The 56,283-nt window shown below is 60.6% G+C and carries 56 protein-coding genes and 1 other RNA gene (1 of these 57 only partly in view); 28 read left to right on the top strand and 29 right to left on the bottom strand.

What is annotated here, in order from left to right:
• Positions 1–550, bottom strand: partial view of an acetylornithine deacetylase gene (argE, locus tag MA884_RS07810; RefSeq protein WP_256229889.1) — the beginning only. Its footprint begins 608 nt before the window's first position; only the first 550 of its 1,158 coding nucleotides appear in the window; it begins with the start codon at positions 548–550; its stop codon lies off the left edge, out of view.
• A gap of 204 nt (positions 551–754) precedes the next feature.
• Here argE and MA884_RS07805 point away from each other — a divergent pair, with 204 nt between their 5' ends.
• Positions 755–2,122 carry an inorganic triphosphatase gene (locus MA884_RS07805; RefSeq protein ID WP_256229885.1) on the top strand — a complete coding sequence of 456 codons (1,368 nt, stop codon included), beginning with the start codon at positions 755–757 and terminating at the stop codon, positions 2,120–2,122.
• Positions 2,123–2,235: 113 nt separating this feature from the next.
• Here MA884_RS07805 and MA884_RS07800 read toward each other — a convergent pair whose 3' ends face one another.
• Positions 2,236–2,706, bottom strand: a complete 471-nt coding sequence (locus tag MA884_RS07800) for an Lrp/AsnC family transcriptional regulator (protein ID WP_256229884.1) — start codon at positions 2,704–2,706, stop codon at positions 2,236–2,238.
• Positions 2,707–2,831: 125 nt separating this feature from the next.
• On the opposite strand from MA884_RS07800, the gene MA884_RS07795 reads away from it, so the two are divergent.
• The 5 genes from MA884_RS07795 (at position 2,832) to MA884_RS07775 (ending at position 7,033) form a co-directional block, all read left to right on the top strand.
• On the top strand, positions 2,832–3,164 hold the full coding sequence (locus MA884_RS07795; protein WP_256229883.1) for a hypothetical protein: 333 nt from the start codon (positions 2,832–2,834) through the stop codon (positions 3,162–3,164).
• 144 nt (positions 3,165–3,308) lie between these two features.
• Entirely contained in the window at positions 3,309–5,093 is a 1,785-nt protein-coding gene (locus MA884_RS07790) for a GspE/PulE family protein (protein ID WP_256229882.1), read from the top strand.
• A 174-nt stretch (positions 5,094–5,267) separates the two neighbouring features.
• Entirely contained in the window at positions 5,268–6,188 is a 921-nt protein-coding gene (locus MA884_RS07785; protein ID WP_256229881.1) for an SPFH domain-containing protein, read from the top strand.
• Positions 6,189–6,197: 9 nt separating this feature from the next.
• Positions 6,198–6,647, top strand: a complete 450-nt coding sequence (locus MA884_RS07780; RefSeq protein WP_256229880.1) for an NfeD family protein — start codon at positions 6,198–6,200, stop codon at positions 6,645–6,647.
• Between the two features lie 65 nt (positions 6,648–6,712).
• Complete coding sequence (locus MA884_RS07775) at positions 6,713–7,033, top strand: DUF2388 domain-containing protein (RefSeq protein ID WP_256230016.1); 321 nt, start codon at positions 6,713–6,715, stop codon at positions 7,031–7,033.
• 176 nt (positions 7,034–7,209) lie between these two features.
• On the opposite strand, the gene gcvH is transcribed toward MA884_RS07775, so the two are convergent.
• From gcvH to MA884_RS07735, 8 genes are all read right to left on the bottom strand, one after another.
• Positions 7,210–7,593 (bottom strand): glycine cleavage system protein GcvH, encoded by a 384-nt coding sequence (gcvH, locus tag MA884_RS07770; protein ID WP_256229879.1) that lies wholly within the window; start codon positions 7,591–7,593, stop codon positions 7,210–7,212.
• A 51-nt stretch (positions 7,594–7,644) separates the two neighbouring features.
• Complete coding sequence (gene gcvT / locus MA884_RS07765) at positions 7,645–8,727, bottom strand: glycine cleavage system aminomethyltransferase GcvT (protein WP_256229878.1); 1,083 nt, start codon at positions 8,725–8,727, stop codon at positions 7,645–7,647.
• Between the two features lie 151 nt (positions 8,728–8,878).
• Positions 8,879–10,495, bottom strand: coding sequence for an iron ABC transporter permease (locus MA884_RS07760; RefSeq protein WP_256229877.1), 1,617 nt, complete (start codon positions 10,493–10,495; stop codon positions 8,879–8,881).
• Positions 10,496–10,624: 129 nt separating this feature from the next.
• Positions 10,625–11,629 (bottom strand): extracellular solute-binding protein, encoded by a 1,005-nt coding sequence (locus MA884_RS07755; RefSeq protein ID WP_256229875.1) that lies wholly within the window; start codon positions 11,627–11,629, stop codon positions 10,625–10,627.
• Positions 11,630–11,856: 227 nt separating this feature from the next.
• Complete coding sequence (locus tag MA884_RS07750; RefSeq protein ID WP_256230015.1) at positions 11,857–13,074, bottom strand: 2-octaprenyl-3-methyl-6-methoxy-1,4-benzoquinol hydroxylase; 1,218 nt, start codon at positions 13,072–13,074, stop codon at positions 11,857–11,859.
• A 67-nt stretch (positions 13,075–13,141) separates the two neighbouring features.
• Positions 13,142–14,329, bottom strand: a complete 1,188-nt coding sequence (gene ubiH, locus MA884_RS07745) for a 2-octaprenyl-6-methoxyphenyl hydroxylase (RefSeq protein ID WP_256229874.1) — start codon at positions 14,327–14,329, stop codon at positions 13,142–13,144.
• Positions 14,326–15,660: a Xaa-Pro aminopeptidase gene (pepP, locus tag MA884_RS07740; RefSeq protein WP_256229873.1), complete on the bottom strand. Its 1,335-nt coding sequence runs from the start codon at positions 15,658–15,660 to the stop codon at positions 14,326–14,328. The genes ubiH and pepP overlap by 4 nt, the downstream gene beginning before the upstream one ends.
• Positions 15,661–15,685: 25 nt before the next feature.
• On the bottom strand, positions 15,686–16,240 hold the full coding sequence (locus MA884_RS07735; protein ID WP_256229871.1) for a YecA family protein: 555 nt from the start codon (positions 16,238–16,240) through the stop codon (positions 15,686–15,688).
• A gap of 128 nt (positions 16,241–16,368) precedes the next feature.
• Here MA884_RS07735 and MA884_RS07730 point away from each other — a divergent pair, with 128 nt between their 5' ends.
• From MA884_RS07730 to MA884_RS07715, 4 genes are all read left to right on the top strand, one after another.
• On the top strand, positions 16,369–16,578 hold the full coding sequence (locus MA884_RS07730) for a TIGR02449 family protein (protein ID WP_003177365.1): 210 nt from the start codon (positions 16,369–16,371) through the stop codon (positions 16,576–16,578).
• Positions 16,575–16,892 carry a cell division protein ZapA gene (locus MA884_RS07725; RefSeq protein WP_256229870.1) on the top strand — a complete coding sequence of 106 codons (318 nt, stop codon included), beginning with the start codon at positions 16,575–16,577 and terminating at the stop codon, positions 16,890–16,892. Before MA884_RS07730 ends, MA884_RS07725 begins: the two co-directional genes overlap by 4 nt.
• 30 nt (positions 16,893–16,922) lie before the next feature.
• Positions 16,923–17,102, top strand: a non-coding RNA gene (ssrS, locus tag MA884_RS07720) — 6S RNA.
• Positions 17,103–17,218: 116 nt separating this feature from the next.
• Positions 17,219–17,824, top strand: a complete 606-nt coding sequence (locus MA884_RS07715; RefSeq protein ID WP_256229869.1) for a 5-formyltetrahydrofolate cyclo-ligase — start codon at positions 17,219–17,221, stop codon at positions 17,822–17,824.
• A gap of 36 nt (positions 17,825–17,860) precedes the next feature.
• Here the strand turns inward: MA884_RS07715 and MA884_RS07710 are convergent, their stop codons facing one another.
• A complete protein-coding gene (locus MA884_RS07710; RefSeq protein WP_092395219.1) occupies positions 17,861–18,007 on the bottom strand; it encodes a hypothetical protein in 147 nt (48 codons plus the stop codon).
• A 195-nt stretch (positions 18,008–18,202) separates the two neighbouring features.
• On the opposite strand from MA884_RS07710, the gene MA884_RS07705 reads away from it, so the two are divergent.
• From MA884_RS07705 to MA884_RS07690, 4 genes are all read left to right on the top strand, one after another.
• Complete coding sequence (locus tag MA884_RS07705; protein ID WP_256229867.1) at positions 18,203–18,652, top strand: EVE domain-containing protein; 450 nt, start codon at positions 18,203–18,205, stop codon at positions 18,650–18,652.
• Between the two features lie 81 nt (positions 18,653–18,733).
• A complete protein-coding gene (locus MA884_RS07700) occupies positions 18,734–19,699 on the top strand; it encodes an HlyD family secretion protein (protein WP_256229866.1) in 966 nt (321 codons plus the stop codon).
• On the top strand, positions 19,696–22,419 hold the full coding sequence (gene rbbA / locus MA884_RS07695) for a ribosome-associated ATPase/putative transporter RbbA (RefSeq protein WP_256229865.1): 2,724 nt from the start codon (positions 19,696–19,698) through the stop codon (positions 22,417–22,419). The genes MA884_RS07700 and rbbA overlap by 4 nt, the downstream gene beginning before the upstream one ends.
• Positions 22,419–23,537: an ABC transporter permease gene (locus tag MA884_RS07690; protein ID WP_256229863.1), complete on the top strand. Its 1,119-nt coding sequence runs from the start codon at positions 22,419–22,421 to the stop codon at positions 23,535–23,537. Before rbbA ends, MA884_RS07690 begins: the two co-directional genes overlap by 1 nt.
• A 65-nt stretch (positions 23,538–23,602) precedes the next feature.
• Here the strand turns inward: MA884_RS07690 and MA884_RS07685 are convergent, their stop codons facing one another.
• Positions 23,603–24,010 carry a flagellar basal body-associated protein FliL gene (locus MA884_RS07685; RefSeq protein WP_256229862.1) on the bottom strand — a complete coding sequence of 136 codons (408 nt, stop codon included), beginning with the start codon at positions 24,008–24,010 and terminating at the stop codon, positions 23,603–23,605.
• 150 nt (positions 24,011–24,160) lie between these two features.
• On the opposite strand from MA884_RS07685, the gene MA884_RS07680 reads away from it, so the two are divergent.
• Positions 24,161–25,138 (top strand): NADPH:quinone oxidoreductase family protein, encoded by a 978-nt coding sequence (locus MA884_RS07680; protein WP_256229861.1) that lies wholly within the window; start codon positions 24,161–24,163, stop codon positions 25,136–25,138.
• Between the two features lie 268 nt (positions 25,139–25,406).
• A complete protein-coding gene (gene glpT / locus MA884_RS07675) occupies positions 25,407–26,756 on the top strand; it encodes a glycerol-3-phosphate transporter (RefSeq protein WP_256229860.1) in 1,350 nt (449 codons plus the stop codon).
• Here the strand turns inward: glpT and MA884_RS07670 are convergent.
• The 6 genes from MA884_RS07670 to MA884_RS07645 form a co-directional block, all read right to left on the bottom strand.
• On the bottom strand, positions 26,732–27,403 hold the full coding sequence (locus MA884_RS07670; protein WP_256229859.1) for a gamma-glutamylcyclotransferase: 672 nt from the start codon (positions 27,401–27,403) through the stop codon (positions 26,732–26,734). The two genes, glpT and MA884_RS07670, sit on opposite strands and share 25 nt — an antisense overlap.
• Positions 27,404–27,744: 341 nt before the next feature.
• On the bottom strand, positions 27,745–28,713 hold the full coding sequence (locus tag MA884_RS07665; RefSeq protein WP_256229858.1) for a CDP-6-deoxy-delta-3,4-glucoseen reductase: 969 nt from the start codon (positions 28,711–28,713) through the stop codon (positions 27,745–27,747).
• Positions 28,713–30,179 carry a 4-hydroxy-3-polyprenylbenzoate decarboxylase gene (gene ubiD / locus MA884_RS07660; protein WP_256229855.1) on the bottom strand — a complete coding sequence of 489 codons (1,467 nt, stop codon included), beginning with the start codon at positions 30,177–30,179 and terminating at the stop codon, positions 28,713–28,715. The genes MA884_RS07665 and ubiD overlap by 1 nt, the downstream gene beginning before the upstream one ends.
• A 120-nt stretch (positions 30,180–30,299) precedes the next feature.
• Positions 30,300–31,559 (bottom strand): transcription termination factor Rho, encoded by a 1,260-nt coding sequence (gene rho, locus MA884_RS07655; protein WP_025216061.1) that lies wholly within the window; start codon positions 31,557–31,559, stop codon positions 30,300–30,302.
• Between the two features lie 242 nt (positions 31,560–31,801).
• The gene (gene trxA, locus MA884_RS07650; RefSeq protein WP_256229852.1) at positions 31,802–32,131 is read right to left on the bottom strand and encodes a thioredoxin TrxA; all 330 of its coding nucleotides are present in this window, start codon (positions 32,129–32,131) and stop codon (positions 31,802–31,804) included.
• Positions 32,132–32,252: 121 nt separating this feature from the next.
• Entirely contained in the window at positions 32,253–32,960 is a 708-nt protein-coding gene (locus MA884_RS07645; protein ID WP_256229851.1) for a FadR/GntR family transcriptional regulator, read from the bottom strand.
• Positions 32,961–33,213: 253 nt separating this feature from the next.
• Between MA884_RS07645 and MA884_RS07640 the strand changes: the two genes are divergently transcribed.
• From MA884_RS07640 to ppx, 5 genes are all read left to right on the top strand, one after another.
• Positions 33,214–33,999 carry a transporter substrate-binding domain-containing protein gene (locus MA884_RS07640; RefSeq protein WP_256229849.1) on the top strand — a complete coding sequence of 262 codons (786 nt, stop codon included), beginning with the start codon at positions 33,214–33,216 and terminating at the stop codon, positions 33,997–33,999.
• A 21-nt stretch (positions 34,000–34,020) separates the two neighbouring features.
• Positions 34,021–34,689, top strand: coding sequence for an amino acid ABC transporter permease (locus tag MA884_RS07635; RefSeq protein ID WP_256229847.1), 669 nt, complete (start codon positions 34,021–34,023; stop codon positions 34,687–34,689).
• The gene (locus MA884_RS07630; RefSeq protein WP_256229846.1) at positions 34,686–35,336 is read left to right on the top strand and encodes an amino acid ABC transporter permease; all 651 of its coding nucleotides are present in this window, start codon (positions 34,686–34,688) and stop codon (positions 35,334–35,336) included. Before MA884_RS07635 ends, MA884_RS07630 begins: the two co-directional genes overlap by 4 nt.
• Positions 35,323–36,057, top strand: a complete 735-nt coding sequence (locus MA884_RS07625) for an amino acid ABC transporter ATP-binding protein (protein WP_256229845.1) — start codon at positions 35,323–35,325, stop codon at positions 36,055–36,057. The genes MA884_RS07630 and MA884_RS07625 overlap by 14 nt, the downstream gene beginning before the upstream one ends.
• Before the next feature lie 263 nt (positions 36,058–36,320).
• Positions 36,321–37,823, top strand: coding sequence for an exopolyphosphatase (gene ppx / locus MA884_RS07620; protein ID WP_256229843.1), 1,503 nt, complete (start codon positions 36,321–36,323; stop codon positions 37,821–37,823).
• A gap of 201 nt (positions 37,824–38,024) precedes the next feature.
• On the opposite strand, the gene ppk1 is transcribed toward ppx, so the two are convergent.
• Positions 38,025–40,247 carry a polyphosphate kinase 1 gene (gene ppk1 / locus MA884_RS07615; protein ID WP_256229842.1) on the bottom strand — a complete coding sequence of 741 codons (2,223 nt, stop codon included), beginning with the start codon at positions 40,245–40,247 and terminating at the stop codon, positions 38,025–38,027.
• 17 nt (positions 40,248–40,264) lie between these two features.
• On the bottom strand, positions 40,265–41,278 hold the full coding sequence (hemB, locus tag MA884_RS07610; RefSeq protein ID WP_256229841.1) for a porphobilinogen synthase: 1,014 nt from the start codon (positions 41,276–41,278) through the stop codon (positions 40,265–40,267).
• A gap of 205 nt (positions 41,279–41,483) precedes the next feature.
• Here hemB and MA884_RS07605 point away from each other — a divergent pair, with 205 nt between their 5' ends.
• Positions 41,484–42,107 carry a DedA family protein gene (locus MA884_RS07605; protein WP_256229839.1) on the top strand — a complete coding sequence of 208 codons (624 nt, stop codon included), beginning with the start codon at positions 41,484–41,486 and terminating at the stop codon, positions 42,105–42,107.
• On the opposite strand, the gene MA884_RS07600 is transcribed toward MA884_RS07605, so the two are convergent.
• On the bottom strand, positions 42,088–43,323 hold the full coding sequence (locus MA884_RS07600) for a sterol desaturase family protein (RefSeq protein WP_256229838.1): 1,236 nt from the start codon (positions 43,321–43,323) through the stop codon (positions 42,088–42,090). The genes MA884_RS07605 and MA884_RS07600 overlap by 20 nt on opposite strands.
• A 123-nt stretch (positions 43,324–43,446) precedes the next feature.
• On the opposite strand from MA884_RS07600, the gene elbB reads away from it, so the two are divergent.
• The gene (gene elbB, locus MA884_RS07595) at positions 43,447–44,115 is read left to right on the top strand and encodes an isoprenoid biosynthesis glyoxalase ElbB (RefSeq protein ID WP_256229836.1); all 669 of its coding nucleotides are present in this window, start codon (positions 43,447–43,449) and stop codon (positions 44,113–44,115) included.
• 120 nt (positions 44,116–44,235) lie between these two features.
• On the opposite strand, the gene MA884_RS07590 is transcribed toward elbB, so the two are convergent.
• On the bottom strand, positions 44,236–44,691 hold the full coding sequence (locus MA884_RS07590) for a YaiI/YqxD family protein (RefSeq protein ID WP_256229834.1): 456 nt from the start codon (positions 44,689–44,691) through the stop codon (positions 44,236–44,238).
• 127 nt (positions 44,692–44,818) lie between these two features.
• Complete coding sequence (locus tag MA884_RS07585; RefSeq protein WP_256229833.1) at positions 44,819–46,717, bottom strand: FTR1 family protein; 1,899 nt, start codon at positions 46,715–46,717, stop codon at positions 44,819–44,821.
• 312 nt (positions 46,718–47,029) lie between these two features.
• Between MA884_RS07585 and MA884_RS07580 the strand changes: the two genes are divergently transcribed.
• The 4 genes from MA884_RS07580 (at position 47,030) to MA884_RS07565 (ending at position 50,347) form a co-directional block, all read left to right on the top strand.
• Positions 47,030–48,427, top strand: a complete 1,398-nt coding sequence (locus MA884_RS07580; RefSeq protein ID WP_256229832.1) for a COG3014 family protein — start codon at positions 47,030–47,032, stop codon at positions 48,425–48,427.
• Positions 48,428–48,445: 18 nt separating this feature from the next.
• On the top strand, positions 48,446–48,817 hold the full coding sequence (locus MA884_RS07575; RefSeq protein WP_256229828.1) for a YcfL family protein: 372 nt from the start codon (positions 48,446–48,448) through the stop codon (positions 48,815–48,817).
• Positions 48,818–49,012: 195 nt separating this feature from the next.
• Complete coding sequence (lpoB, locus tag MA884_RS07570; RefSeq protein ID WP_092452846.1) at positions 49,013–49,600, top strand: penicillin-binding protein activator LpoB; 588 nt, start codon at positions 49,013–49,015, stop codon at positions 49,598–49,600.
• 3 nt (positions 49,601–49,603) lie between these two features.
• On the top strand, positions 49,604–50,347 hold the full coding sequence (locus MA884_RS07565; protein ID WP_256229822.1) for a penicillin-binding protein activator LpoB: 744 nt from the start codon (positions 49,604–49,606) through the stop codon (positions 50,345–50,347).
• A 57-nt stretch (positions 50,348–50,404) separates the two neighbouring features.
• Here the strand turns inward: MA884_RS07565 and rhtB are convergent, their stop codons facing one another.
• The 5 genes from rhtB to MA884_RS07540 form a co-directional block, all read right to left on the bottom strand.
• Entirely contained in the window at positions 50,405–51,037 is a 633-nt protein-coding gene (gene rhtB / locus MA884_RS07560; RefSeq protein ID WP_256229820.1) for a homoserine/homoserine lactone efflux protein, read from the bottom strand.
• 69 nt (positions 51,038–51,106) lie between these two features.
• Positions 51,107–51,766 (bottom strand): DUF4276 family protein, encoded by a 660-nt coding sequence (locus MA884_RS07555; protein WP_256229819.1) that lies wholly within the window; start codon positions 51,764–51,766, stop codon positions 51,107–51,109.
• Positions 51,763–52,863, bottom strand: coding sequence for an AAA family ATPase (locus tag MA884_RS07550; RefSeq protein ID WP_256229817.1), 1,101 nt, complete (start codon positions 52,861–52,863; stop codon positions 51,763–51,765). The genes MA884_RS07555 and MA884_RS07550 overlap by 4 nt, the downstream gene beginning before the upstream one ends.
• A gap of 133 nt (positions 52,864–52,996) precedes the next feature.
• The gene (locus MA884_RS07545; RefSeq protein ID WP_047226114.1) at positions 52,997–53,578 is read right to left on the bottom strand and encodes a mechanosensitive ion channel family protein; all 582 of its coding nucleotides are present in this window, start codon (positions 53,576–53,578) and stop codon (positions 52,997–52,999) included.
• Positions 53,578–55,488: an ATP-binding cassette domain-containing protein gene (locus MA884_RS07540; RefSeq protein WP_256229816.1), complete on the bottom strand. Its 1,911-nt coding sequence runs from the start codon at positions 55,486–55,488 to the stop codon at positions 53,578–53,580. Before MA884_RS07540 ends, MA884_RS07545 begins: the two co-directional genes overlap by 1 nt.
• Before the next feature lie 50 nt (positions 55,489–55,538).
• Between MA884_RS07540 and MA884_RS07535 the strand changes: the two genes are divergently transcribed.
• Positions 55,539–56,003, top strand: coding sequence for a TIGR02444 family protein (locus MA884_RS07535; RefSeq protein ID WP_256229815.1), 465 nt, complete (start codon positions 55,539–55,541; stop codon positions 56,001–56,003).
• Here MA884_RS07535 and MA884_RS07530 read toward each other — a convergent pair.
• A partial coding sequence (locus MA884_RS07530) for a hypothetical protein (RefSeq protein WP_256229814.1) occupies positions 56,000–56,283 on the bottom strand: 284 nt, incomplete at its 5' end. The two genes, MA884_RS07535 and MA884_RS07530, sit on opposite strands and share 4 nt — an antisense overlap.

The raw sequence follows: 56,283 nt of genomic DNA, 5'->3' as shown, positions 1-56,283 counted from the left end.
CGATGCGCTCCATCATGATGCCTTTGTGCATCCGGATCGGCTTGAGGCCGGTCGGCTCGCCGATCACCGCCGCACGCCCCAATGGCCGCCCGGCATCGGCCAACGCCCGGGCGCCGGCCATGGAGCTTTCTTCGTCGCACGTGGCGAGGATCAGCAACGGCTGCTTGAACGGCTGCTCCAGCAAGGGCTTGACCGCTTCGATGGCCAGGGCGAAAAAACCCTTCATGTCGCAACTGCCCAGGCCAACCCAACGACCATCGACCTCGGTGAGCTTCAGCGGGTCGGTCTGCCACAACCCGCCGTCGAACGGCACCGTGTCGCTGTGCCCGGCCAACACCAGGCCTCCGGGACCGCTGCCGAAACTGGCCAGCAGGTTGAATTTTCCCGGGCTGACCTGCTGGATATCGCAGGAGAACCCTAAGTCACCGAGCCAGCCCGCCAGCAGTTCGATCACAGCACTGTTGGACTGGTCCAGCCCGGGCTGGGTACAACTGACCGAAGGCGCGGCGATCAGGGCAGCGAACTGATCTTTCAGGGTGGGCAAAGGCATCGCTGGCTCCGGACTTACAAATTGATGTCCATCATAGAACCATCTTGCGCGAGTGTCCTGTCTCACCAAAAAGGAACAGTATTGGTGAGACAGGACACTCCCATAAACCGCCGCGGCGCGTAGGACGGATGAGTCCTGTACACTGCACGACCTTGGCAGCCACACCTTCCCCCGGCTGCGCACCGATTCCTGGATTTTCCGGCCATGCAGAAAGAAACCGAAATCAAACTCCGCGTCAGCCGCGAGACCCTGGCAGCCCTGCGCGAGCACCCATTGCTCAAGAAGCGCAACAAAAGCGGCTGGGAACGCCACGAACTGATGAACCAGTACTTCGACACGCCAGAGCGTGACCTGGCCCGGGCCAAGGTCGCCCTGCGCCTGCGTCGCGATGGCGAAGAGGTGATCCAGACCCTCAAGACTCGCGGCCAGAGCATCGCCGGCCTGTCCGAGCGCAACGAGTACGACTGGCACCTGCCCAAAGCCAAGCTCGACCTGAAGAAACTCGACGGCGAATGCTGGCCAGAGGCGCTGGCCGAGCTGGACAAGAAAACCCTAAAGGCCATCTTCACCACTGATTTCGTTCGTGAACGCGCGGAAATCGCCTGGGGCCGCGGCAAAAGCAAAGTGGTCATCGAAGCCGCGCTGGACCTGGGCCACGTCGTGGTCGGCAAGCAGAAGGAAGAAATCTGCGAGCTGGAGCTGGAATTGCGCGAAGGCGAACCCGCCGCCCTGCTGGAACTGGCCGCCGAGCTGGCCGCGACCCTGCCCTTGATGCCGTGTGATATCAGCAAGGCCGAGCGTGGCTATCGCCTGCATGATGCGAGCAGCTATGCCCTGAGCCTGCCGGCACCACAATTGACCGCCGAAACGCCACTCGATGATGCCTTTGCCGCACTGAGCTGGCATTTGCTGGGCAGCAGCCAGCGTCTGGCCGAACAGTATCGTTTTAACGGCCACTGGCGCCTGTTGCAGGACTGGGTGGAAAACCTCGCCGAACTGCGCGCCCTGCTCAGCAGCCTCGGCCAGGCCGCACCACGCCAATCGACGCATGACTTGCGCGTTGCCCTGGACGCATTGCTGGAAGACTGGCGCCCGCTGCTCCAGGCCGGCCTGGATGACGAAGACGTGCGCAAGGCCGCGCCAGAGCAGTTTCTTGAAGAGTTGCAAGACCCGCGTTGGGGCCTGTTCTCCCTCAACACCTCACGCTGGCTGCTGGCCCGCAGTTGGGCCGCCGAGCGCAACACCCGCGGCAATCGCCAGGGCGCGGCCCAACTGGGTAGCTGGCTGCCGCGCCTGCTGGGTGAGGAGTCGTCGTCGCTGCAACTGCAACGCTATCAGCAACAGCCGGAAGACCTGGCCGAACAGTTGCCGCGCATCGAACGCATCCAGGCCTGGCTGCACCACGCTCGCCATGTACTGGAAATCCCGGAAATGGACCGCCTCTACGGTGAGCTGAACAAACTGGCGCAACTGGCCAACGAACCGATTACCGACGAGGCCCTGGAGGCGCGCAAGCAACAGGCGATCGCGGTTTATCAGAATCGGGCCTGGAAGACTTTGCTGCGCCTGTAACATCGCCATCGCGAGCAGGCTCGCTCCCACAATGGATCTTTGGCGAACAGAGATCCCATGTGGGAGCGAGCCTGCTCGCGATGGGGGCCAGCACAAACACCGCAAAAATAAGCTCAGCGCACCACCGGCAAACTCGTCGTCGATTTGATCTCCGACAGCGCCACAATCGAGTTCACTTCCTGGATCCCCGGCACCATCGACAGCTTTTCGAAAAAGAATCGCTCATATGCCTCGATGTCCGCCGTGACGATGCGCAGCAGGAAATCCACCGACCCCATCAACACGTAGCATTCCAGCACCTCGGGGAAGCCGCGAATGGCTTCGGTGAACTCGGTGAAGTTCGAACGTCCGTGGGCGTTGAGTTTGATTTCGGCGAATATCTGCGTGTTGAGGCCGATTTTCTTGCGATCGAGCAAGGTCACCTGACCGCGAATAATCCCCTCCTCCTTCATCCGTTGAATCCGCCGCCAGCAGGGTGATTGGGACAGGCCCACCTGTTCGGCGATCTGTGCGCTGGACAGCGAAGCATCCTCTTGCAGCAGCGCCAGGATCCTGCGGTCGTAGCCATCCAGCTCCCCTTGCATAAATAAACCTCTTATGGACTGAATCAAGAATCATATGATTCATCAGATCGGGACAATCATCCATATTAGATAAGAAATACCCCTTCGCGCATGTAAACATTTCTCCATATCCCCGGAGACTGTCCATGCCCCCTCTCGAAGCTGTCACCCCCACCCGCGCCGATGTCTGGCACGCCCATAACGGCCATTGTCGCGCGCACTACCACCTGCTGGCCGAAGCTGAACCGGATCTGCTGTGCCGGGCGCTGAATCTGTTTGCCTTGCAGGGCCTGACACCCCGGCAGGTCCACGTCGAACGCCACGACGAATTGCTGTCGATGGAGATCCTCATGGAGGGGTTGAGCTGGCACCGTGCCCAAGTGCTCGCTGAAAAATTACGTAACCTGATCAGCGTGTGTTCCGTCGACCTGCAAGACGCTGACAGTGCGCGCCTTGAGTCGGCCCAGGTGGCAGGCTGAAGGTTTGACGGCAAGAATTCGAAACGCATTGGTCGGGTAGTGGCCCAACGGTCCATAGGGTCAGGACTATTCTTTTGCAGACCGAGCGAGGACGCCGAAGCGTCTGTATCGCGGCTTTGCTGCAATTGTCCAATAGGAACCCGCATGTCCACCAAACACGCCACTCAGGACCGCTGGCTGGACCTCAATGATCTGCTGCGCCAATTGGTCGCCCAAGGTTTCATCAGCCAGGACTGCGCCGAAAGCGCACTCAATGCGCGCCGGCGCCATAGCGCCAGCGCCCAGCTGCACCCACTGGAGTTCATCGCCAACCAGCACCTGGACGATCTCAGCCGCCCCGGCAAGCGCCTGGACCTGGAAAGCCTGACCCTCTGGCTGTCGCAGCAGGCCGGCCAGCCCTACCTGCGCATCGACCCACTGAAAATCAACGTGGCGGCGATCACGCCGCTGATGTCCTACGCCTTTGCCCAGCGCCACAAGATTCTCGCGGTGGCTGTGGACCGCGAGGCGGTCACCGTGGCCAGCGCCCAGCCTTACGTCAGCAGCTGGGAAGCAGACCTGACCCATGTGCTCAAGCTGCCGATCCAGCGGGTCGTTGCCAACCCGGTGGATATCCAGCGCCTGAGCGTGGAGTTCTATCGCCTGGCCAAATCGGTCAGCGGCGCCACTACGGTGGACCAGCAACCGAGCAACCTGAGCAATTTCGAACAACTGCTCAACCTGGGCGCCAGTGATCAGGAGCCAGACGCCAACGACGCTCATATCGTCAATATTGTCGACTGGCTGTTCCAGTACGCCTTTCAGCAACGTGCCAGCGATATCCACATCGAACCGCGCCGCGAGCAGGGTACGGTGCGCTTTCGCATCGACGGGGTGCTGCACACCGTCTATCAGTTCCCGCCGCAGGTGACGATGGCGATCATCAGTCGCCTCAAAAGCCTGGGGCGGATGAACGTCGCGGAAAAGCGCAAGCCACAGGACGGTCGGGTCAAGACCAAGACCCCGGACGGTGGCGAAGTGGAATTGCGCCTGTCGACGCTGCCCACGGCGTTTGGCGAGAAGATGGTCATGCGGATCTTCGATCCGGAAGTACTGCTCAAGGACTTCGACCAGCTCGGTTTCTCCCCCGATGACCTGCGCCGCTGGCAAGACATGACCCGTCAGCCCAACGGCATCATCCTGGTGACCGGGCCCACCGGTTCGGGCAAGACCACCACCCTCTACACCACCCTCAAGAAGCTGGCGACGCCGGAGGTAAACCTTTGCACCATTGAGGACCCGATTGAAATGGTCGAGGCGTCCTTCAACCAGATGCAGGTGCAACACAACATCGACCTGACCTTCGCCGCAGGCGTGCGTGCGCTGATGCGACAAGACCCGGACATCATCATGATCGGTGAGATCCGCGATCTGGAAACCGCCGAAATGGCAATCCAGGCGGCACTCACCGGGCACCTCGTCCTCTCGACCCTGCACACCAACGATGCGCCGAGCGCCATCAGCCGTCTGCTGGAGCTAGGCGTGCCCCATTACCTGATCAAAGCCACGGTGCTCGGCGTCATGGCCCAGCGTCTGGTACGCACGCTGTGCCCGCACTGCAAGGCCCCCTTGACCCTGGATGAAGACGATTGGCAAACCCTGACACGCCCCTGGCAGGCCCCGTTGCCAGGCAATGCCCAACAGGCCGTCGGCTGCCTGGAATGCCGTGACACCGGCTATCGCGGCCGCGCCGGGGTCTACGAAATCATGCAATTGACCGACAGCGTCAAAGGCTTGATTCACCCCGACACCGACCTGCTGGCCGTGCGTCGTCAGGCGTTCAAGGAAGGCATGCGCAGCTTGCGGTTATCGGGGGCACAAAAGGTAGCGGCGGGCTTGACCACTGTCGAGGAAGTGCTGCGGGTGACGCCACAGAGCGAGCAGAAGTAGCTGTGGCGAGAGGCTGTGGGAGCAAGGCTGGCCCGCGATGAAAATGACCCGGTCTCCCGGGGAAGCGAGGCGCCTGCATCGCGAGCAAGCTTTGCTCCCACAGAGTGAGGATAATGGCCGCTTGCCTTACACTCAGGGCTCGCAAGTCATTTTCAATCAGAACAGGGAACAGTCATGCAGATCGGTAGCGTACTTTTACTTTTTATCGGCCTTGTGGTCGCCATTCTATTCATGGGGTTCAAGGTCGTGCCCCAGGGCTACCAATGGACTGTCGAGCGGTTCGGCCGCTACACCAACACGCTCAAGCCCGGCTTGAACATCATCATCCCAGTGATGGATCGCATCGGGCGCAAGATCAATGTCATGGAAAGCGTACTGGACATCCCGCCTCAGGAAGTCATTACCGCCGACAACGCCACGGTACAGATCGACGCAGTGTGCTTCTTCCAGGTAGTCAATACCGCCCAGGCTGCCTACGAGGTCAACAACCTCGAGCACGCGATCCGCAATCTGCTGCAAACCAATATCCGTACCGTGCTGGGGTCCATGGAGCTGGACGCAATGCTGAGCCAGCGCGACGGTATCAATGAAAAATTGCTGCGCACTGTCGATGAAGCCACAGCACCGTGGGGTATCAAGATTACCCGGATCGAGATCAAGGACATCAGCCCACCGGCCGACCTGATGGCCGCCATGTCGGGGCAGATGAAAGCCGAACGCATCAAGCGCGCCCAAATCCTGGAAGCCGAGGGCTTGCGAGCGTCGGCGATTCTCACCGCCGAAGGCAAGAAGCAGGCGCAAATCCTTGAGGCCGAGGGCAGCCGCCAGGCCGCGTTCCTGGAGTCCGAGGCCCGCGAGCGCCAAGCGCAAGCCGAAGCGCTGGCCACCCAGGTGGTATCCCAGGCAATCGCAGACGGCAACGTCCAGGCCGTGAACTACTTCGTCGCGCAAAAATACATTGATGCGCTGGGCCGCCTGGCATCGGCCAATAACAGCAAAGTGATCCTGATGCCGCTGGAAGCCAGTCAGGTTATCGGAGCGGTTGGTGGCATCGGTGAGATCGTCAGGGCCACCTTCGACAACAAGAAAGCCTGAGGCGCAAATATGTGGGCGTTCCTGCAACAACTGTCGTACTGGGACTGGCTGGCGCTGGGCGTCATCCTGCTGATCCTCGAAGTATTTGGCGCCGGCGGCTACCTGCTATGGATCGGCATGGCCGCCGCCGCGGTCGGCGTGCTCACGTTCATCCTGCCGCAGATGCCGTGGGAAATGCAGTTCCTGTTGTTCGGCCTTTTCGCCATCGCCACAGCACTGTACTGGTGGCGACGCCAGCGCAGCGCAGTGCGCCAAAGCGATCAGCCGCTCCTGAACCTGCGCGGGCAAGAACTGATCGGCAAGGTCTTTCAGATTCATGAGGCGATTATCGATGGACGCGGCAAGATCAAGGTGGCGGACGGTGTCTGGCTGGCCAAGGGGCCCGAGTCGCCCGTTGGCACGCGGGTCAGGGTGGTGGCACAGGAAGGCGCGGTGCTGCTGGTAGAACGGGCAGACTGAGACGTCATGGAACTGAATCGACGGGCTGGCTATCCAAAGTCATAGTTAACCCAGTGGAGTCACCTATCATGCGTCTCAAACTTGCTGTCGCGACCTTGGCCTTGCTTGCTCTCCCTGTCGGCTCGGCAATGGCCGACACGTTTTGGCGTAACGTCATCTCGTCCGGTGCAACCACCGGTTCCACCTACCTGACTTTCAAGGATAACAAGCTGATCGTCGCCGCCCAGGATGACGCCGGCAGTTTCGTTGCCAGCGACGGCGGTATCCGTGGTCCATACCTGGAAGCGGCAATGCAGAAAGTCCGTGCCGACAACCCAGACCTGCAAGCCACCGACATGGAACTGGCCAATGCGATCCTGGCGAAAAACGCCGTCGTCCAGGACTGATTCCAGACCGATGAAAAATGCCGCTCGATTGAGCGGCATTTTTTTGCCTGGCAATTATCTCCAAGGCACCTGAAACCTGTGGGAGCGAGCCTGCTCGCGATAGCGGTGGATCAGTGGCAACCATATTGACTGACCCACAGCTATCGCGAGCAGGCTCGCTCCCACAGGTTTGTTGCTTATTCGCCGATAGCGGACTTGTAACCTGCCGCATCAAGCAGCTTGTCCAGCTCGGCCTTGTCGCTTGGCTTGAGCTTGAAAATCCATGCGCCGTAGGGATCGGAGTTCAGCAATTCCGGTGAACCGTCCAAGTCCTCGTTGATTGCGATCACTTCGCCACTGATCGGCGAGTAGATGTCGGAAGCGGCTTTTACCGACTCCACCACACCGGCCTGGTCACCTGCGGAAAAAACCTTACCGACCTCGGTCCGTTCGACAAACACCACATCACCCAGAGCTTCCTGCGCATGATCGCTGATGCCTACGGTGACCGTACCGTCAGCTTCCAGGCGCGCCCACTCGTGGCTATCGGCAAAACGCAGTTCGGCAGGGATATTGCTCATAGTCAGTGTCCTCAAGAGAAGTGTCAGCGGCCAGCGGCCCGCCGCAAAAGGTTAGATCAGGGTTTTGCCATGGCGGACGAAGGTCGGCTGGACCACTCGTACCGGGTACCACTTACCACGAATTTCCACCTCGGCACGATCGGCGGTGGCCGTCGGAACGCGTGCCAAGGCAATTGACTTGCTAAGCGTAGGAGAAAAACTACCACTGGTGATCTCTCCTTCGCCAACATCGGCGATGCGGACCACCTGATGAGCCCGCAGAACGCCGCGCTCTTCCAGCACCAGGCCCACCAGTTTTTGCTGCACACCGCCAGCCAGCTCGGCTTCCAGTGCACTGCGCCCGATGAACTGACGGCTCGCCGGTTCCCAGGCGATGCTCCAGGCCATGTTCGAGGCCAGCGGAGAAACGTCCTGATGGATGTCCTGGCCATAGAGGTTCATACCGGCCTCAAGGCGCAAGGTATCGCGAGCACCAAGGCCGATGGGAGAAATGCCGGCGCCCACCAGATCGTTGAAAAAACTTGGGGCTTCGTAGGCAGGCAGGACGATCTCCAAGCCATCTTCGCCAGTGTAGCCGGTACGGGCGATGAACCAGTCACCGTCGGCACGGCCTTCGAAAGGCTTGAGTTGCTGGATCAGTTGCCCGCGCGATTGCGAGACCAGTTCGGCAATCTTGTGCCGCGCCTGGGGCCCCTGGATCGCGAGCATTGCCAGTTCGGCACGCTCAACCAGTTGCACGTCGTACTCACCGAGCTGTGCCTGCATCCAGGCCAGGTCCTGATCGCGGGTCGAGGCGTTGAAGACCAGCCGATAGCCGTCCTCGACACGGTAAATGATCATGTCGTCGACGATGCCGCCGCGCTCGTTCAGCATGGTGCTGTACAAGGCACGCCCTGTGTCCTGCAAGCGATCGACATCATTGGCCAGCAAGCGCTGCAACCAGGCCTTGGCTTGGGGACCGGCGACATCGATAACGGTCATATGGGATACATCGAACACCCCGCAGTCGCGACGCACCTGATGGTGCTCCTCAACCTGCGAGCCGTAATGCAAAGGCATATCCCAACCGCCAAAATCGACCATCTTCGCGCCAAGGGCGAGATGAAGGTCATACAGAGGCGTACGCTGTCCCATGGGTGTCTCCTTCCGGGCTTGGCGAAGGTGCGGACGAGCACTGTGTAGCGTGAACGCTTAAAAAACGTTTCAGACGCTCTCAGTTGCCCGGTCCGACAGGCGGACCGCACCGAATGCCGCGCATTGTAGCCGCATGATGTAGGACTGACACCTAGCTGTTTCGATGGGCCGAACGTCGTATCAACCCGATGACCGGTAACAACCCCACCAGCACCAGGGTCAGCGCCGGCAATGCGGCCCTGGCCCACTCCCCTTCACTGGTCATTTCAAAGATTCGCACCGCCAGCGTGTCCCAGCCGAACGGGCGCATCAGCAGGGTTGCGGGCATTTCCTTGAGCACATCGACGAACACCAGCAACGCCGCACTCAAGGTGCCCGGCAACAGCAATGGCAGATACACTTTGAAAAACAGTCGCGGCCCACTGACCCCGAGACTGCGTGCCGCTTCAGGCAAAGAAGGACGGATTCGCGCCAGGCTGCTTTCCAATGGACCGTAGGCCACAGCCAAAAAGCGCACCAGATAGGCCAGCAGCAGAGCCGACAGGCTGCCCAACAGCAACGGTTTGCCGGCACCGCCGAGCAAGGTTGACAGGGGGATGACCACTTCGCGGTCCAGATAGCTGAAGGCAAGCATGATCGACACCGCCAGCACCGAACCGGGCAAGGCGTAACCCAGGTTCGCCAGGCCGACGCCGGCGCGAATGGGACGGGTCGGCGCCAGACGTCGGGCGAAAGCCAACAGCAAGGCGACGCAAACAGTGACTAGCGCCGCCAGCCCACCCAGATAGAGGGTGTGGACGATCAGTCCGGCATAACGCTCGTCCAGATCGAACCGACCACGTTGCCAGAACCACACCACCAATTGCAGCATCGGAATCACGAATGCACAGGCGAACACCAGGGCGCACCAACCGCTGGCCGCCACAGCCTTGAGGCCGCGCAAGTGATAAAGCGCCTTGACTCGGGGTCGCTCGTTGCTGGCACGCTGGGCGCCTCGGGCGCGGCGTTCGCCGTAAAGCACCAGCATCACCGCCAGCAACAACAGGCTGGCCAGTTGCGCCGCGCTGGAGAGGCTGAAGAAGCCGTACCAGGTCTTGTAGATGGCCGTGGTGAAGGTGTCGAAGTTGAACACCGACACCGCGCCGAAATCCGCCAGGGTTTCCATCAATGCCAGCGCCACGCCGGCACCGATGGCCGGTCGGGCCACTGGCAGCGCCACGCGCCAGAACGCCTGCCACGGCGACTGCCCCAGCACCCGGGCCGCTTCCATCAATCCTTTGCCTTGCGCCAGGAACGCACTTCGCGCCAGCAAATAAACGTACGGGTAAAAGACCAGGACCAACACCAGGATCACGCCGCCGGTAGAGCGTACCCGAGGCAGGCGCAGGTCGCTGCCGAACCATTCGCGCATCAATGTCTGCACCGGGCCGGCAAAGTCCAGCAAACCCACGAAGACAAACGCCAACACGTAGGCTGGAATCGCAAACGGCAACATCAACGCCCAGTCGAGCCAACGTCGGCCGGGGAACTCACACAGGCTGGTGAGCCAGGCAAGACTGACGCCCAACAACGTTACACCGACACCCACGCCGACAATCAGCGTCAGGGTGTTGCCCAACAAGCGTGGCATCTGGGTATCCCAGAGGTGGGACCAGATTTGCTGGTCGATGCTCTGCCAGGACAGCAACAAGACGCTCAAGGGCAACAGCACCAGCGCGGCAATAGCAAAAACCAGAGGGTACCAACGGCGTTGGACGGGGTGGGTCAAGGGGAAGTCTCGGGGCAGTCAGCAAACGCCTATTAAACCGCAAAAAAAAGATCGCAGCCTGCGCCAGCACCTACATTGGAACGCGTTCCTCTGTAGAAGCTGCCGCAGGCTGCGATCTTTGGTGCTTTTTTAGTTCCAGCCAGCGCGATCCATCAGGCGGATGGCTTCGGCCTGGCGTTTACCCGCCACTTCAACCGGCAGGGTGTCGGCCTTGAACTTGCCCCAGGCGGCGACTTCCTTGGAGGGCTCCACGTTCGGGTTGGCCGGGAACTCCTGGTTCACGTCGGCGAAGATGTTCTGGGCCTCAGGCGTGGTCATCCACTCCACCAGCTTCTTCGCCGCTTCCGGGTGCGGTGCGTATTTGGTCAGGCCGATGCCCGAAAGGTTGATGTGCACGCCACGGTCGGCCTGATTCGGCCAGAACAGCTTGACCTTCAGGTCCGGCTTCTGCTGGTGCAGGCGCCCGAAGTAGTAAGTGTTGACGATGCCGACGTCGCACTGCCCGGCATTGATGGCCTCAAGCAATGCCGTGTCATCGGAGAACACGTCGGTGGACAGATTCTTGACCCAGCCCTTGATGATTTCCTCGGTCTTTTCCGCGCCGTGGGTTTCAATCAAGGTGGCGGTCAAGGACTGGTTGTAGACCTTCTTCGAGGTGCGCAGGCACAGGCGGCCTTCCCACTCTTTACCCGCCAGGGCTTCATAGGTGGTCAGTTCGCCCGGTTTAACCCGGTCGGTGGAATAGGCAATGGTCCGCGCCCGCAGGCTCAGGCCGGTCCAGGCATGGGAAGACGCACGGTACTGGGCCGGGATGTTGGCGTCTATCACCTTGGAAGTGAACGGTTGGAGAATCCCCATCTGCTCGGCCTGCCAGAGGTTGCCGGCGTCAACGGTGAGCAGCAGGTCGGCGGTGGCGTTCTCACCCTCGGCCTTGATCCGCTGCATCAATGGCGCTTCCTTGTCGGTGATGAACTTCACCGAGACGCCAGTCTTCTTGGTGTACGCATCGAAAACCGGCTTGATCAGTTCATCGATACGCGAGGAGTAGACCACCACCTCATCGGCAGCCTGGGCGGCGGTAGAGCCGATCAGGGTCAAGGCGAGGACGGACAGCAGACGCTTGGATGCCAACATGGGAGCGGTCTCTCGATTGGAAAGGAGCGCAAATGATAAGGACTCACATTTACCTTCTCAATCGAACAGTGGGCAGACACGTTTCCAAATGTTGCAACCATGCGATGTGCTGTGTTTTTTGCGTCCGCCATCGCGGGCAAGCCTTGCTCCCACAAAAGCTCGTCCCACATGGCCCCCTGTGGGAGCAAGGCTTGCCCGCGAGAGGGCCATAAGCCCCACCCCATCTTTCAGACCTTGGCCAAATCCGGCAAGTCCCCGGTCAACCCCAGCGCCTCCCGCACGAACAACGCCTTGGCCTCGGGCAGACTGTCCACCAGTTTCAGCCCGGTATTGCGCAACCAGCGCACCGGCAACGGATCGGCCTGGAACAAGCGTTCAAACCCTTCCATCGCGGCCATTAACGCCAGGTTATGGGGCATGCGTCGGCGCTCGTAGCGGCTCAACACCTTCACGTCCGCCAGTCGCTCACCCCGTCCAGCGGCCTGCTGCAGCACTTCGGCCAGCACGGCGGCATCCAGGAAACCCAGGTTCACCCCCTGCCCGGCCAGCGGATGGATGGTGTGGGCCGCATCGCCGATCAGCGCCAGCCCTTCGGCCACGTAGCGCTTGGCATGGCGCTGGCGCAGCGGTACGCACAAACGTGTATCGGCGCTCAGCACCGCACCCAGTTGACCTTCGAAGGCCCGCTCCAGCTCGTTGCAGAAATCCGCTTCCTCAAGCGCCATCAACCGCTGCGCCTCGCCAGGGGTGGTGGACCAGACGATTGAGCACCAGTCCTGCTGGCCGTCTCGCTCCAATGGCAGAAACGCCAAGGGCCCGTTGTCCGTGAAGCGTTGCCATGCGGTCATTCGATGAGGCCGGGCGCTGCGCACACTGGTCACGATGGCGTGGTGCAGGTAATCCCATTCCCGGGTGGCGACACCCGTCAAGCGACGCACGGCGGAGTTCGCACCGTCGGCGGCGATCACCAGCGGTGCCCGCAGGGTGCGGCCATCGGCCAGGGTCAGCAACCAGTCATCGCCGGAGCGGCGCATCTGCTCAAGCCGCGCGTTGGCCAGCAGGCCCAGGTCGCAGTCATGCAGACGGTCCAGCAGGGCATCCTGTACGACACGGTTTTCGACGATGTGTCCCAGGACCTCGGCATGCAGGCTGGCCGCCGAGAAATGGATCTGCCCGGTGCCGCTGCCGTCCCAGACGTGCATGTCGGTATAGGGGCTGGCGCGCCGGGCGGTGATGCCGTCCCAGACCCCCAGGCGATCAAGGATCCGTTGGCTCGCCGTCGACAAGGCACTGACCCTCGGCTCGAATACCGTCAGGGGATCGAAGGGTTTGACGCTCATCGGGCTGCCGTCGAGCAACAGCACTTGCAAGCCACTGCCCTGCAAGGCCAGCGCCAGGGCGCTGCCGACCATACCGGCGCCGACAATCAGCAGATCTGCACGCAATTCCATGCTTTAAGCCTGTTGTGCTGGCGACATGAGTCGCCCGTGAGAAAAATGATCAAACCAGACCTCACGCATCGGGACGCGTCCCCAGCCCCATGGCCTGGCGGGCGAACCAGCGCTTGGCCGGGGGCAGCAGGTCGAGCCCCAACAGGCCAAGATTGCGGCCCAGGGACACCAGCGGCAGGTTGCTGCTGAACAGGCGTGTGACCTGGTCGGAGAAACCCACAGTCAGGGTCTGATCCATCCGCTGACGCTCGCGATAGGCTTGCAACACGGCGAAATCTCCCGGCGCACTGTCACTGTCGAGCAAGGCTTCGGCCAGGGCCTGGGCATCGCGCAGGGACAGGTTGAACCCCTGGCCGGCAATCGGATGCAGACTGTGGGCCGCGTTGCCCAGGATCGCCAGATGCGGGCGGACCTGTTCTTCGGCTTCCACCAGCGCCAACGGATAAAGATGTCGAGCGCCAACCTGTTTCAAGGTGCCCAGGCGATAACCGAACACGCCCTGCAACTCACTGAGGAAGCTGCGCTCATCCAGAGCCGCCAGCCGTTGCGCGTCCATGCCCTGACGGGTCCAGACCAGCGCGCAACGGTTCTCCGGCAGCGGTAACAAGGCCATCGGACCGTCGTCGGTGAAGCGTTCGAAGGCCATGCCGTTGTGGGCTTCGCCGGGGGTGATGTTGGCAATCAGCGCGCTCTGACCGTAAGGGCGATTGCGCACGCCAACACCCAGCTGTTCGCGCAGCTTGGAACGACCACCGTCAGCCAGCACGGCAAGATCGCATTCCAGGGTGGTCTCGTCATCGAGCGTCAGACGATAACCGCCGACCATGGGCTCCATTCGGGTGACTTGAGCCGGACAGCGCCAACTCACCACCTCAGTGTCCAGCCCTTGCCACAGGCACTGGCCGAGCCAGGCGTTTTCCACCACGTAGCCCAGAGCAGGTACCCCTTCCTCCATGGCCGATAACCGCGCCGTGGAAAACCGTCCGCGATCGGACACATGAATCTGCTTGATCGGCTCGGCGCGACGGGAAACTTCCTGCCAGATACCCAAGCGTTGATAAATCTGCCGGGACCCGAAGGACAACGCCGAGGAACGGGCATCGTAGCTCGGCTGCCAGGCATCACCGGGGGCGAAGGGCTCGATCAGGATGATCTTCCAGCCCCGAGCCTTGGCGCCGGCCTGCAGGGCCAGGGCCAGGCTCGCGCCTACCAGGCCTCCGCCGACGATCGCCAGATTGACCCGGCTCATGCCGCATCAGCCCGGGCGGCGGCCATCAGGGCCTCGATTTCGGCGACCGTCTTGGGTACGCCGTGACTCAGGATTTCACAACCGGTCTTGGTCACTACCACGTCATCCTCGATGCGCACGCCAATGCCGCGCCATTTTTTCGCTACGTTGCGGTTGTTCGGGGCGATGTAGATACCCGGTTCCACGGTCAATGTCATGCCGACTTCCAGTACCCGCCATTCGCCGCCGACCCGGTATTCGCCAACGTCATGTACGTCCATACCCAACCAGTGGCCGGCGCGGTGCATGTAGAAGGCCCGGTGGGCTTCGCTGGCGATCAACTCGTCCACCTCGCCCTCCAGCAGGCCCAGGCGCACCAGCCCCTCGGTAATGACCCGCACTGTTGCTTCGTGGGCCTGGTTCCAGTGTTTGTCCGGCGCGATTTGGGCGAACGCCGCTTCCTGGGCGGCCAGCACCACTTCGTAGATTGCCTTCTGTTCGGGCGAAAACCTGCCGCTGACCGGCCAGGTACGGGTGATATCACTGGCGTAGCAGTCGATTTCACAACCGGCGTCGATCAACACCAGGTCGCCGTCCTTGAGCAGTGCGTCGTTCTGCTGGTAATGCAGGATGCAGCTGTTGCGACCCGCCGCGACGATCGAGCCATAGGCCGGCATTTTCGCGCCGCCCTTGCGAAACTCATAATCCAGCTCGGCCTCCAGGCTGTACTCGTACAGCCCCGCGCGCGCGGCCTGCATGGCCCGGATGTGCGCCTGGGCGGAAATCCGCGCCGCTTCGCGCATCACCTTCAGCTCTGCTGCCGATTTATACAGGCGCATGTCGTGCAACAGGTGATCCAGGGCAACGAATTCGTTCGGCGGCTGGGCGCCGAGGTGGGCCTTGGAGCGAATCACGTTGATCCACTCCATCAGGTGCCGGTCGAATTCCGGGTTGCTGCCCATGGCCGAGTACACCCGGTCACGGCCTTCGATCAGGCCGGGCAGAATGTCGTCGATGTCAGTGATGGGAAATGCATCGTCGGCGCCATAGTCACGCATCGCCCCTTCCTGGCCCGCTCGCAGGCCATCCCACAACTCCCGCTCGGCATTGCGTTCGCGGCAGAACAGGATGTATTCGCCATGGGCCCGCCCGGGCATCAGCACAATCACCGCTTGCGGCTCGGGGAAGCCGCTGAGGTATTGAAAGTCGCTGTCCTGGCGGTAAACGTGCTCGACGTCGCGGTTGCGGATCGCAACGGCGGCGGCGGGCAGGATTGCGATGCTGTTGGGTTCCATCTGCGCCATCAGGGCCTTGCGGCGACGGCTGTATTCCGATTTCGGGATATGAATCATGGGCAGACGGGGTTCCCTCTAAAAATTAATGCAAGGATGGCTTGGCGGCCGCTGCATCGGTTTTCTTGGTCTCGGTGAACAGCAGCAATGGCGCGACCCGCAGGTACTCCATCACTTCCATGTAGTCGCTTTCGCCGTCATCGGACTCTTCCAGGGCATCCTGGACCTGAGAGATCGCCGCCAGGTCTTGCAACACTTCCTTGGCCTCGTCGCTCAACGCATATTCGCGACGGGTCAGGCCGAAGCCGGCGAGGAAGCCCTGGCACCATTGGCCCAGCGCAACGGCGCGTTCGGCCAACGGGGCGTCATCGGTAGGCAGCAGCAGGACGACGGTCATGTCATCGCTGGTCAACTCACCCTTGACCATTTCCTGCAGGCCAATGAGGGCATTGCGCACGTTGTCCGCCGGCTCGCCTTCCAGCAACTCGGCGGCGTCGGCCAGCCAGCCGTCGGCATCGAAGCCGGCGCCGGCGCAACTGCGCCCGAGCAACAGGCCATGCAGTTCGGCAGGCGAGACGGGATGACCGCTGGTGCTCAGCAGGGTGGCAAACGCTTGATACGGGGAATTCTGAATGGGCATGGGCAGCTAGGCGCCAGACGGCGCTATGTCTAGAATGGAGGCCTTGTATCCTACATCGACAGACTCGCCAAGACTATCAGAGGCTGTGCGACCCTTATCCCCATCAGACACAATCTTCAGTGGACACAATGGAAGACACCGACCTGCAAGCGCTGATGGCCAGACTCGAATTGCTAATTGACCGGGTCGAGCAACTTAAGAGCCAAAACGGACTCCTATTAGCTCAGGAAAAGACCTGGCGCGAGGAACGCGCGCACCTCATTGAAAAAAACGAAATCGCCCGGCGTAAGGTCGAATCGATGATTTCGCGCCTCAAGGCCCTGGAGCAAGACTCATGAGTTCAAGCAATAGCGTTACCGTGCAGATCCTCGATAAAGAATATTCGATCATCTGCCCCCAGGAAGAGCGCAGCAACCTGGTGAGCGCCGCCCGTTACCTGGACGGCAAGATGCGCGAGATCCGCAGCAGCGGCAAAGTCATCGGCGCCGACCGCATTGCTGTAATGGCTGCCTTGAACATCACCCACGAGCTGCTGCATCGCCAGGATACGCCGGACGTGCAAGTCAGCGGCTCGACTCGTGAGCAGGTGCGCGACCTGCTCGATCGGGTGGATCTGGTACTGGCCACTGACCCGGACGTCAGCAAGAGCTGATTCGCGAGGCTGCCTGGGGTATACTTGCGTCACTCCCTGGGGTGCTTGCCAGTTGGTGATGTCCCTGAGCCGATACGCACAACCACGGGAGTTGCACGTTGGGGCCGGTGTGCATGTCCGCTTGACGGAAAGCCTTAACGCCCCCTGCAACTTCCACCTTGAACTTTCGGGTTCAAGGGCTAAGCCGACAGCGGTTCATCCGGGGAGCCTGATTCTCACAATGCCAGTCATCAAGACTGGCATTGTTGTGTCTGGTGCAGGCATTTCTGAGCGCCGTGCTTTGCGGTTACGCTGTGCTGTCGCCACCGATTGCGTGAAATATCGATATGACCGAACCCGCGCTGCTGCCCCGCCCGCAACTCCGCCGCCTGCTACGCCAGGCCCGTCGCGCCCTGACACCTGCCCAACAGCGTGAAGCTGCTCGCGGGCTCTACAGGCAACTGGCCCAGCACCCGCTGTTTCGCCGAGCAAAACACATCGCCCTGTACCTGCCCAACGACGGCGAGATCGACCCGCGCCTGCTGCTGCGCGCCGCCCAGCGCCGGGGCAAGGCCACTTATCTGCCGGTACTCAGCCCCTGGCCGCAGACCAAGATGGCCTTTCAACGCATCCGCCCCGGCGAAAAGCTGCGACCCAATCGTTTTCGTATTCTGGAGCCGCAAATGAACATCGCCCGGCAACGCAAGGTCTGGACGCTGGACCTGGTGTTATTGCCGCTGGTGGGGTTTGACGATGTGGGAGGTCGGCTGGGCATGGGCGGTGGTTTTTATGACCGCAGCCTGGCGTATCTGGCGCGCCGCAAGCAGTGGCGCAAGCCGACACTGCTGGGACTGGCCCATGAATGTCAGAAAGTCGAACGGTTGGCGCAGGCGAGCTGGGACGTGCCGCTGCGGGGAACGGTCAGCGACAGGCATTGGTATATCGCGGGGTAGATGCCGCAGGGAAACAGCGGCGTCCGGACGACCGGCTTAGCGTTTGAGCGAAGGCGCGGGTTGGGTAATTTCCATCGGTGTATCGGTCTTGCTGGCCCACAAACTCTGGGCGTATCCCGTGGTAACGACACCCAGGCCGAACAGAATGACTAAGATCCACAACAAATCCGGTTTGCGTTTCATCGATTGCCCCCCTCAAGGCATATCACACACGATGACAGCAGCGGTTTTCTTATTGGCCGTGCAGCAGCGTAAAGCTTGGAAGGCCGGCATTTTGCGGCAACCTGCATCAACACGCAAACTCTGACGTCAACCGACTGTCGGTTTGTCATAAGATCGCTGAACTTTTTTTATCATTCCCGCCCAGGAGTAGAAATCATGGCCCATTGGCTGATGAAATCCGAGCCCGACGAATTGTCCATCCAGGGGCTGGAAAAGCTCGGCCAGGCGCGATGGGACGGGGTTCGCAACTACCAGGCACGCAACTTCTTGCGGGCCATGACAGTGGGTGACTCGTTCTTCTTCTATCACTCCAGTTGCCCGGAGCCGGGTATAGCCGGTATTGGACAAATCATCCGGGCGGCCTACCCTGACCCGACGGCATTGGAACCCGACAGCCACTATTTCGACCCCAAGGCCAGCCCGGATAAAAATCCCTGGACTGCAATCGACGTGGTCCATGTCGAGACGTTTCCCCGTGTGCTGAAGCTCGACTACCTTAAGCAGCAACCCGCCCTGGCTGAAATGCCGCTGGTGCAAAGAGGCTCGCGACTGTCGGTGATGCCGGTGACGGCGCAGCAGTGGGCGGCTGTCATTGCCCTACGCTGATCCTCCATGAGTTGATGGATATCAAGCTGGGCCGGTAGCGGATCCAGCAGACTGCAATGCTACAGCCGCAGGATGCAGGACATGTCGACGAACCCTCGTACCTCTCGTTTTTTTGCCTTCGCCTTGATGGCTGTGTTGCTGGCCGCCGGCGGATTTGGCTATTGGAAGTCGCGCCAGGATCGCCTGCCGGAAGGCCTGAGCATGGGTAATGGGCGCCTGGAAGCCACCGAAGTCCAGATCGCCAGCAAGACACCCGGGCGCCTGGCCGACGTTCAGGTTGACGAAGGCGACGTCGTCAGCAAAGGCCAGCTCCTGGCGCGCATGGACACCCGAACCCTGGAGGCCCAGCGCAACCAGGCCGAAGCCGAAGTGACGCGCGCCCGGGAAAACCTGTCCGCGGCACAAGCCAATGTGCAACTGCGCCAGAGCGAACAATTGCTCGCCCACCAAGAGCTCAAACGAACCCAGGAACTGTCCAAGCGCGGGTACGCCAGTAGCCAGGTGATCGACCAACAACAAGCCCGTTTCGACACGGCTAACGCCGCAGTCAACGCTGCCCGAGCCCAGGTATCGGCAGCGGCCGCCGCCATCGCTGCGACCCAGGCGCAAGTCGCCCAACTGACCAGCGAAATCGAGGACAGCAGCCTGCGCGCGCCCATTAACGGGGTGATTCAGCTACGCCTGGCCGAGCCAGGCGAAGTGCTGGGCGCCGGTGGCCGGGTGCTGCTGATGATCGATCCGAACGACCAATACATGAACCTGTATTTGCCGGCGTCCGTGGCTGGGAAACTGGCGGTGGGCGATCAGGCGCGCCTGCTGCTCGATGCGCTGCCCGATCGACCATTGCCGGCAACGGTCAGCTTCGTCGCGGCCAAATCCCAGTTCACCCCCAAAGAAGTCGAAACCCGTGATGAACGCCAGAAACTGGTGTTCCGCGTCAAGATACGCCTGACTCGGCCCGGCGAAGTTCCCCAGGCAAAACCGGGCATGCCCGGCGCCGGTTACGTCCGTACAGCTCCCATTGACTGGCCGGCCAACTTGCAATGAGCGCCACCGTTGGCGAACCGGCATTGCACGTCAGGGGCCTTGAGCACCATTACGGCCAGCTTGCAGCCTTGAACGATATCGCTTTCAGCCTGCCCATCGGCACTCGCTGCGGCCTGATCGGCCCGGACGGGGCAGGAAAATCCAGCCTGCTGGGGCTGATTGCCGGGGTCAAGAAACTCCAGACGGGCGAGCTACAAGTACTGGGAGCGTCAATCGAGGATCGACGCCATCGCAGTACGCTTTATCGACGCATCGCCTTCATGCCCCAAGGACTGGGGGGCAATCTTTATCCTGATTTGTCGATAAGCGAGAACATCCGGTTTTTCGCCACGCTGTTCGGGCTTTCGCGGGCAGAATGCGAACAACGCATGGGCAAGCTACTGCTGGCGACCGACCTGCAGCGTTTTGCCGAACGTCCGGCAGGCAAACTGTCGGGGGGAATGAAACAAAAGCTCGGCCTGTGTTGCGCGCTGATCCACGAGCCGGACCTGCTGATTCTCGACGAACCCACCACCGGCGTGGACCCGCTGTCGCGCCGGCGCTTTTGGGAGCTGATAGAAGACGTGCGCCGGCAACGACCGCAACTGACCCTGCTGGTCGCCACGGCTTATATGGAGGAAGCCGAACAGTTCGAGCATTGCCTGATGCTCGATAATGGACGTTTGATCGCCAAGGGCTTGAGCGCCGAACTGGCAGGCATCACACCCGACGGCAAGCTCGACTCGGCCTTTACCTATTTCCAGGGTGACAGCGGCCACAACACCGAGCCGCTGACGATCCCTCCCAGGACTGACAACGCCGACATCGCTATCCAGGCCCACGACCTCACCTTGCGCTTCGGCGATTTCACCGCAGTCGACAACGTCAGCTTTGCGATCGGTCGCGGTGAGATCTTTGGCTTCCTGGGCTCCAACGGTTGCGGCAAGACCACCACCATGAAGGTGTTGACCGGGCTGATGCCCGCCAGCGAAGGCAGCGCCCGACTGTTGGGTAACCCAGTCAACGCCAAGGACCTGGCCACCCGCAAACGGGTGGGCTTCATGTCTCAGAGCTTTTCACTGTACGGCGAACTGAGCGTGCGCCAGAACCTGGCCTTGCATGCGAAGCTGTTCGATCTGCCCAAGGCCGACAGCGACGTGCGCATCGACGAGCTGATCCAGCGCTTCAATCTCCAGGGCCTCGCCGACCAACCTTGCGGCGCGCTCCCCTTGGGCCTGCGTCAGCGCTTGTCCCTCGCGGTGGCGGTGCTGCACCGTCCAGAGGTGCTGATCCTCGATGAACCGACCTCAGGCGTTGACCCGGCCGCGCGGGATGACTTTTGGCGGCTGCTGATTGAGTTGTCCCGCGAACAGGGCGTGACGATATTTCTTTCCACGCATTTCATGAACGAAGCCCAACGCTGCGACCGCATTTCGCTGATGCACGCCGGCAAAGTCCTGGCCTGCGACACCCCCGCAGCCCTACAGGCGCAGTTCAACGGCCAGACGCTGGAGGCCGCGTTCGTCACCTGCCTGGAACAAGCTCAGGGTCAGGAGCAGCAAGACACCACGCCCGTGTCCCTCGACAACACGGCCACTGCGCAGGATCGCCACGGCTTCAGCTTTGGCCGCCTGTTGGCTGTCGCCAGCCGGGAAGGCAAGGAACTGCTGCGAGACAAAGTGCGGATGGCGTTCGCCTTGCTCGGCGCCCTGTTCATGATGGTGATCTTCGGCTACGGCATCTCACTGGACGTGGAGAAACTCGCCTTCGCTGTGTTCGATCAGGATCAGAGCCCGCAAAGTCGCGCTTATCTGGAGGCTTTTCGCAGCTCCCGCTATTTCGAGGAGCAGCCGGTTATCCAGGACGCGAACGCGCTGCATCGACGCTTGCAACGTTCGGAAATCAAACTGGCCCTGCAAATCCCACCCGGCTTCGGCCGTGACCTGTATGCCGGTCGGCAACCCACCGTCGGCGCCTGGCTGGACGGCGGCATGCCGTTTCGCGCCGAAACCAGCCGCAACTATGTCCAGGCGGTACACCAGGCCAATCTCGAACAACTGGTTGAACAGAGCAGCCCGGCGCGAAACCGGCAAAGCGCAGCCAGTCTGGAGACCCGGTTTCGCTACAACCAGGACGTGGTCAGCGTGAACGCTATCGGTCCGGGCGTGATGGCGCTGATCCTCGCGTTCATTCCGGCCATGTTGACGGCCCTGGGGATCGTGCGGGAAAAGGAGCTGGGCTCGATCACCAATTTCTACGCCACGCCGCTGACCCGCCTGGAGTTCCTGCTGGGCAAACAAGCGCCCTATCTGGCCGTCAGCCTGATCAATCTGGCCCTACTGACCGCGATGAATCGCTGGCTGTTCGGCGTGCCATTCAAAGGCGGCGGCCTGACGCTGGCGTTGGGCGGGCTGCTCTACGTGCTGGCGACCACCAGCATGGGTTTATTGATCTCGGCGTTTACCCGCACCCAGATCGCCGCGATCCTCGGCACCATGATCATCACCAGCCTTCCGACGATCCAGTTCTCGGGGTTGATCGTGCCGCGCTCATCCCTGGACGGGGCCGCGTCGGTGATGGGCCAGTTGTTCCCCGCCGGTTATTTCCTGGACATCGCCGTCGGCACTTTCACCAAGGCTCTGGACCTGCGCCAGTTATGGCCGCAATGCCTGGCGCTGCTGGGATTTTTCCTGGTGTTCACCGGGCTCAGCCTGGTCATGCTGAAAAAGCAGGAGGCCTGATGCACAAGCTTTCACATATCTGGCGTCTTGGCCTCAAGGAACTGACCAGCCTGCGGTATGACTCGGTGCTGCTGCTGTTTTTGGGCTACGCGTTCACCGTGGCGATCTACATGCCGGCCGCAGGCTCGGTGATCGGCGTCCACAACGCCAGCGTGGCGGTGGTGGATGAAGACCAAAGCCATCTTTCGCGTCAGTTGACCCAGGCTCTGCAACCACCGGAATTCCAGAGTCCGGTGGCGTTGCCCTATGCCGAGCTGGACAAGGTCATGGACAGTGGCCGCTACACCTTCGTCATTAACGTGCCCGCCAACTTCCAGGCCGACCTGCTCGCCGGACGCGAGCCTGCGCTGCAACTGAACGTCGATGCCACAGCCATGAGCCAGGCATTCATGGGCGCCGGCTACATCGGACGAATTTTTCAACAGGAACTGCTGACCTACAGCGGGCAGGCGCAAGCGACCGAACAGACACCCGTAAGACTCACCACCCGATCGTTGTTCAACCCCAACCTTGAAGGCGGGTGGTTCCTGGCCGTGATCCAGATCGTCAACAACATCACGATCCTGGCCATCATCCTGACGGGCACCGCGCTGCTACGCGAGCGCGAGCATGGCACCCTCGATCACCTGCTGGTGCTACCGCTGACAGCACCGGAAATCATGCTGGCGAAAATCTGGAGCAACATGCTGGTGGTGGTGCTATGCACCTGGGCCTCGCTGGAAATCGTCGTCAAGATCGCCTTGGGCGTGCCACTTGCCGGCTCCATGCTGTTATTTCTGCTGGTGACCGCGCTCTACCTGTTCGCCAGCACCGCCCTGGGCATTTTTCTCGCCACCCTTGCCCGTTCGACGCCGCAGTTCGGCTTATTGTCGATTCCGGTCATCATTCCCATGCTGCTGTTGTCGGGTGGCAGCACGCCGCTGGACAGCATGCCGCAATGGTTGCAATGGGTGATGCAAGGGTCGCCTTCGACCCATTTCGTCAGCCTCAGCGCAGCGATCCTGTTCCGCGATGCAGGCATTGGCGTGGTATGGCCGGACTTGCTGACGCTGGCGGTAATCGGGCTTTTGTTCTTTGCCATCGCCCTGGGACGGTTTCGCAAAAGCCTGGCGTCCTGATAAAAAAGCAGCCTTCGTCAGCGCCTACCGCCCCATGGCGCTGCCGGGGCTACGATCCAGCCGATTTATTGAATGATCAGGTTATTGAACAACAGGTCATCCACCATCGGTTTGCCCGTCTCGTCGTTCATCACCTGCTGAGTCTGCTTCAAGGCTTCCTGACGGAGTTTTTCCTTGGCTTCGATATTGTTCATGGCCTCGGTGGTTTGCTGGGCGAACAGCGCCACCAATTTATTACGGATCAGCGGCTCGTTGGCCTTCACCGCCGCAACGGCGGCATCCCCTGTGACGCGCAGGGCAACATCAGCCTTGTACACCCTCAGCTTCGCCGAGCCGTCCAGGCCATAATTGCCCACGAACGGCGGGCTAAGGGTGATGTAATTGACCTTCGGTGCCTCGCCTTCTTTGGCTTCCTCGGCCATCGCTGTCACAGGCAACGACAGGGCCAGCATCAACATGATCCACGCTTTCACATTCGACTCCTCATACGGTTTGCGGCCCAGCATACCGACCCGCCGTTCAAGCACAAGCTTATGGCCGGCTATCAGGGCGGGGCATGCTCGTTGACCCGTTGACTCTCACACCTACACTTATCGGCCATCACTCCCAAAGGAATAGCCCTGATGAAAGCCGTGCTGTGCAAAGAATTCGGTCCTGCCCAATCGCTGGTGCTGGAAGACGTCGCCAGCCCCGTCGCGAAGAAGAACGAAGTGCTGCTGGACGTGCATGCCGCCGGCGTGAACTTCCCTGACACGCTGATCATCGAGGGCAAATATCAATTCAAACCACCCTTCCCGTTTTCCCCCGGTGGCGAAGCGGCGGGTGTCATCAGCGCCGTGGGTGAAAAGGTCAGCCACCTGAAGGTCGGTGACCGGGTCATGGCGCTGACCGGCTGGGGCAGTTTCGCCGAACAGGTGGCCGTGCCAGGCTACAACGTGCTGCCCATCCCCCCTTCCATGGACTTCAACACCGCCGCCGCCTTCAGCATGACCTACGGCACCTCGATGCATGCCCTCAAGCAACGGGCCAACCTGCAACCCGGTGAAACCCTGCTGGTGCTCGGTGCATCCGGCGGCGTCGGCCTGGCGGCAGTGGAGATCGGCAAGGCCATGGGGGCCCGGGTAATCGCCGCCGCCAGTAGCGCAGAGAAACTGGCCGTGGCCAAGGCTGCCGGTGCCGACGAACTGATCAACTACAGCGAAACCAGTCTCAAGGATGAAATCAAACGCCTCACCGACGGCCACGGCGCCGACGTGATTTACGACCCGGTGGGCGGCGACCTGTTTGACCAGGCCATTCGCGCCATCGCCTGGAACGGCCGGCTATTGGTGGTCGGCTTTGCCAGCGGACGCATCCCCGAGCTGCCCGTAAACCTGGCCCTGCTCAAGGGCGCCGCCGTGGTCGGCGTGTTCTGGGGTTCCTTCGCCCAACGCCAACCCCAGGACAACGCCGCCAACTTCCAGCAACTGTTCGGCTGGTTCGCCGAAGGCAAGCTCAAGCCGCTGGTCTCGCAGGTCTATCCATTGAGCAACGCCGCCCAGGCGATCAATGACCTGGGCCAGCGCAAAGCCGTGGGGAAGGTGGTGGTGCAGGTGCGCTGAAGTCACTCAAGCGGTCCGGGGGCCGGAAGCTGCGGACCGCATGACGATTGAGCCTGGCGATCAGGGCAACACGCTCGGCGCCCGGTATCTGCTGCCTTAATAAGGCAATTCCTACAGCGGCATCAGCGTATGCCTGAGCGACATGTTCATTTAAGAACATTCATCAAGGGAAATTTCCACTGTTTATGCGATGAGAAGCGATGCTATTTTCGGTAACGAAACTGTAACATTCGCATCCGCAGTCATAACAAGAATCTGGAGCCCTTGAATGTTTGCTTTCTTTCGTCCTGCCGCACATCAGGCGTCCCTGCCTGAAGAAAAAATAGACAGCACCTACCGACGCCTTCGCTGGCAGATTTTCGCCGGCATCTTCATCGGCTACGCCGGTTATTACCTGCTGCGCAAAAACTTCTCCCTGGCCATGCCATACCTGATCGACGAGGGCTACACCCGGGGTCAGTTGGGCCTGGCCATGTCGGCCATCGCCATCGCCTACGGGCTTTCGAAGTTCCTGATGGGCCTGGTGTCCGACCGTTCCAACCCGCGCTATTTCCTGCCATTCGGTTTGCTGGTCTCGGCAGGGGTGATGTTCGTTTTCGGTTTCGCGCCTTGGGCAACATCCAGCGTCACCATGATGTTCATCCTGCTGTTCATCAATGGCTGGGCCCAGGGCATGGGCTGGCCACCCAGTGGCCGGACCATGGTGCACTGGTGGTCACAGAAAGAACGCGGCGGCGTGGTGTCGGTCTGGAACGTGGCGCATAACGTCGGCGGTGGCTTGATTGGGCCGTTGTTCCTGCTGGGGATGGGCTGGTTCAATGACTGGCATGCGGCGTTTTATGTACCGGCGGCCGTGGCGCTGCTGGTGGCGCTGTTTGCCTTCGCGACCATGCGCGACACCCCGCAATCGGTGGGCCTGCCGCCCATCGAAAAATACAAGAACGATTACCCGGAAGGCTACGACGCCACTCACGAGAACGAGTTCAGCGCCAAGGAAATCTTCGTCAAGTACGTGCTGCGTAACAAAATGCTCTGGTACATCGCCATGGCAAACGTGTTTGTTTACCTGCTGCGCTACGGCGTGCTGGACTGGGCGCCCACCTACCTCAAGGAAGCCAAGGGCTTCACGGTGGATAAAACCTCCTGGGCGTACTTTTTGTATGAGTGGGCAGGCATCCCCGGCACGCTGCTGTGCGGCTGGATGTCGGACAAGATCTTCCGCGGCAACCGTGGTCTGACGGGCATGGTGTTCATGGCGATGGTGACCGTGGCGACACTGGTGTACTGGCTGAACCCGGCCGGCAACCCGACCGTGGACATGATCGCCCTGGTTTCCATTGGCTTTCTGATCTACGGCCCGGTGATGCTGATCGGCTTACAGGCGCTGGAGCTGGCGCCGAAGAAAGCCGCCGGCACCGCCGCAGGTTTCACCGGGCTGTTTGGCTACCTGGGCGGCTCGGTCGCAGCCAGTGCCGCCATGGGCTACACGGTGGACCATTTCGGCTGGGACGGTGGTTTTGTATTGCTGGTGGGCGCTTGCCTGCTGGCGATGGCATTCCTCGCGCCAACCTTGTGGCACAAGCAAATCGCCAGTCAGAGCCGCGAAGCGGTGGCCTGATCCAGGGCTGATTTGCAGCGTTTGAGCCGCGCCTCCAGATTCCGGTCTGGCATGGCGTGGCTGCGCAGGGCGTGGATGGTCTGCTCGACATAATCGCGCGTGGTGCCATAGCGCCCACAGGCGCTTTCGAATACCTGACTCAGCACATGGTCCGGCAAGTTGCCGGCATAGCTGGGCAGGTGCCGCTCCAGTACAAACCCCAAGGCCTGCACCCGACTGCCGTCTTCGAGACGGCAACTGAGCCAGTGCGGACGATAGGACGGGAACGGCATCTCGCGCTGCCAGAGGGTAAACAGCGAGTCTTCGAGATTCTCCTCCGGCAACCGGTAGGCGAACCCGCTGCACGAACCGCCGCGATCCAGGCCGAACACCAACCCCGGCAACTCCGGTGTACCCCGGTGTTCGTGAGACCACAGATACAAACCACGATGATAACCATGGACCCGGCCGCGCATCCGCTCCACCGCCGTGCATTCCGGCCGCCAGATCAACGAGCCGTAAGCGAACAACCACACCGGCCCGCCTTGGTGGAGACTCATGGTCAATTGCATCGAGGCGAGCAATTGCTCGCGAGTCAACTGCGGCCCCAGATCGAGTCGTGGCGGGTATGGGGCGCAGCAGGCAATGGCGGATTCGATAGCGGTCATGGCCGGTAGCGGTTGGCTCCTCGCGGGTCGGAAAGTGAATTGGGGGACGTCATGGGGTTGACGTTCACGGGGATCAAGGCAAGTTAAATGCCATCCACGCTCTATATACGTTATCGGTATCTAGTCTAGAGAATAAATATCGAAACGAAATATACGAAGTTATATCGACGGAAAAGGTGGGATTCACCTCTTGTGGCGAGGGAGCTTGCTCCCGCTTGAGTGCGCAGCGCTCATCGCTTTTTTGGGGCCGCTGCGCGACCCAGCGGGAGCAAGCTCCCTCGCCACAAAAGCGTACGATCCAGATCACAACATCGCATGAATCAACTTGGGCGCAATCGCTATCAGGCCCGCGGCGCATAGGCGAACACGTCGGCGCGCATTTGGTGGGCGTCCATTCCGGCTTCTACCAAGGCATCGAGCGTGGCATAGATCATGGCCGGCGAGCCGCTGGCGTAGACGTACACATCCTTGAGATTGCTGATGTCTTCGCACACAGCTTCGTGAAGCATCCCGCAGCGACCTCCCCAGCCGCACAGGTCGCTGACGACTTTGTGCAGATAAAGGTTCGGCAGTTTTTTCCACTCATCCCAATGCTCGATTTCATAGAAATCTTCCGGACGCCGCACGCCCCAATACAGATGCACCGGGTGCTTGAAACCCGCTGCGCGACAATGTTCGATCAGACTGTGCATCTGCGCCATGCCGGTACCGGCGGCAATCAACACCAGTGGGCCCTCCGGCAACTCGGACAAATGGGTGTCGCCAAAGGGCATTTCGATGCGCACATTGGGGTTACGCTGAAGTTGTTCCAACAGCGTCTGCGCACTGTTTTCGCGCACCAATACATGCAATTGCAGCTCGCGCCCCGAATGCGGCGCCGAGGCCAGGGAAAACGCGGATTTCTCGCCATTCTCCCGCTCGATCATCAGGTACTGCCCTGCGTGATAGCGCGGCGGCTTGCCCGCCGGCGCGCGCAAGCGTACTCGCCAGACATCACCGCCCACGTCGGCGCACTCGGTGACCTGACACGCCAGGCTGCGCACCGGCAACTCGCCCGGTGACAGCACGCCATCCCACAACACCACGCAGTCCTCCAGGGGCTCGGCAATGCAGGTGAAAATCTCACCGTGATCACGCACTTCGCCCGCCTGCTCCACGCGGCCTTCCACTAACAGCGCACCACAGACATGGCAGTTGCCATTGCGGCAGCTTTGCGGGCACTCGTAGCCCAGGCGTCGCGCGCCATCGAGAATCCGCTCGGCGGGCCGGATATCCAACACCGCCCCGGAAGGCTGCAAGGTTACACGCATCAATCTATTCCTAACTGATTCCAAATGGCATCGATCCGTTGGGTAACGGCTTCATCCTTGACGATAACCCGGCCCCATTCACGGGTGGTTTCACCGGGCCATTTATGCGTGGCATCGAGCCCCATCTTCGACCCCAGGCCGGACACCGGCGAGGCGAAGTCGAGATAATCGATCGGCGTATTCTCGATCATCACCGTGTCACGCTTGGGATCCATGCGCGTGGTGATGGCCCAGATCACGTCGTTCCAGTCCCGTGCGTTGATATCGTCGTCAGTGACGATAACGAACTTGGTGTACATGAACTGTCGCAAAAACGACCAGACCCCAAGCATGACCCGCTTGGCATGCCCTGGGTACGACTTCTTCATGGTCACGATGGCCATGCGGTACGAGCAGCCTTCCGGCGGCAGGTAGAAGTCGGTGATTTCAGGAAATTGCTTCTGCAGTATCGGCACGAACACTTCATTCAGTGCCACCCCGAGAATGGCCGGCTCATCAGGCGGACGGCCGGTGTAGGTGCTGTGATAAATCGGCTTGATCCGATGGGTAATGCGCTCGACGGTGAACACCGGGAAGCTGTCGACTTCGTTGTAGTAACCGGTGTGGTCGCCGTACGGGCCTTCGTCGGCCATTTCGCCGGGATGGATCACGCCTTCGAGAATGATCTCGGCGGTGGCCGGGACTTGCAGATCGTTGCCACGGCATTTCACCAGTTCGGTGCGGTTGCCACGCAACAGGCCGGCGAAAGCATATTCGGAGAGACTGTCAGGCACTGGCGTGACGGCGCCGAGGATGGTCGCCGGGTCCGCACCCAGGGCCACGGACACGGGGAACGGCTGACCGGGGTGTTTCTCACACCACTCGCGGTAGTCCAGCGCACCACCACGGTGGCTCAGCCAGCGCATGATGACCTTGTTGCGTCCAATGACCTGCTGACGATAGATACCGAGGTTCTGGCGATCCTTGTTCGGACCTTTGGTGACGGTCAGGCCCCAGGTAATCAGCGGCCCCACATCACCCGGCCAGCAGGTCTGCACCGGCAGCATCGCCAGGTCGACATCGTCGCCCTCGATCACCACTTCCTGGCAGATCGCGTCCTTGACGACTTTCGGTGCCATGGAAATGATCTTGCGGAAAATCGGCAGCTTGGACCACGCATCCTTCAGGCCTTTGGGCGGCTCAGGCTCCTTGAGAAACGCCAGCAGCTTGCCGATCTCCCGCAATTCGCTGACGGCTTCGGCGCCCATGCCCAAGGCCACGCGCTCCGGCGTGCCGAACAGGTTGCCCAGCACCGGGATGTCATAACCGGTCGGGTTTTCAAACAACAGCGCCGGGCCTTTTGCGCGCAGGGTACGGTCGCAGACCTCGGTCATTTCCAGTACGGGGGACACCGGCACCTGGATGCGCTTGAGTTCGCCGCGCTGTTCCAGACCGCTGATAAAGTCGCGCAAGTCGCGATACTGCATGCAAAAGCCTCATGGTAGCCGTGGCGTTCGGGGGCCCGAGTTTAACGCCGCCCGTTCTAAATAGTGAATGCACGGATAGCAAAAAGCCGGGTTTCCCCGGCTCTTGCTGGCCTGTTCGATTTACTTGCGTTTCATCGACAGGAAGAACTCATCGTTGGTCTTGGTCTGCTTCAACTTGTCGACCAGGAACTCGATGGCAGCGACTTCATCCATAGGATGCAGGAGCTTGCGCAGGATCCACATGCGCTGCAGTTCGTCGTCGGCGGTCAGCAACTCTTCGCGGCGGGTGCCGGAACGGTTGATGTTGATGGCCGGGAAGACGCGCTTCTCAGCGATCTTGCGATCCAGAGGCAGCTCCATGTTGCCGGTGCCTTTGAATTCCTCGTAGATCACTTCGTCCATTTTCGAGCCGGTTTCAACCAGCGCGGTGGCGATGATGGTCAGCGAGCCGCCTTCTTCGATGTTGCGCGCGGCGCCGAAGAAACGTTTCGGTTTCTCCAGGGCGTGAGCATCGACACCACCGGTCAGCACCTTGCCAGAGCTCGGGATCACGGTGTTGTAGGCACGGGCCAGACGGGTGATGGAGTCCAGCAGGATCACCACGTCTTTCTTGTGTTCGACCAGGCGCTTGGCCTTCTCGATCACCATCTCGGCAACCTGCACGTGGCGGGTCGGCGGCTCGTCGAACGTGGAGGCAACCACTTCGCCGCGCACGGTGCGCTGCATCTCGGTCACTTCTTCCGGACGCTCGTCGATCAGCAGCACGATCAGATGAACTTCAGGGTTGTTCCGGGCAATGTTCGCTGCAATGTTCTGCAGCATGATCGTCTTGCCCGCTTTCGGCGGCGCCACGATCAGACCGCGCTGGCCCTTGCCGATAGGTGCACACAGGTCGATGACCCGACCGGTGAGGTCTTCGGTGGAACCGTTACCGGCTTCCATCTTCATGCGCACGGTCGGGAACAGCGGAGTCAGGTTCTCGAAGAGAATCTTGTTCTTCGCGTTTTCCGGGCGGTCGAAGTTGATCGTGTCGACCTTGAGCAGTGCGAAGTAACGCTCGCCTTCTTTCGGAGGACGGATCTTGCCAACGATGGTGTCACCGGTGCGCAAGTTGAAACGACGGATCTGGCTCGGCGAGACGTAGATATCGTCTGGGCCGGCGAGATAGGAAGCGTCTGCGGAGCGGAGAAAGCCGAAGCCGTCCTGGAGAATCTCCAGCACGCCATCACCGGAGATTTCCTCGCCGCTTTTCGCGTGCTTTTTGAGCAGGGAGAAAATCACGTCCTGCTTGCGCGAACGGGCCATATTTTCTATGCCCATCTGTTCGGCCAATTCGAGCAGTTCGGTAATCGGCTTTTGCTTGAGTTCAGTCAGATTCATATAGGAATGACGTAATCATTTATGGAGGGGGGAAATTAAGCTTTTGGCTTAATGAGGCCGCGCCGCGGAGAAGGCGACAGGATCGCGTACTTATTCGAAAGGAGTGCGTCGGCGACGGCTTGCAGGGGGCAAAGGAGAAACCAGTGCGGGGCCGAATGTAACACCTGGGTTTGCGAGCGTCTAGCCCCGAGTAACGAAAAAAGCCCCGCGATTAGCGGGGCTTTTTCAGCAGCATTCGGCGCTTAGATGTTGGCGTCGAGGAAAGCAGCCAGTTGCGACTTCGAGAGTGCACCCACCTTGGTGGCTTCGACGTTGCCGTTCTTGAACAACATCAGCGTCGGGATACCACGCACGCCATACTTGGGCGGAGTTTCCTGGTTCTCGTCGATGTTCAGCTTGGCAACGGTCAACTTACCTTCGTAAGTCTTGGCGATTTCGTCCAGGACCGGGGCGATCATCTTGCACGGACCGCACCACTCTGCCCAATAGTCGACCAATACCGCGCCTTCGGACTTAAGTACTTCTTCGTCGAAGCTAGCGTCGGTAACGTGTTTGATCAGATCGCTGCTCATTGAAATCTCCGGGATTGTCAGCAAAAAAACGTGGCCCATCATAGCCGCCCTTCCACGCTTCAGGAAGCTTGAGTTGATTGAGTCTCGCTATGGCGTCAGATGTATTTGGGTATAGCTCAAGTCAAGTGTTCACGGGCGCGACAAAGGAGATCCCAGTACGCAGTGCAGCATTACGTACATGTTCTTGCATGGCTTTTTGCGCAGCGCCCGAGGCGCGACGGGCCAGCGCCCGAAGGATTTTGCGATGTTCTTGCCAGGTTTCCATCGCCCGCTCTGCTCGGATGAACGGTAGTTTCTGGCTTTCCAGGAAAATGTCGGCGCTGGCGGTAAGAATGCTCAGCATCGCCTGGTTGCCGCTGGCCTGCAGGATGCGCCGATGGAACTCGAAGTCCAGCCGCGCCGCTGCGTCGAAATCCCCTGACTTCAGTTCCCGGCGCATGGCCTCGACGTTGTCCTCCAGTGTGTCGAGTTCATCGGCGCTCAACGTCACTGCCGCCAACCCGGCCGCGAAACCTTCCAGGGCATAACGCAACTGGAAGATATCCACCGGCGAAGCCTGGGCCGCGAATGGCCAGCCCGGGGCCAGTTCGCTGCGCGAAACCTCCACCGACGACTGCACGAACACACCCTTGCCCGGCTGGACGCTGATGACTCCCAGTGCGCTCAACGATGAAAGCGCCTCACGCAGCGAGGCTCGACTCACCCCCAATTGCAACGCCAGGTCCCGTTGCGACGGCAGCGCATCCCCGGGAGCGAAGCCTTCATCGACGATCAGTTTGCGGATGGCTTGCAGCGCCACTGCGGGTACCGCGCGCGAGATGGAATTCATGGTTTTTCAGACGAACCGGGCCAGTGAGCGACCAGTTGTAAAGCTATTCGTCGCGCCCGGCAAGTCGTGCTCCAGTTGGGTTCGACGGCAAATACCAACGCTCGATAACGGTGCGAAACGCGGCGCAACTGTTCAGACCAGTAAGACCTCACCTCACCAGTAAAACCGTGGCTTGGGCAGATTAAAAACCAGCTTGGCATGGCCTGTGCTCTGTCCGAACGCAGAAATCACATCACCGATGCGGAGATTCGCCATGATTAAGCGTTACAGCGCCCTGCTTACCGCCCTGTTCGCCAGCCTGATGCTCGCTCATCTGCCCGCTCAAGCGGACGGCCTGGAAGACGTGGTCAAGCGTGGCACCCTCAAGGTCGCAGTCCCCCAGGACTTCCCGCCGTTCGGCTCGGTAGGCCCGGACATGAAGCCGCGCGGCCTGGACATCGACACCGCGAAACTGCTGGCCGATCAGCTCAAGGTCAAGCTTGAACTGACGCCCGTCAACAGCACCAATCGCATTCCGTTCCTGACCACCGGCAAGGTCGACCTGGTGATCTCCAGCCTGGGCAAAAACCCCGAGCGTGAAAAAGTCATCGACTTCTCCAATGCCTACGCGCCGTTCTACCTCGCTGTATTCGGCCCGCCCGACGCCGCCATCAATGGCCTGGACGACCTCAAGGGCAAGACCATCAGCGTCACCCGTGGCTCCATCGAAGACATCGAGCTGACCAAGGTCGCTCCCCAAGGCGCCACGATCAAACGCTTTGAAGACAACAACTCGACCATCGCCGCCTACCTGGCCGGTCAGGTGGACCTGATCGCCAGCGGCAACGTGGTCATGGTCGCGATCAGCGAACGCAACCCCAAGCGTGTCCCGGCGCTGAAAGTAAAACTCAAGGATTCGCCTGTGTACGTGGGCGTGAACAAGAACGAGCCGGCGTTGCTGGACAAGGTCAACCAGATCCTGGCCACCGCCAAAACCGATGGCAGCCTGGAGAAAAACTCCCAGACCTGGCTCAAGCAGCCGCTGCCGGCCGATCTCTGACCGTCGCCTGAGAGGTTGAGCATGGCTTATCAGTTCGATTTTATGCCGGTGGTGCACAACACCGACCTGCTGTTACGCGGTGCCTTGTTCACCTTGGAGTTGACGGCCATCGGCGCGCTGCTCGGGGTTGGCCTGGGTATCGTCGGTGCGGTGGTGCGGGCGTGGCATATTCGTCCGTTCGCGGCGATCTTCGGCGTGTACGTGGAGCTGATCCGCAACACGCCATTCCTGGTGCAACTGTTTTTCATTTTCTTCGGCCTGCCGTCCCTGGGCTTGCAGATCTCCGAATGGCAGGCAGCGGTACTGGCAATGGTGATCAACCTCGGCGCGTATTCCACCGAGATCATCCGCGCCGGCATCCAGGCCATCCCGCGCGGGCAACTGGAAGCCGCCGCGGCCCTGGCGATGAGTCGCTTCGAAGCCTTCCGTCATGTGGTGCTGCTGCCGGCGCTGGGCAAGGTCTGGCCGGCCCTGACCAGCCAGATCATCATCGTGATGCTCGGCTCGGCGGTCTGTTCACAAATCGCTACCGAAGAGCTGAGCTTTGCTGCCAACTTCATTCAGTCGCGCAACTTCCGCGCCTTCGAGACCTATGCGCTGACCACGCTGATCTACTTGTGCATGGCGCTGTTGATCCGCCAATTCCTGAATTGGGTGGGTCGCCGCTACATTGCCAGGAGCAGCCAATGAGCGATTTCACGTTCTGGGACGTGGTGCGCAACCTGCTCACGGGCCTGCAATGGACCCTGGCATTGTCGCTGGTGGCGTTTATCGGGGGCGGCGTGATCGGCTTGCTGGTGATGGTGCTGCGCATCTCCAAAAGCGCCCTGCCCCGCAACATTGCTCGCACCTACATCGAGCTGTTCCAGGGCACGCCGCTGCTGATGCAGCTGTTTCTGGTGTTCTTCGGCGTGGCCCTGGCCGGGGTGGAAATCTCCCCATGGATGGCAGCGGCAATCGCCTTGACGCTGTTTACCAGTGCCTATCTGGCGGAGATCTGGCGCGGTTGCGTCGAAGCGATCCCCAACGGCCAGTGGGAGGCCTCCTCGAGCCTGGCCCTCAACCCATTGGAGCAGTTGCGCTACGTGATCCTGCCCCAGGCCTTGCGCATCGCCGTGGCGCCGACCGTGGGATTTTCGGTGCAAGTGGTCAAGGGCACGGCAGTGACCTCGATCATTGGCTTTACCGAACTGACCAAGACCGGCGGCATGCTCGCCAACGCCACGTTCGAGCCGTTCATGGTGTACGGCCTGGTGGCCCTTGGTTACTTCCTGCTCTGCTACCCCTTGTCCCTCAGTGCGCGCTACCTGGAAAGGAGACTGCATGCCTCTGCTTAGAATTTCCGCCCTGCATAAATACTACGGCGATCACCATGTCCTCAAAGGCATCGACCTGAGCATCGAGGAAGGCCAGGTCGTGGCGATCATCGGTCGCAGCGGCTCGGGTAAATCCACCCTGCTGCGCACCCTCAATGGTCTGGAGTCGATCAACGACGGCGTGATTGAAGTCGACGGTGAATACCTCGACGCCGCCCGCGCCGACCTGCGCAGCCTGCGCCAGAAAGTCGGAATGGTGTTCCAGCAATTCAACCTGTTCCCGCACCTGAGCGTCGGTGAGAACGTGATGCTCGCGCCGCAGGTTGTTCAAAAAGTACCCAAGGCCAAGGCGGCTGAACTGGCGCGACAGATGCTGGAACGGGTTGGGCTTGGCGAGAAATTCGATGCCTTCCCGGACCGCTTGTCCGGTGGTCAGCAGCAACGGGTGGCGATTGCCCGCGCGCTGGCCATGTCACCCAAAGTGTTGCTGTGCGACGAAATCACCTCGGCCCTGGATCCGGAACTGGTCAATGAAGTGCTCGGCGTGGTGCGACAGTTGGCCAAGGACGGCATGACCCTGATCATGGTCACCCACGAAATGCGTTTCGCCCGTGAAGTGGGCGACAAGCTGGTGTTCATGCACCAGGGCAAGGTGCATGAGACGGGGGACCCCAAGGTGTTGTTCGCCAATCCGCAGACGGCGGAGCTGGCGAATTTTATCGGGACAGTTGAACACGCCTGATCTTTGCTGCTTTAAAGAGGCTCCTGTGGCGAGGGAGCTTGCTCCCGCTCGGCTGCGTAGCAGTCGTAAAACCGGCCAACCGGAGTTTCCTGATGGACCGGGTCGAATGGTCTTGGGGCCGCTTCGCGCCCCAACGGGAGCAAGCTCCCTCGCCACAATGGCACTGCGCAAGCTGCTCTGGCGCAAGGGTTTGGATCAGGTGCGTTGGCGTAAGCGGTTGATCGTGGCAGGATGGCGAGGTTATCGACCGAGACTTTTTGACCATGCCGCCATCCCAAGCCAAGAATCTGTCCCTGATCGCTGCCATAGACCTGGGCTCCAACAGTTTCCACATGGTCGTCGCCAAGGCCCAGAACGGGGAAATCCGAATTCTTGAGCGGCTCGGCGAAAAGGTCCAACTGGCCGCCGGTATCGACGAAGAGCGCCAGCTGAGCGAGGAATCCATCCAGCGCGGGCTCGATTGCCTCAAGCGGTTCGCCCAACTGATCAACGGCATGCCCTTGGGCGCGGTTCGGATCGTGGGCACCAACGCGTTGCGCGAGGCGCGCAACCGTGGCGAGTTCATCCGCCGCGCCGAAGAGATCCTCGGCCATCCGGTGGAAGTCATTTCCGGGCGTGAAGAGGCCCGCCTGATTTACCTCGGTGTCTCTCATACGCTGGCCGACACCCCGGGCAAACGCCTGGTGGCGGACATTGGCGGCGGCAGTACCGAATTCATCATTGGCCAGCGCTTCGAGCCGTTGCTGCGCGAAAGCCTGCAAATGGGTTGCGTCAGCTACACCCAGCGTTATTTCCGCGACGGCAAGATCACCCCGGCCCGCTATGCCCAGGCCTACACGGCGGCGCGCCTGGAAATCATGAGCATCGAACATGCCCTGCACCGCCTGACCTGGGATGAGGCCATTGGCTCCTCGGGCACTATTCGCGCCATTGGCCTGGCCCTCAAGGCCGGCGGCCACGGTACCGGCGAGGTCAACGCCGAAGGCCTGGCCTGGCTCAAGCGCAAGGTGTTCAAGCTGGGCGACTCGGACAAGATTGATTTCGAAGGGATCAAACCCGACCGCCGGGCGATTTTCCCGGCGGGCCTGGCGATCCTCGAAGCGATTTTCGATGCCCTCGAGTTACGACGTATGGACCACTGCGAGGGCGCCCTGCGCGAAGGCGTGCTCTATGACCTGCTGGGGCGCCATCATCATGAAGACGTCCGTGAGCGCACCCTGGGCTCGCTCATGGAGCGTTACCACGTCGATCAGGAACAGGCCGCACGGGTCGAGCGCAAGGCGCTGCACGCCTTCGACCAGGTGGCCGACGACTGGGACCTGAACGACGGGGTCTGGCGCGAACTGCTGGGCTGGGCCGCCAAGGTGCATGAGGTGGGCCTGGACATCGCCCACTATCACTACCACAAGCACGGCGCCTATCTGATTGAACATTCGGACCTGGCGGGTTTCTCCCGCGAAGACCAGCAGATGCTCGCGCTATTGGTGCGTGGCCACCGGCGCAATATTCCCAGGGATAAATTCGCCGAGTTCGGCAATGACGGCATCAAGCTGATTCGCCTGTGCGTGCTGCTGCGCTTTGCGATTCTGTTCCACCACATCCGCGGTACCCAGGAAATGCCCCAGGTGGTCCTGCGCGCCGATGGAGCTGAGCTGGATGTGCTGTTTCCCGAAGGCTGGCTGGAAGAGAACCAACTGACCCAGGCTGACTTCGCCCAGGAAGCCGAATGGCTCACCCGGGTCGGGATTGTGTTGAACATCCACTGATTGTTTGCAGCAATGACTGCAATCCCGCTGGATCTGTAGGAGCTGCCGAGCGAAGCGAGGCTGCGATCTTTTGATTTTCGCTTGATACTCAAGCGTCAGGGAAAAGATCGCAGCCTCGCTTCGCTCGGCAGCTCCTACGGGCCCAGCGGGAGCAAGCTCCCTCGCCACAAAAGCTGAGCCTGCCGCGTGCTCGCCGGGCGTTTAACGAACCGTCAGCAACGGGCTGCCCAAGCGCTCCAGCAATGTCGCCTGGGCGCTGCGTGCGTTCTGGTTGCCGGTCGGCGTGTTGCGGATGTAGCGACCGTCCGATTGCAGGCTCCAGCTGTGGGTGTTGTCGGTGAGGTAGCTTTCCAGCTCTTTTTTGACCCGCAGGATCAGCTTCTTGCCTTCCACCGGGAAGCAAGTCTCGACGCGCTTGTCGAGGTTGCGCTCCATCCAGTCGGCGCTGGACAGGAACATCTGCTCCTCCCCACCGTTGAGGAAGTAGAACACCCGCGTATGTTCCAGGAAGCGGCCAATGATCGAGCGTACATGGATGTTGTGGGAAACCCCCGGGATGCCCGGACGCAGGCAGCACATGCCGCGCACCACCAGGTCAATGCGCACGCCCGACTGGCTGGCCTTGTACAACGCGCGGATGATCTTCGGATCGGTCAACGAGTTGAACTTGGCGATGATGTGCGCCGGTTTGCCGTCCAGGGCGAACTGCGTCTCCCGGGCGATCATGTCGAGCATGCCCTTTTTCAAGGTGAACGGCGCGTGCAGCAGTTTTTTCATGCGCAGGGTCTTGCCCATGCCGATCAACTGGCTGAACAGTTTGCCGACGTCTTCGCACAAGGCATCGTCGGAGGTCAGCAGGCTGTAGTCGGTGTACAGGCGAGCGTTGGCGGCGTGGTAGTTGCCGGTGCCCAGGTGGGCGTAACGCACGATTTCGCCAGCTTCACGCCGCAGGATCAGCATCATCTTGGCGTGGGTCTTGAAGCCGACCACACCGTAAATCACTACCGCACCCGCCGCTTGCAGACGACTGGCCAGTTGCAGGTTGGACTCTTCATCGAAGCGCGCCCGCAACTCGATCACCGCCGTGACCTCTTTGCCGTTACGCGCCGCGTCCACCAGGGCGTCGACGATTTCCGAGTTGGCGCCGCTGCGGTACAGGGTCTGGCGCACGGCCAATACATGCGGATCCTTGGCCGCCTGGCGCAGCAGGTCGACCACGGGCGTGAACGACTCGAACGGGTGCAGCAGCAGAATGTCCTGCTTGCTGATCACGCTGAAGATGTTCTCGCTGTTTTGCAGCAATTTCGGGATCTGCGGTGTGAACGGCAAATATTGCAGTTCCGGATGGCTGTCCAGACCGGTGATGCTGAACAGTCGTGTCAGGTTCACCGGACCGTTGACCTGATACAACTCGGTCTCATGCAGGTTGAACTGCTTGAGCAGGTAGTCGGACAGGTGTTTGGGGCAGGTGTCGGCCACTTCCAGGCGCACCGCATCACCGTAGCGGCGCGAGAACAGCTCGCCGCGCAGGGCGCGAGCCAGGTCTTCGACGTCTTCGGTGTCGACCGACAGGTCGGCGTTACGGGTCAGGCGGAACTGGTAGCAACCCTTCACCTTCATGCCCTGGAACAGGTCATCGGCATGGGCGTGGATCATCGACGACAGGAACACATAATTGTCACCGGGACCGCCGACGTCTTCCGGGACACGAATGATGCGCGGCAGCAGGCGCGGCGCGGGGATGATCGCAAGGCCAGAGTCGCGACCAAAGGCGTCGATACCTTCGAGCTCGACAATGAAGTTCAGGCTCTTGTTGACCAGCAGCGGGAACGGGTGCGTCGGGTCGAGGCCGATCGGGGTGATGATCGGTGCAATTTCATCGCGGAAATAGCGACGAACCCAAGTCTTGAGCTTGGTGTTCCAGTTGCGTCGACGAATGAAGCGAACCTGATGTTTTTCCAGCTCGGGCAACAGAATGTCATTGAGAATCGCGTACTGGCGGTCCACGTGACCGTGGACCAGCTCACTGATCCGCGCCAGGGCCTGATGGGGCTGCAGGCCGTCAGCGCCGGCCTGCTCTCGGGCAAAGGTGATCTGCTTCTTCAGGCCGGCGACGCGAATCTCGAAGAACTCGTCCAGGTTGCTGGAAAAGATCAGCAGGAACTTGAGCCGCTCCAGCAGCGGGTAGGACTCGTCCAGCGCCTGCTCCAGCACGCGGATGTTGAACTGCAGTTGCGACAGCTCGCGATGGATGTACAGGCTGCTGTCATCCAGGCTGGGAATGACAATCGCAGGGGCCACGGGGGCCTCGGCCACCACCGGCGGCGTAGGCACGACCTCATGCTCCGGCGGTGTCTCGGCGACCTGCTCGACCACGGGCTGAGCATCTTTTACGGCAACTTCAGAGAGTCCTTCGGTATTCATCGCAAGTTCCTGGGAGGCTATTTCTGCTCTCGTAACAATTGGGCGGCGCGCACGGCAAAGTAAGTCAGGATGCCATCAGCTCCTGCACGTTTGAAAGCGGTCAAGGACTCGAGGATCACCCCTTCGCTCAACCAGCCGTTCTGGATTGCTGCCATGTGCATGGCGTACTCACCGCTGACCTGATAGACAAACGTCGGTACTTTGAATTCGTCTTTGACTCGGCAAAGAATGTCGAGGTAAGGCATGCCCGGCTTGACCATGACCATATCAGCCCCTTCTGACAAGTCCGCCGCCACTTCGTGCAAGGCTTCCTGGCTGTTGGCCGGGTCCATCTGATAAGAGGCCTTGTTGGCCTTGCCCAGGTTCAGCGCCGAGCCGACCGCATCACGGAACGGGCCGTAATAGGCGCTGGCGTACTTGGCCGAGTAGGCCATGATCCGCACATTGACATGACCGGCCACCTCTAGCGCTTCGCGGATCGCCTGGATGCGGCCGTCCATCATGTCCGACGGCGCCACCACCTGCGCACCGGCCTCGGCATGAGACAACGCCTGCCTGACCAGTGCATCGACGGTCACGTCGTTCTGCACATAGCCTTCTTCATCGAGAATGCCGTCCTGCCCATGCGTGGTGAACGGATCCAGCGCGACATCGGTGATCACGCCCAGCTCCGGGAAACGGGCACGCAGGGCACGGGTCGCGCGCTGGGCGATGCCGTCGGGGTTCCAGGCTTCGGCGGCGTCCAGGGACTTGAGCTCGGCAGGCGTGACCGGGAACAGCGCCAGCGCCGGAATGCCCAGCTCGACCCACTTGGCGGCTTCTTCGAGCAGCAAGTCGATGGTCAGGCGCTCAACTCCGGGCATCGATGCCACCGCTTCGCGACGGTTTTCACCGTCGAGCACGAACACTGGCAGGATCAGGTCATCGGTGGTCAGCACGTTTTCACGCACCAGCCGACGAGAAAACTCATCACGGCGATTGCGACGCAGACGGGTAGCGGGGAACAGACGATTGGCGGGGGTAAAGCTCACGGCAGACTCCTGAGCCCGCGCTGACGGGCGAGCGTGACAGTTATAGACGGCCATTATGACGAACAGATGACAGATATGTGCACCTGCGTCCCGTCGTCGCAGTCATTGTCGTTGCAGGAAATGTTCACGTCGAGACACATCTCGATACTTTCCTGAATGTGCCCGAAGGGTTAGGCTGCGCGTTCATTTCGCCAGCACCCAGACAATGCTCCAGCAATTTCTCCATGACTTCGGCTACCTGGCCTTGTTTATCGGCACGTTCTTCGAAGGCGAAACCATCCTCGTACTCGCAGGTTTCCTGGCGTTCCGAGGCTACATGGACATCAATCTGGTGGTGGTGGTGGCGTTCTGCGGCAGCTACGCGGGCGATCAACTGTGGTACTTCATGGGTCGCAAGCACGGCCGCAAGCTGCTGGCGCGAAAACCCCGCTGGCAATTGATGGGTGATCGCGCGTTGGCGCACATTCGCCGGCATCCGGACATCTGGGTGCTGAGCTTTCGCTTCGTCTACGGCCTGCGCACGGTAATGCCGGTGGCCATCGGGCTGTCAGGCTACCCGCCGGGCCGCTATCTATTGCTCAACGGTATCGGCGCGGCGATCTGGGCCACTGCCCTGGCTGCCGCCGCGTACCACTTCGGCGCGGTGCTCGAGGGCATGCTGGGCAGCATCAAGAAATATGAATTGTGGGTACTGGGTGCCCTGCTGGTGCTGGGGCTGTGCCTGTGGCTGCGTCGACGTATCAAGAATGCACGCCTGGCCAGGAAAGTCCTCGAAGCCGAACGGCTGGAGCAAGCCAGGACCAGCGAGCCTACGACGCCAACCGAGTAACCCGGCTGCGGCAGCAATACAGTCCAATGCCACTGAGCAGGCTATAGCTGAGCAACCCGACCCAGACCACCGGGGTGCCCGGCCACAGTCCCGCCAGGGGCGCCAGCCACACCAGCGGCAAGTTAGAGGTCAGGCGCAACAGCTCCAGCCTCAAGGTCCACGGGCGATTCTCCAGGGCCACGCCCAACACAAACAGACCCAACGCCACCGCGCCCCAGCCCAACACCAGGGCAGCAACCGGCAGACTGTTCTCCAGGTTCATCAAGTAACTGCCCAGCGCAATATAGACGCAGAACTGCAGCGCCACGTACCACTGCTGGCGCCCGTCCAGCGGCACCTCGAATTTGCGGAACTGGCTCAGGTCCGGTTTGTTCAGCGGGTACTGGGCCGCCACATCCGCCGGCCGCCAACCGGTGGGCATAAACCAGATCCGCAGTTTGTCCCGCCAGTGCGCGGCCCGTCGGGCATCGGCCCATAGTTGTGCATAGAACTGCAGGTTGGCCCACAACGGGTTCCAGCTCGCCAGTGGCGTGGTCACGCCAAAAATCACCGGTTCGTTATCGTCTTCTTCCTGAAAGGTGCGAAACAGACGGTCCCAAATAATGAACACCCCGCCGTAATTGCGATCCATGTAAAGAGGGTTCTGTGCATGGTGGGCGCGATGATTGGACGGCGTGACGAAACACCACTCCAGCCAGCCGAGCTTGGGGATGTGTTGGGTGTGGACCCAGAACTGATACAGCAGATTCAACGCCGCCACGCTGACGAACACCACCAGCGGCACGCCGGCCACTGCCAGCGGCAAATAGAAAATCCAGCTCAACACAAACCCGGTGCTGGTCTGGCGCAACGCAGTGGAGAGGTTGTAGTCCTCGCTCTGATGATGCACCGAATGGGCCGCCCAGAGGATGTTGCGCTCATGGCCCATGCGGTGCAGCCAGTAATAACAGAAGTCGTAGAACACGAAGGCCAATACCCAGACCCAGGCCTGGTCGGCAGACAAGTGGATAACGGCCAGATGTTCCAAGGCAAACGCATAGGTCACCAACCCCACGCCCTTGGTCAGCAAACCGGTCGTGGTGGAGAGCACGCCGGTGCTCAGGCTGTTGATGGCGTCTGCCACGCGGTAATGGCTCACACCCCGCCAGCGATCGGCCAGCAACTCGACGGCAATCAGCACAAAGAAAAACGGCACGGCACACAGAATGAAATTCATGACGCAACCCGAGCAGACAAAGCAGGGAGATAGTCGGCAGATTAGGTGTAGCTGCTCGATAACCCTATGGCAACGAGTGACAAATTAGTGGACATTTAACGCCATGAATCTGGAGAAAAGCCCATGAGCAAAAAAGTTGCAGTGATCCTTTCCGGCTGTGGCGTGTATGACGGTGCAGAGATCCACGAAAGCGTGATCACCTTGCTGCGGCTCGACCAGCGCGGCGCACAGGTGCAGTGTTTCGCCCCCGACATCGCGCAGTTGCAGGTGATCAATCACCTGACCGGCGAGCAAATGCCCGAGAGCCGCAACGTTTTGGTCGAGTCCGCCCGGATCGCCCGGGGCAACGTAAAGGATTTGCGCGAAGCCAACGTCGAGGACTTCGACGCGCTGATCGTGCCTGGCGGTTTCGGCGCGGCGAAGAACCTCTCCAACTTTGCCGTCGAAGGCGCGGGCTGCACCGTCCAGCCTGAGGTTCTGGCGCTGACCGAAGCCTTTGCCGAGGCCGGAAAACCGGTGGGGCTGATCTGCATTTCCCCGGCCCTGGCGGCAAAAATCTATGGTCCGGGGGTGACCTGCACAATCGGCACAGATGCCGACACCGCTGCCGCCGTAACCAAAATGGGCGGCATCCACGAAGACTGCGCTGTCACCGATATCGTCGAAGACACCGCGCGCAAGCTGGTCACTACCCCGGCCTACATGCTGGCGCAGAGCATCAGCGAAGCGGCTTCGGGGATCAACAAACTGGTGGACCGGGTGTTGGAGCTCACTCACGAGAATGACGAGTAACACCATCATCCAATGTGGGAGCGAGCCTGCTCGCGATGGCGTCAGTTCAGGCGATGCATCTGTTTACTGACACACCGTCATCGCGAGCAGGCTCGCTCCCACAGGGATTGCGAGCAAGATTCAGGAAGTTCGAGCCAACCGCGTCAGTATCCGATCCAGCGCATTGGCGAACCCCTGCTTGTCCCGCTCGCTGTACGCTGGCGGCCCGCCGCCCACGTGGCCTTGCTCACGCAAGTCGGTGAACAGGTTGCGCACCGCCAGCCGATCGCCCATGTTCTGCGCATCGAATTCCTTGCCCCGAGGATCCAGTGCCGCAACTCCCTTCTTCACCAGCCGGTCAGCCAATGGTACGTCGCTGCAGATCACCAGCTCACCCGGTACGGCATGCTCCACCAGGTAATCGTCCGCCGCGTCAGGCCCGCTGGGCACCACGATCAGCTTCACGCAGGCCAAGGCCGGCTTGATCTGCGGTTGGCCGGCCACCAGCACCACCTCGAACCGGCGCTTCAAGGCGAACTTGACCACCAGTTCCTTCGCGGCCTTGGGGCAGGCGTCGGCGTCGATCCATACACGCATTGAGTGGTTTCCTCTAAATTAAAAGCATCGCGGGCAAGCCTTGCTCCCACACAAGCCTTGCGCCCCCAGGCGAGTGCTGACTGAGGGAGCAAGGCTTGCCCGCGATTATGAGCGCAGTGAATGCTATTCAGGAAACCTGCAACCGACGCTTCTCTGCCATCCAACTGCGCCCGTACAGCACCACAATCGCCACGATCGCCACCACTTGAGCAGCCAAGGAATAAGCATCGGCATGAATGCCCAGCCAGTCGAAATCGAAGAACGCCACCGGACGGGTTCCGAAAATCCCGGCTTCTTGCAGCGCCTTCACGCCATGACCGGCGAAAACCACCGACAGCGCGCAGAGCAATCCGGCATTGATGCTGAAAAACAGCGCCAGAGGCAGTTTCGCCGAGCCGCGCAGGATCACCCAGGCCAACCCGACCAACAGCACCAATGCCGTGGCGCCGCCAGCCAATACAGCATCATGCCCAGCGGGGCCGGCTTGCAACCACAGGGTTTCGTAGAACAGGATCACTTCGAACAGCTCGCGATAGACCGAGAAAAACGCCAGGATCGCGAAACCGAAACGTCCGCCGCCGCCCACCAGACTGCTCTTGATGTAATCCTGCCAGGCCGCCGCATGACGTCGGTCGTGCATCCACACTCCCAGCCACAGCACCATCACACTGGCGAACAAGGCCGTTGCGCCTTCGAGCAATTCGCGCTGGGCACCGCTGACGTCAATCACATAGGCGGCCAGCCCCCAGGTCGCCAGACCAGCCAACAGCGCCAGCCCCCAACCGACGTTGACGCTGCGAACCGCTGACTGTTGGCCGGTATTGCGCAGGAACGCCAGGATCGCCGCCAGCACCAGAATCGCTTCCAGCCCTTCGCGCAGCAAAATCAGTAAGCCGGATATGTAACTCAGCGACCAGCTCAAACCGTCACTGCCCAGCAGACCCGCCGACTCCGTCAGCTTGGCTTTGGCCGCGTCCAGCCGCTGCTCGGCCTGCTCGACCGGCAAGCCATCCTGCAAGGACTGACGGTAGGCCATCAGGGCTTTTTCGGTATCCTTGCGCACACTGGCATCGACGTTATCCAGCGAACTTTCCACCAGCTCGAAGCCTTCCAGATAAGCCGCTACCGACAGGTCATAGGCCTGGTCGTGGTCGCCGCCGCGATACGCCGCGATGCTTTTATCCAGAGTAGCAGCGGTGTAGTCGAGCAACTGCGCCGGGCCACGCTGCACCTGAGGCGGCTGGGCACGCTGGGCACGAAAGGTGGCTGCCGCTTCAGGGCCCTGCGCCGCGAGGATTTCGGCCGGAGTCTGGCGAGCGAGGTCAGCGAGATTGAAAGTCTGTCCACTTTTAGCGGCCGCCGGATCGGCGCTGAAGCTGGCGATGTACGTCGCCAGATCCCAGCGCTGACGATCATCGAGCTGATCGGCGAAGGCCGGCATGTCAGTGCCTTCGATCCCCATACCCAGCGTGTTGTAGATCGCGTAGAGACTCAGATGATCCAGGCGTGCCCCATCGCGCAGGTTGGCGGGCGCAGGCTCCAGGCCGACACCGGCGGGACCGTCGCCGGCCCCGCTATCACCGTGGCACACCGAGCAATTCTGCGCATACAGCGGCGCTCCGCGGGCCGGGTCCGGGGTGATGACCGGCGCCTGACTGACCTCATACGCCACCGCCAGCCTAGCCCCCAGTTGCCGCGCCAGGCGGGCGACCTCATCGCCATCCTGATGCTCGCGGATGGCGCTACGCAAGGCGCCGACGCCTTGTGTCAGCTCTGCTTTCTCAGGCTTGGCTGGCAGCGCAACGATGAGCCCTTCCAGGAGCTGGGTAAATTCCAGTTGCTCGCGGTATTCAGACTCGTCGACCACCTTGCCCGCCTGCACCGTCGCCGGATAATCCGCCCCGATGTAATCCAGTAAATGCAGCGCCTGGGGGGCGCCCTCAAGGGTGTCGGCCAATAGATTGGCACTGCACAGCGCCAACAACGGCAGCGCAAGCCAGGCCAGAAAACGGTACGGGGCAGTCATGAATGACTCTCAGTTGGAAATAAGAAGTAACACATTGTTCACTTCCAATGACCTTCGCTCAAGGGCTGATGTGCTTCAGGAGCACATTTCATCGGATCTTCATGCTTTGGAAGTGATGTCACAAAAAATGCATTACGAGATTAAAAAGCCATTACATAGCTAACGGCCATGTTTATAATCCCGCCGCCTTCTTATTGTCCTATGGCATAAAAGCTCCTCCGGTTATGAGGAACCGACAGCGCCCGGCGCTCGTCCGTGGATCGTCCCAGCCCGACCCGCACCCCCGGCTGATACCTCAGGGAAGAAGTATTCATGGCATCCCGTGCCGCTCTTTCGATCGCCCTCAGCGCGATCACCTTGTTGTCTGGTTGCTCTGCGTTTCGCAACTACGACAGCGAATTGGCCCAGACCAATCAGCAACTGGTTTCCGGCAACGTCGACGCGGCGTTGACCCTGCTGGAGAAAAACAACACCAGCCAAGACAAAGACCTGCTGTATTTCTTCGAAAAAGGCGAACTGCTGCGCGCCAAGGGCGACCTGCCCGGCAGTCAGGCTGCCTGGTCCAGCGCCGATCAACAGGTGGGCCAGTGGGAAGATGCGGTCAAGCTCGATACGGGCAAATATCTGGCACAGTTCGGCAGTTTTCTGGTCAACGATAAAGTTCGTCGTTACGAAGGCTACGACTACGAAAAGGTCATGCTGACCACGCAGATGGCGCTGAACCTGCTGGCAGTGAACGACTTCGACGGCGCGCGGATGCAGATCAAGAAGACCCACGAGCGCGAAGCGGTGATTGCCGACTTGCGGGACAAGGAATACCTCAAGCGCGAGGAAGACGCCGAGAAGCAAGGGGTCAAGACCGAGTACAAGGACCTGCAGGGCTACCCGGTGGCCAGCCTCGACGCGCCGGAAGTGATCAGCCTGAAAAACAGCTACCAAAGCGCGTTCAGCCATTATCTGGCCGGGTTCGTCTATGAAGCCCTAGGCGAAAAAGACCTGGCCGCGCCGGGTTATCGCAAAGCCGCCGAACTGCGTCCGAATACGCCGCTGCTGGAGCAGGCATTGATCAACCTCGACAAGCCTGCCGGCAAGAAGGATGAAAGCGACATCCTGATTGTCGTGCAGAGCGGTCTGGCGCCGTCCCGGGACTCGATCCGCATTCCCCTGCCCTTGCCCATCAGCGGCAATGTGGTGATCACGCCACTTTCATTCCCACTGATCAAGCCCGATACCTCCACCGCCGCGTTCACGCAAATCGGTGTCGACGGTCGTCAATTGGACCTGACCCAGCTCAACAGCACCACTGCCATGTCCCGCCGCGCCCTGCGTGACGACATGCCCGGCATCATCTTGCGCACGACCGTGCGCGCGATCACCCGTGGCGTGGCGCAAAAACAGATCAACGAAACCAACCCCCTGGCCGGCCTCGCGGTGGGCCTGACCTCGGCCGTGCTTGAAGGCGCAGACACCCGGACCTGGCGCACCCTGCCGGACTACACCCAAGTGGTGCGTCTGCGCCTGAAAAAAGGTGAACACCAGGTCACCTTGCCGAGCGCGGCGGGCGGTTCGGTGGTCAAGGTTACCGTCGATCAGCGTTACCAGGTCATCAGTCTGCGGGCGGTGGGCAATCAGGTCTTCGCCGCTGGCCTGGCCGCCCAAGTGATCCCGAGCACCAACCCGACCGCCGTCGCCAGCATCAAGCAACCTTAAGAACGGAGTCTTGTTCAAATGCGTTTAAAACTGATCACCATCGGTGTCCTGGCCCTGTTGGCCGGTTGCGCCACCCCAGCGCCGCCGGAGCCGGGCAGCGCCGCCAGCAAAGTCGTGGCCATGGGCAAGCAGAAAAACATCGTGGTCGGCGCCATGCGCGTGGCCCGGGAAAACGGCTACCTGACCGTCAATGTGCAGTTGAGCAACACCAGCTTCAACAACAAGACGATGTACTACCGCTTCGCCTGGTTGGGACCGGAAGGCTTTCCGGTTGCCGAGGAGGAAACCTGGAAAAGCCTGACGCTGTACGGCGAACAAACCAGTTTCCTGCCGGCCATCGCACCGACACCCAAGGCTGTGGATTTCCGATTGGAAATCAATACGCCTTGAGCCAGGCACCGCTGGGCCATAGGAGCTGATGTAGGAGCTGACGAGTGCAACGAGGCTGCGATCTTGTCCTAGACAATTGAGTCGCAAGCGAAAAATCAAAAGATCGCAGCCTTCGGCAGCTCCTACAGTGCGCAGCCCAGCGGGGATAAATCCCCTCGCCACAAAACCTTTTATATAGCTATTGAGAGCACCTAAATGTTCCTACGCATCTCTTCCCTCGCCCTGGCCGCCCTGCTGGTCAGCGGCTGCGCCAACAACTCTCCGGTCCTGGGCAACAAGAACATCAGCTACGGCGACACCAAGGCCGTGGAAACCGTGACCAACGAATTCGGCTCCACCGACCTGCAAATGATCGCCGAGTCCATGACCCGCTCCCTGGCCCAGTCCGGCATTTTGCAGGGCCGCCCGGTGGTTCAGGTCTATGACGTGAAGAACAAGACCAGCGAGTACATCGACACCCGCGAGATCACCACCAGCATCAAGACCCAATTGATGAAGACCGGTGCGGCACGCTTCGCCAGTGACAACAATGCCATGGACAGCCAGGTTGACCAGCTCAAGCTGCAAAACCAGAGCGGCCTGTACAAGAAAAGCACCGTGGCCAAGACCGGCAACATGATCGCGGCCAAATACCGCCTGGAGGGCTCCATCAGCTCGATCGTCAAGCGCAGCAGCGACTACAAGGACGTCTTCTACAAATTCAGCCTGCAATTGATCGACGTCGAAAGCGGTCTGGCCGAGTGGATGGACGAGAAAGAAATCCGCAAGACCACGGAGCGCTAAGCCATGCGCACATGGATCGGCATCATGGCCCTGGCCTGCGCGTTCGGCGCGCAGGCGGCCCCGAAAGTCGCGGTCACAGACCTTGCGTACCAGCAACGGGTGGAGGAATACATCCACACCGTTTCGGCCCAGAGCAACTTCCAGGCGAACCCTTACAGTGCCAGCGCTTCGTCGAGCTACGACGAGATGGAAGCCACCTCCAGCTATATCGAGCAGGGCGAACTGCGCAAGTTCACCGGCGACATCAAGGGCGAAATCCTGCGCAGCGGCATGTTCCAGCTCGTGCAAGGCACGCCCCACACCGCTTCGTCCACGGGCGACGTCTATGACGTGATCAAGCGAATCAAGGCCGGGCACTTCAAGGGCGCCGATTACGTGCTGTTCGGCACCGTATCGGACATCGACTTCACCCGCGACATCAATGAACTGGCCAATACCAGCAGCTACTCGGCAGTGCTCGCCTTGACCCTGGTGGCGGACTTCAGCCTGATCAACACCAAGACCTACGAAATCACCTCGGCCTTCACCGCCATGGGTGAAGGCCAGGACACCAAGCTGCTGAACCACCGGGACGTACGCATCAACCTCAACCGCCCGCGAGTCGTGCGCGAGGTGTCCAAGGCCTTGGGTGAGGACGTGGCGCGGCAACTGAGCGAACAACTCGGCGGGCCGAACTACGAACAGGCCGGCGAACCTGTACCGCGCAACAACCTGCCACGGGATACCGCGCCGGTGATTTTGCGCTAAGCGGTTTGGCGATTATTTTGTGGCGAGGGATTTCCCCGCCACATTAGAACCGACGGGTTAGACCGAGGCTTTGCGGATCGTCGCCAGCAACCCCGCCGCACCAATGAACAACCCGGCAAAGGTTCGGTTCATCCGCCGCTGCTGTTTCGGCGTGCGCAGCAGACGCAGGACTTTAGACGCCAGCCCGGTGTACCCGGCCATGACGATGAGGTCGACGCATACCATCGTCACACCGAGGATCAGGTATTGCTTGATCAGCGGGGCATGGGGATCGATGAATTGTGGCAACACCGCAAGCATGAACACCAATGCCTTGGGGTTGCTGATGTTGACCAGAAAGCCGCGAAACACCAGCGCCAGGGGCTTGCCGATAGGCCGCAGGGCCGCGTCATCACTGATGTCGCCCGGGATGGCTCGCCACTGCTTGATGCCCAGATACACCAGGTAGGCCACACCGAACCATTTGATCGCATAAAACGCGGTCGCCGATGCGGTGAGAATCGCGCCGACACCGGCGGCGACAATCACGATTTGCAACGCCAGGCCCAATTGCAGGCCCAGTGCATTCCAGTAGCCGCGCCAGAAACCGTATTGCAGACCGCTGGACATCGATGCGATGGCACCAGCGCCCGGCGAAAGACTGATCACCCAGCAAGCGGCGAAAAACGCCAGCCATGTTTCCAGCACCATTGCACACCTCGGCTCAGATTCTTTGAAATCACTAAGCTAATGCGACCATCGGATAAACGCCACGGTTTTCTATGCTGGCGCCAAAGCGTCAAGCTTGAGTAACCATTCATGGAAATGTGGACAAGTCAGACGCATGGCGTCCAGCCCAATCTCACAAGCGATCAGAGGGCCGTGAAACGTTTTTTGGTATTCAGGCATCGCATCGAAAATCCGCTTGGAGGGCGCAGTGTGTGGACTGTTATTGATGTCCTCAGGCGTGGGATATGCATTTGCGACCGTTTTGAGGATAGAGACCACCTCTGAATCATCCGTCCACTCCGCAAATTTATCAGTGCCCGCGAATAGAAGTGCCTCGAACTCATGTACCAACAGATTGGGAATGAAATTGTTTTCAGCGACATCGGTGGCCAGTTGGGTCTCCAGGAAACGAGCCTTCTGGTGCCCTGTACCCTCACGTGGAAAATCGGCTGACGCCAAGCCAGGAAAATCACCGGGCAACGCATAGAGATCAAACATTGTGGTGACATGCGCAGCATGGTGCTCCCGACATAGGCGAGTCACTTGGTGCTTGACCTTTCCGTAGCTGACAACGCCTCCCTTGTTACCAGGGCTGGTGCTTATGATGATCGGTGTCAGAAAAACACCAAGCGCCCAATAATGAGGTGCCAGCAGCTCATTGACGAAGGCCTCTTCCGTTTGCCCTTCTACAAGGAGAACGATTCGACTCATCGGCTCGGTCTCCCACCTAATATGTTCTTCTTCCAGAGTTCGCCCAGACTGAACTCTTCCAGCCATGCAGTCAGAGAAGTCGGTTCCAACCGTTTGAACGTGGAAGCTCCGCCGACTTTGTCTACCACAATGAGATCTTCAGCATCGAACTGGTCAACGAGCTCTACCGACTGCGTTGAAATAATGAGCTGGTGTTTTTGAGAAACCGACTTCATCAAACCACCCAGCGCAACGATGGCGAAAGGATGCAAGCCCAGTTCCGGCTCATCGATCAGAATCGCCGAAGGCATAAACTCTTCAGGCTGAAGCAATACGGTCGCCAGGCAAATAAATCGTAAAGTACCATCCGACAAAGCGGCTGCCGTGAAGGGAATGTCCTGGCCCATTTCAGTCCATTCAAGTTGAATTTTTTCCTTGTTATCAACTGTCGGACGCAGATGGAAATCACCAAAAAACGGGGCCACCATCTGAATGGCTTTCACAATTCGTTTGTAGTGAGTTTCATTATGGTTTTTCAGGCGGTACAGAAATGCGGCCAAGTTTCGCGCATCGTCACGCAGATATTCGTTGTCGTTGATGCCATGAATCTGTTTTACAAGGGCGCTGGAACCCGTGTCATGGAAATGGTAGATACGCCAACTACGAATAGCCGGAACCACATGCTTGTAAATCTGCGTCCTGGTTTGCTGCTCAGCCGCATACGACTCAAAATGTCCCGACGTCGCACGCCAGTCGCCACTGACATTCCACCACAGTGCTTCGTGGGTAAACATCATGCGATTATCTTGAGTAGGTTTAAGCTTGAACTTATAACCGTTATTACCGAAATAGAGTTCCGCACAAAGCTCTTCGGTCTTTTTCCGGCCAAAATGCAGCAAGGCATCAGGTCCTCCGGCGGCCCCCACCGACACCTGCAACTGCTCATCCAGGATCCGACTTATCAAGCGGAAAAAACCAATGAAATTGGATTTTCCCGCGCCGTTCGCACCGATGAGAACATTCAGTTTGCCTAACTCGATGTCACATTCCGCAATGGATTTGTAACCCTTGAGGGTCAGCCTCGATAGCTGATCCGAATCGTAAACTTTCTTAACCATCTTAGCCTCCCGATATCGGTGCATTCGACGACAGAATCTATTAAATCCAATTTAGAACAGTATGGATGCTAAAAGCCGCTCGGCTTGCAGGTTTCGGGCGCCGGCGCGAAAGGACAAATATGGAGAGACCCACTTACTCGACGAACCCACCGACCGGAAACGCCTCGTTGCCGCGCCAGCGCCGAACCGACCGCTGGAAGAACAGGCTGTTGGGCACTTGCACCATGGAACTGCCGGTGCCGAGCTCCTCGGGTTCGATCAGCGTGGTGTAAAGCAGGTTGATCGCCACCACCCGCCCCTTGATGCCCGGCTTGTCGGTGGACTCCACCAGCTCAACCACATCGCCCAGGCGAAACGGCCCGACGGTGTAGATCAGGATGGCGCATAACAGATTCGACAACACGCTCCAGATGGCAAAGAACGCCACCGCCGCTACCGCGACGAAACCCGACAGCGCTGTCCACAGCACCGTAGCAGAGACGCCCAGACGCTCAAGCACCACCAGCACCGCGCTGCCCATGATCAGCCAGCGCAGCACACCCCTAAGGATGATCACCAGCTGGGACGGCAACGGGTAGCGCTCGGCAAGGCCTGTGAGGGCCCGCGCCACGCAACGCTGTGCGATGTAGCCGGCCAGCAGGATCAGCAGTATTTGCACACCGAGCCAGATCGGCTCGACCCACATGACGGGTATAGGCAAAGCCAAGGCTTCCATCAGGACAGCGCCTCCAGCTCCGCTTGCAGGTTTTCCAGCAGTTCCAGTGCTTGCATCCACGCCTCCTCAAGCTCCGCTTCCCGAACCTTCAGCCTGGCCTGTTCGGCCAGCAGATCGCGTAACTCATCCTTGCGCGCCGCTTCGTAGAGACCGCTGTCGCCGAGGCTGGTTTCGATCTTTTGCAGTTTTTCATGCAGCTTGCCCAGTTCGACTTCGAGCTTGTCGGCCTCGCGCTTGTGAGGCGCCAACTGCTGACGCAATGCGGCGGCGGCCTGGCGCTGGGCTTTCTTGTCGGTCTTGTCCGGGTTAACTGGCGTGGTGCTGACCGGGGCGTTGCGTTGACGGTACTCCACCAGCCAGCGCGCGTAATCTTCCAGGTCACCGTCGAACTCTTCGACCTTGCCGTCGGCCACCAGGAAAAAATTATCCGTGGTGCTCTTGAGCAAATGCCGGTCGTGGGACACCACCAGCACCGCGCCGCTGAATTCCTGCAAGGCCATGGTCAAGGCCAGACGCATTTCCAGATCAAGGTGGTTGGTCGGTTCGTCGAGTAGCAACAGGTTCGGCCGACCCCAGGCGATCAGGGCCAGCGCCAGGCGGGCCTTTTCGCCGCCGGAAAAATTCAGTACCGGCTCGTCGATGCGCGCACCGCGAAAGTCGAAACCACCGAGGAAATCGCGCAGGATCTGCTCGCGCTCGTTCGGTGCCAGACGCTGCAAATGCAGCAGCGGGCTGGCCTTGGCATCGAGGGAATCGAGCTGATGCTGGGCGAAGTAACCGACCACGGTGTTCTCGCCCCGGGTCAGACGCCCGGCCAGGGGCTCGAGCTCGCCGGAGAGGTTCTTGATCAGGGTCGACTTACCGGCACCGTTTGGCCCCAACAGACCGATGCGCGCGCCGGGGGTCAGTTGCAGCTTGACCTTCTCCAGCACCGTCTTGTCACCATAGCCCAGGCGTGCGTCGGACAGGTCGATCAGCGGGCTGGAAATCTTGGTCGACTCACGGAAAACAAAATCAAACGGCGAATCGACGTGGGCCGCGGACAGTTCTTCCATCCGCTCCAGTGCCTTGATCCGGCTCTGGGCCTGACGGGCCTTGGTGGCCTGGGCCTTGAACCGGGCGATGTAGCTTTCCATGTGTGCACGCTGCGCCTGCTGCTTCTCATAGGCCTGCTGTTGCTGGGCCAGGCGTTCGGCACGGGCGCGCTCGAAGGCGCTGTAGCCGCCACGGTACAAGGTGAGCTTGCGCTGGTCGACGTGGGCGACATGATCCACCACCGCGTCGAGAAAATCGCGGTCATGGGAAATCAGCAGCAGTGTGCCAGGATAGCTCTTGAGCCAGTCCTCGAGCCAGATGATGGCGTCGAGGTCCAGGTGGTTGGTGGGCTCATCGAGCAACAGCAGGTCCGAAGGGCACATCAGGGCCTGGGCCAGGTTCAAGCGCATCCGCCAGCCACCGGAGAAGGCCCCGACTTCACGGTCCATCTGCTCATTGGTAAACCCAAGGCCTGCCAGCAGTTTGCGTGCGCGGGCATCGGCGGTGTAGCCGTCGGCGCTGTCGAGCTCCGAGTGCAGACGGGCCTGTGCGGCGCCGTCGTGGGCCGCCTCGGCCGCCGCCAGGTCGCGTTGGACCTGACGAAGGCGCAGGTCGCCGTCAAGCACATAGTCCACCGCCAGGCGCTCAAGGGTGTCGACCTCCTGGCGCATGTGGGCGATACGCCAATCGGCGGGTAGCAGGCAATCACCCGAGTCCGGGTGCAGTTCACCTCGAAGCAGGGCGAACAGGCTCGATTTTCCGGCGCCGTTGGCACCGATGAGACCAGCTTTGTGGCCGGCGTGCAGGGTCAGCTCGGCGTCTTCTAGCAGACGTTGCGGGCCACGCTGTAAAGTCAGGTTCTGAAGTCGAATCATAATGGCGGCGGAGTCTACCAGCTTCGCTCGCAACTGGCGCGAGTAGCACGATGTCCTCTGATCTATGGAGCTTTTCCCTCGACCTCTACGCCAAGCCTGGCGTGGAGCAAGCCTGCCTGACGCTACAGAACGCCGGCGCCAATGTCTGCCTGCTGCTTTGCGGGCTCTGGCTGGAACAGCGCGGGGTAGCCTGCACTGAACAAAGACGGCAACAGCTTCAACAATGGGTTGACCCTTGGGATACGGACGTCGTGCAGCCATTGCGCACGCTTCGTACCCAATGGAAAGCCCGCGCCCTTCAAGACACAGCACTCGATAGCCTGCGCGAGCAGGTCAAGCGACTGGAGCTGGCAGCCGAGCGACGATTACTGGAGCTACTGGAAACTGTGACCAAGGACTGGCCTGGGGAACAACCCAAAGATTCAGCGCAATGGCTGCAAGGGTTGGTGGCAAGCGCCGACCAAGGGAACCGCGACGCGCTGCATCAGCTGCGCGTCGCGGCGTCCGGCACTTAGGAAGCGCGGGTTGGGGTGCTGGTGCTCGGCGCCGGGGCGGCGGTCGGGTTCAGCGCCGGGGCTGGAGTGCTGGCGGTTGGCGCAGGGGTCGCTGCAGGAGCCGGAGTCGTGGTCGCAGGTTTGGCTGCTGGAGCAGTCGAAGGTTTGGCGGCAACGGGCTTTTTCACGGCTGGTTTCGCAGCAGGCTTGGCGGCGGCTGGTTTCGCGGCAGCGGGCTTGGCCGCAGCAGGTTTGGCAGCAGCTTTGGCGGGTGCTTTGGTAGCGGCTGGCTTGGCAGCCG

This window comes from Pseudomonas sp. Q11 (assembly GCF_024494355.1).
Lineage (GTDB): Bacteria > Pseudomonadota > Gammaproteobacteria > Pseudomonadales > Pseudomonadaceae > Aquipseudomonas > Aquipseudomonas hefeiensis.
Note: the sequence above shows the minus strand (reverse complement) of the source record. Positions and strands in the feature narration are given on the sequence as shown.

Excerpts from the sequence above, each read along its gene's own strand:
- MA884_RS07805 (WP_256229885.1), top strand. The coding sequence starts at position 755 with ATGCAGAAAGAAACCGAAATCAAACTCCGCGTCAGCCGCGAGACCCTG.
- MA884_RS07800 (WP_256229884.1), bottom strand. The coding sequence starts at position 2,706 with ATGCAAGGGGAGCTGGATGGCTACGACCGCAGGATCCTGGCGCTGCTG.
- MA884_RS07795 (WP_256229883.1), top strand. The coding sequence starts at position 2,832 with ATGCCCCCTCTCGAAGCTGTCACCCCCACCCGCGCCGATGTCTGGCAC.
- MA884_RS07790 (WP_256229882.1), top strand. The coding sequence starts at position 3,309 with ATGTCCACCAAACACGCCACTCAGGACCGCTGGCTGGACCTCAATGAT.
- MA884_RS07785 (WP_256229881.1), top strand. The coding sequence starts at position 5,268 with ATGCAGATCGGTAGCGTACTTTTACTTTTTATCGGCCTTGTGGTCGCC.
- MA884_RS07780 (WP_256229880.1), top strand. The coding sequence starts at position 6,198 with ATGTGGGCGTTCCTGCAACAACTGTCGTACTGGGACTGGCTGGCGCTG.
- gcvH (WP_256229879.1), bottom strand. The coding sequence starts at position 7,593 with ATGAGCAATATCCCTGCCGAACTGCGTTTTGCCGATAGCCACGAGTGG.
- gcvT (WP_256229878.1), bottom strand. The coding sequence starts at position 8,727 with ATGGGACAGCGTACGCCTCTGTATGACCTTCATCTCGCCCTTGGCGCG.
- MA884_RS07755 (WP_256229875.1), bottom strand. The coding sequence starts at position 11,629 with ATGTTGGCATCCAAGCGTCTGCTGTCCGTCCTCGCCTTGACCCTGATC.
- ubiH (WP_256229874.1), bottom strand. The coding sequence starts at position 14,329 with ATGAGCCGGGTCAATCTGGCGATCGTCGGCGGAGGCCTGGTAGGCGCG.
- pepP (WP_256229873.1), bottom strand. The coding sequence starts at position 15,660 with ATGATTCATATCCCGAAATCGGAATACAGCCGTCGCCGCAAGGCCCTG.
- MA884_RS07735 (WP_256229871.1), bottom strand. The coding sequence starts at position 16,240 with ATGCCCATTCAGAATTCCCCGTATCAAGCGTTTGCCACCCTGCTGAGC.
- MA884_RS07730 (WP_003177365.1), top strand. The coding sequence starts at position 16,369 with ATGGAAGACACCGACCTGCAAGCGCTGATGGCCAGACTCGAATTGCTA.
- MA884_RS07725 (WP_256229870.1), top strand. The coding sequence starts at position 16,575 with ATGAGTTCAAGCAATAGCGTTACCGTGCAGATCCTCGATAAAGAATAT.
- MA884_RS07715 (WP_256229869.1), top strand. The coding sequence starts at position 17,219 with ATGACCGAACCCGCGCTGCTGCCCCGCCCGCAACTCCGCCGCCTGCTA.
- MA884_RS07710 (WP_092395219.1), bottom strand. The coding sequence starts at position 18,007 with ATGAAACGCAAACCGGATTTGTTGTGGATCTTAGTCATTCTGTTCGGC.
- MA884_RS07705 (WP_256229867.1), top strand. The coding sequence starts at position 18,203 with ATGGCCCATTGGCTGATGAAATCCGAGCCCGACGAATTGTCCATCCAG.
- MA884_RS07700 (WP_256229866.1), top strand. The coding sequence starts at position 18,734 with ATGTCGACGAACCCTCGTACCTCTCGTTTTTTTGCCTTCGCCTTGATG.
- rbbA (WP_256229865.1), top strand. The coding sequence starts at position 19,696 with ATGAGCGCCACCGTTGGCGAACCGGCATTGCACGTCAGGGGCCTTGAG.
- MA884_RS07690 (WP_256229863.1), top strand. The coding sequence starts at position 22,419 with ATGCACAAGCTTTCACATATCTGGCGTCTTGGCCTCAAGGAACTGACC.
- MA884_RS07680 (WP_256229861.1), top strand. The coding sequence starts at position 24,161 with ATGAAAGCCGTGCTGTGCAAAGAATTCGGTCCTGCCCAATCGCTGGTG.
- glpT (WP_256229860.1), top strand. The coding sequence starts at position 25,407 with ATGTTTGCTTTCTTTCGTCCTGCCGCACATCAGGCGTCCCTGCCTGAA.
- MA884_RS07670 (WP_256229859.1), bottom strand. The coding sequence starts at position 27,403 with ATGACCGCTATCGAATCCGCCATTGCCTGCTGCGCCCCATACCCGCCA.
- MA884_RS07665 (WP_256229858.1), bottom strand. The coding sequence starts at position 28,713 with ATGCGTGTAACCTTGCAGCCTTCCGGGGCGGTGTTGGATATCCGGCCC.
- ubiD (WP_256229855.1), bottom strand. The coding sequence starts at position 30,179 with ATGCAGTATCGCGACTTGCGCGACTTTATCAGCGGTCTGGAACAGCGC.
- rho (WP_025216061.1), bottom strand. The coding sequence starts at position 31,559 with ATGAATCTGACTGAACTCAAGCAAAAGCCGATTACCGAACTGCTCGAA.
- trxA (WP_256229852.1), bottom strand. The coding sequence starts at position 32,131 with ATGAGCAGCGATCTGATCAAACACGTTACCGACGCTAGCTTCGACGAA.
- MA884_RS07645 (WP_256229851.1), bottom strand. The coding sequence starts at position 32,960 with ATGAATTCCATCTCGCGCGCGGTACCCGCAGTGGCGCTGCAAGCCATC.
- MA884_RS07640 (WP_256229849.1), top strand. The coding sequence starts at position 33,214 with ATGATTAAGCGTTACAGCGCCCTGCTTACCGCCCTGTTCGCCAGCCTG.
- MA884_RS07635 (WP_256229847.1), top strand. The coding sequence starts at position 34,021 with ATGGCTTATCAGTTCGATTTTATGCCGGTGGTGCACAACACCGACCTG.
- MA884_RS07630 (WP_256229846.1), top strand. The coding sequence starts at position 34,686 with ATGAGCGATTTCACGTTCTGGGACGTGGTGCGCAACCTGCTCACGGGC.
- MA884_RS07625 (WP_256229845.1), top strand. The coding sequence starts at position 35,323 with ATGCCTCTGCTTAGAATTTCCGCCCTGCATAAATACTACGGCGATCAC.
- ppx (WP_256229843.1), top strand. The coding sequence starts at position 36,321 with ATGCCGCCATCCCAAGCCAAGAATCTGTCCCTGATCGCTGCCATAGAC.
- ppk1 (WP_256229842.1), bottom strand. The coding sequence starts at position 40,247 with ATGAATACCGAAGGACTCTCTGAAGTTGCCGTAAAAGATGCTCAGCCC.
- MA884_RS07605 (WP_256229839.1), top strand. The coding sequence starts at position 41,484 with ATGCTCCAGCAATTTCTCCATGACTTCGGCTACCTGGCCTTGTTTATC.
- MA884_RS07600 (WP_256229838.1), bottom strand. The coding sequence starts at position 43,323 with ATGAATTTCATTCTGTGTGCCGTGCCGTTTTTCTTTGTGCTGATTGCC.
- elbB (WP_256229836.1), top strand. The coding sequence starts at position 43,447 with ATGAGCAAAAAAGTTGCAGTGATCCTTTCCGGCTGTGGCGTGTATGAC.
- MA884_RS07590 (WP_256229834.1), bottom strand. The coding sequence starts at position 44,691 with ATGCGTGTATGGATCGACGCCGACGCCTGCCCCAAGGCCGCGAAGGAA.
- MA884_RS07585 (WP_256229833.1), bottom strand. The coding sequence starts at position 46,717 with ATGACTGCCCCGTACCGTTTTCTGGCCTGGCTTGCGCTGCCGTTGTTG.
- MA884_RS07580 (WP_256229832.1), top strand. The coding sequence starts at position 47,030 with ATGGCATCCCGTGCCGCTCTTTCGATCGCCCTCAGCGCGATCACCTTG.
- MA884_RS07575 (WP_256229828.1), top strand. The coding sequence starts at position 48,446 with ATGCGTTTAAAACTGATCACCATCGGTGTCCTGGCCCTGTTGGCCGGT.
- lpoB (WP_092452846.1), top strand. The coding sequence starts at position 49,013 with ATGTTCCTACGCATCTCTTCCCTCGCCCTGGCCGCCCTGCTGGTCAGC.
- MA884_RS07565 (WP_256229822.1), top strand. The coding sequence starts at position 49,604 with ATGCGCACATGGATCGGCATCATGGCCCTGGCCTGCGCGTTCGGCGCG.
- rhtB (WP_256229820.1), bottom strand. The coding sequence starts at position 51,037 with ATGGTGCTGGAAACATGGCTGGCGTTTTTCGCCGCTTGCTGGGTGATC.
- MA884_RS07555 (WP_256229819.1), bottom strand. The coding sequence starts at position 51,766 with ATGAGTCGAATCGTTCTCCTTGTAGAAGGGCAAACGGAAGAGGCCTTC.
- MA884_RS07550 (WP_256229817.1), bottom strand. The coding sequence starts at position 52,863 with ATGGTTAAGAAAGTTTACGATTCGGATCAGCTATCGAGGCTGACCCTC.
- MA884_RS07545 (WP_047226114.1), bottom strand. The coding sequence starts at position 53,578 with ATGGAAGCCTTGGCTTTGCCTATACCCGTCATGTGGGTCGAGCCGATC.
- MA884_RS07540 (WP_256229816.1), bottom strand. The coding sequence starts at position 55,488 with ATGATTCGACTTCAGAACCTGACTTTACAGCGTGGCCCGCAACGTCTG.
- MA884_RS07535 (WP_256229815.1), top strand. The coding sequence starts at position 55,539 with ATGTCCTCTGATCTATGGAGCTTTTCCCTCGACCTCTACGCCAAGCCT.